The following is a 57671-nucleotide window of genomic DNA, read 5'->3' as shown; positions in this document are numbered from 1 at the left end:
GGGCCAGACTTGCTCTTGTCGGTCGTGACGGCACCAAGGGCTCGGAAGTGGAATCGGAGATCGCGTCTGCCGGGGGCAGAGCTAAGTTCTTTCAATGTGATCTGGCAAGCGAAGCGGCAGCGGCGGAAATGGTGGACAAGGTTGCTCAATGGGGCAGCCTGGACGTCGTCGTCAACAATGCCGGGGTCGGCTCCCGCAGGTCAGGCATCGAGGGTGATGAATCGCCGGGTCAGCGCTGGTCGAAGTTGCGCGGCCCCAATCTCGATTCGACCTACTTCGTCTCCTCCTACGCGCTTCCGGTGATGCGCGACTGCGGCGGTGGGTCGATCGTAAACATCTCGTCGACGGCCACACTGCACGGAAACTGGGGGCTGTACGGTGTTGCGAAGGCGGGAGTGGAGGCGCTCACACGCTCGCTGGCGGTGGAAGGTGCGCTATTCGGAATTCGGGCAAATTGTGTCAGCCCCGGCTGGATCGCCACAGAGCTCGATGAAAAAGAACCTGCGTCGAGCACGAACTCCTCGGGCGAATGGGAAGTCCCGCCGGGTGTCTTCAACCGCATGGGAACCCCTAGCGAGATTGCTGCAGCGGTGGCCTTCCTCGCAAGTGATGAAGCATCCTTCATCACCGGCCAGACGCTTGTGGTCGATGGCGGATTGTCGATCCTCGATTACACGTCCTTGTCGCTGCTCAAGACGCGCGGTCCTGCGCTGTTTTCGGGAAAATTGGCAGACACGTCCAACCAGCAAGGACCAAACTAAGAAAGTTGAAACCGCCCATCACCCGTGCGGCGAAAGATGGATTGGTTTTGCCAGTCTCACTGTTGCGCTCTCCGCCACCACAGGCGCGTCGCCGCTGGCGTGACATGCGAGCCTAATGAGTTGATGGCGAGGACCCATGAACCCGGTGCTCCTGGCGCCGGCCGATTACATGCGCCGGCTTGGCCCAGACCCGTCTGCGTGAAGCCATTCAGCTCTGAACTGATGAAGATATCACCGATCGACAGCAAGGTCGGATCGCCGCGTCACAACACGCCCGACATCATCGACGAGATCGGCGTGGGGCCGAGCGACCTTTTCGATGTCTGATCAGTCGACCAATTCCAGTAAAAGATAGTTTCCTGGCACGGCATCGGCCGGCCAATCGGCGCAACACGCTTCAATCGCAGCCTTGTTTGCCTGCATCCACAAGCTCGCCGCCTCATCCTCGTCTTCATCCGGCTCCATGTCATCGCGAAAACTGGCGTCGTCCCAGCCTTCCAGCGCGAACATTCCATCCGCTCCCTGTTCAGGCGATATCCCCGCCGCGGCAAAGACCGCGCTTGCTGCGTCGATGCCGCGCTGCTTCTCTTCCGGGGAAGCTCCTTTGATTTCCAGCCGAAGCCTCATGGCGCGCCTCCTGTGGCTATCTTGCCGACAGTGAACAAAATGGGAACGCATGTGTCAAGAGACTCCTGATCAGAGAGGAATATGGTCCCTCTCCGAAAGCACTGTGCTCGGGCCTACCCCGCGGCGAGAGCTTCGCTGGAGATTTCTACGATTCCCCTCCAGGGGTGTCGTCACTGTCTACCGCGGGATTGACCTCAGACGCGGAATTCACGCGCATGGTGCAGACCAGTCCCGATTTCTGAAACTTCAGAGTGACGCGCCCTGACGTGCCGGACGCAAACACGCGCTCGAGGAGCTGCGTGCCGAAGCCCTTTCGCTCGACCGGTTCAACAGGCGGACCTCCCCGTTCGCGCCATTCCAGATTGAGCCAGCGATGCTGTTTTTGCCCGAGGAGCCTCCACTGAATCGACACCGTGCCGGTCTCGTTCGACAGTGCTCCATACTTGAGCGCATTCGTCGTAAGCTCATGAAAAGCCAGAGCGGCCGAAAGAGCGACGTTCGGCGGTAGCCAGACCGACTCGCCGCTAATCTTGAAGCGGTCGATCGGCGCGTGTGAGCTGACCGATGTGGCAACCAGATCCTTGACGTCGGCGCCACTCCAGTTCTGCTGGATAAGCAGGTCGTTGGCCCGGGCCAGCGAGACGAGACGGCTGGAGAGCGTGCGTCCTGCTTCAGGCAAACTTGTGGCGTTGCGCAGTGTCTGGGAGGCAATGGACTGAACCACGGCAAGGATATTCTTCACGCGATGGTTCAGCTCGTTGGTCAACAATTTGAGCTGCTCCTCGCCGCGTTTGCGTTCTGTGATGTCGAGACTGATTTGTACGGCCCCTATGATGCGGCCACCGGGGTTGCGAATTGGACGTGCGCTGGAAAGTAGAAAGCGCTCCACACCTGACGGCAGCGTGTAGGCGAACTCTTCATGATCCGTCAGCTGCCCGCGCATGGCGCGGCTAAGAGGGCGGTCTTCGCGGCTCACTATGTGCCCGTCCTTGACGGCCACGGTCTCGATGACGAGGTCGGGTCTGCCGAAGGATTTGTGCGCGTCGGTTGGCAAGCCCATGAGTTCGGCCGCGAAGCGGTTGCGGATAACCTGAAGAGCCTTCGGATCATAGGTAAACCAGACTGCCGCCGGCGCTGTCTCCAACACCGCCTCCAACTCGTAGCGCCGTTCGGCGATCGCCCGCTCTGCATCCACCATCGCCTGGGCGATGCCAGCGAACTCCGTAACCGAGGTCGACAGGGGTTCGACGCTGCGACCATGACCCAGCGCTTCGGCCCGTGTCGCCAGTTCAGCGGTGGCCTGGGTAAATCTCTTGCCGACGAAATACCCCAGAGCAACGGAAACAACAAGCGAAAGAAGACCTATCCCGGAGATCGCGGCAAGCGAGCGCCAGAGCGGCGCCTGCGCTGCTGAAAGCGGCACGTTTGCGGTGTAGAACCAATCAGAGTGCGGAGACCTGTAGTAGCCTGCCAGCAGCGTCGCCCCTTCGAAGTTGCGGGACGTGAATGAGCCCGAGCGCCCAACTATCTTTTCCACGTATTCGGGCAATCCGGGCTTTCCGGTCCATTCGTCGTGCAACTTGGAACGGGCAACGTAATTTCCGTCGCGATCTCCCACACCCACCGTCCATCCTTCCGGGACGGCCCGCATCAAAACATCGCGGATCCGGGCAGTCGGTACAGAAAGTGCAAGAAGCAGGTCCTCCCCCTTAGGAGCGGGCACCCGAATGGCAACAGCCACGCGGTATTCGCCTGAGCTTTTGTCGGTGAAGACATCGCTGACGAAAACTCCGGAATGGTTGAGTTTCTCGCGGTCGACAGCTCCTATCGGTGCGACCGACGGCAAGGCGGCACCGTATCCGATTTCAGTGTTCATCAGCTGATTGCGGCCAAGATCACGCAGGATGATCGTCCGGTCCGTCCCGTGGACAAGATCGAGCGCCTCGCGGTGGAAGCCTTTCAGATCGCCACTGGCGAGCGCGGGGGATTTGGAAAGGCCGTCGAGGATGGTTTGGAGATTTGCCAGCTCGCCCTCTACAACAAGCGACACCTGGCGAGCCGTTTGCACGGCGTCCTGCTCAAAACGATATCGTTCCTGCAGTGCATATTGGCCTAGCAAATAGCCGGCAAACAGCCACACCGGGACAACTGCGGCGGCGATCAATCCAAGCAGATGCGATCGAACTGATCGACGAGGCAAGTCCATATCCCGTGCCGGCTCAGGAACGCTCAACCATAATCGGCGGACCAGGAACAGCAAGCGTTAGTTCAAGCGAATATAATGCTTCCCTCAGCTCGTCGCGGGAACCACAAGGATGGAAGCATCACGTGGTGCGGCATAGCGCCAGCGCTCCCCGCTCCAGCCACAGCCGTCCCCTTCGCGACCGCTGTGACGTAAACTCGGTGCGGTGGCGCACGCCATAAGGAGCCACGCCGCCGGCTACTGCCGTGGGCTACTCTTTGATCGCGCCGGTCATTGACGACACGTAGTGCTCGACGAAGAAGGAATAAAGGATCACCACCGGCAGCGAGCCGATCAGGGCGCCGGCCATGAGCGAACCCCATTCGTAAACGTCGGAGCGGACGAGCTCGGTCAGCACGCCCACCGGCACGGTTTTGTTCTCGGACGACTGGATGAAGGTGAGGGCGTAGATGAACTCATTCCACGACAGCGTGAAGGCGAAGATACCCGCGCTGATCAGCCCTGGCACCGACAGCGGCAGCACGATCTTGGTCAGCACTTGCCAGCGGCTGGCGCCATCGATGAGGGCGCACTCCTCCAGTTCGAAGGGAATGGAACGGAAATAGCCCATCAGCAACCAGGTGCAGAAGGGCACCAGGAAAGTCGGATAGGTCAGGATCAGGGCAAAGGGCGTGTCATAAAGCCCGAGATTGAACACCATTACCGACAGCGGAATGAACAGGATGGATGGTGGGACGAGATAGGCGAGGAACACGGCCAGCCCGACCTGGCGCGAGCCGGAAAAGCGCAGACGCTCGATCGCGTACGCAGCCAAGACTGCAGCGATCAGCGACAGCACGGTAGCGGCGACCGAAATAATCGTCGTGTTGAGTAGCCAGCCGGGATAGGAGGTCTCGAAAAGCAGGTAGCGGATGTTCTGCAAGGTCGGGTGGACTACCCAGAACGGGCTCGATGTGTCGTAACTGGTCATTTCCGCGTTGGGTTTGATCGCGGTGATCGTCATCCAGTAGAAGGGAAAGAGCAGCACGATGACGAAAATGGCCAACGGGACATAGATCGTCACCACGCGACGCGGCATGCTTTGCAGATAGGTCATGCCACCTTCGTCGCCGCCGGCTGCATTTGCCTTGGGTTCGATCAGAGCCATCTCAATCTCCGCCGCCTTGCTGCCACCTGCGTCGCTGCAGGCCGAAATAGCTGAACAGGATCGCGCCCAGCAGGAACGGGATCATCGCCACCGCGATGGCTGCGCCTTCGCCGAGCTGCCCGCCCGAAATGCCACGTTGGAAAGAAAGCGTCGCCATGAGATGTGTGGCGTTCACCGGGCCGCCGCGCGTCAGCACATAGATAAGCTGGAAATCGGTGAAGGTGAACAGCACCGAAAAGGTCATGGTGATGGCGATGATCGGCGTCAGCAGCGGCAAGGTGACATAGCGAAACAGCTGCCATCGACCGGCGCCGTCCAGCGTGGCGGCTTCGTAGAGTGATTGCGGGATCGTCTGCAGGCCGGCAAGCAGCGTTATGGCGACGAAGGGAATGCCGCGCCAGACATTAGCGGCGATCACCGAAGCGCGCGCGTTTTGCGGATCGCCAAGAAAGTTGATGTTGTGGTCGATGAGGCCCATCTGCTTGAGAGCCCAGGAGATGATCGAGAATTGCGAATCGTAGATCCACCAGAAGGCGATCGCCGACAGCACCGTCGGCACCACCCAGGGAAGAAGCACCACGGCGCGGAAAAAGGATTTGAACGGCAGGTTCTCATTCAGCAGCAACGCCAGCCAAAGGCCGAGGGCGAACTTCAGGATAGACGCGCTCACTGTGTAGAGAAGCGTGTTGAACACGGACAGCCAGAACACGCTGTCGTCCCAGAGGTATTCATAATTCTCCAGGCCGATGAAGACGCCCGGCCTGCCGATGCGGGCGTCGGTAAAGCCGAGCCAGACGCCGAGCCCCAGCGGATAGGTGAGAAAGACCAGCAGCAGCACCACTGTCGGCAGCATAAAGCCAAAGCTGAGCAGCCCACGGCTTTCGGCAATGCGCGACAAGAAGGAGGGGCGGGGCGGGGCGGCGGTTGTCACGGCCATGAAAAGGCTCCTGTGGCGGGTATCGAGTGGCACCAGTCCTTCGACTTTCGTGGACTGCTGGCGCGCGGGCCCATTCGTCCGCGCTCTCTCCTTGTGGGCGCGTGCCTTTCGGCGGCACGTCGCGACGCCGCTGGGGCGACCGGAAAAACAACAGGCGTCTTCCCCCCTCGAATGGAAGAAGACGTCCAGACTACACCCGGTAATACCTGTTGGCGCGCTTTTCGGCCTCTTCCATTGCCTCCTGCGGTGTCGCCCGACCAGTCACCGCCTTGGCGAACATGTCGACCAGCACGTAGTCGGCCATGGTCGCTGCGGACGCGTAGCCGAGCGGCCCTGCATAGCCGTTGTTGCGCAGCGTCGCTGACGCCTTGGCATAGGGCGCATAGTTTGGATCGGCCTTCCAGATCGGATTGTCGTCGTAGGCCTTCAAAGTCTGGCAGCAATAGCCGGAAGAGCCCTTGATCCATTCCGACATCTGCGGTTCCTCGAACATGAACTGCAGATAGGCCTTGGCCGCGTTCGGATAGGGCGTGTAGTTGAAGATCACCGCCGAGGTGACTTGGTAAAGCTCTACCGCCTTGCCGATCGGACCGATCGGCAAGCTGGCCGTGCGGATGTCCTTGGCCATTTCAGCCAGCTTGGGATCCTTGTCCTTGTTGATCCGGGCTGTTTCATAGGCCGAGATACCGTTGGCGATGACCGACAGCTCGCCGGCCAGGAAGGCACGATTGTTGTTCACGTCGAGCCAGCTTTCGGTGCCAGGGATGAAGGTCTTGTAGAGGGCCTGGGCATATTTGATCGCCTTCAGCGTCTCGGGACTGTTGATCACCACCTTGCTGTTCTCGTCGACCATCTGGCCGCCATGGCTCCATAAGAGCCAGTGGGCGTAGTTGTTGCCGTCGCCGACGCCGTGGCCATGGGTGAAGCCGGCGGGGTGGCCTTTGGCTTGCAGAGCCTTGCACAATTCGAGGAAGCTGTCGGTGTCCTTCGGGAACTCGGAAAAGCCGGCCTCCTTGACCCAGCTCTCGCGGTAGACGATCGCGTTTCCTATGGTCGCCAGCGGCAGCCCGATGAACTTGCCGTCCTTGGTGGCGTAGCTCTTTGGGCCCTCGTGCCAGCCGCCATATTTCTTGCCCAGATAATCTCCGAGATCGGTCACAGCGAGGAGCTTGTCGGGATATTGGAACGGATCGTCGAACCAGACGAACATCAGGTCGGGACCCGAGCCGACATTGGCGGCGACCGCCGCCTTGGGACGAATGTCCTCCCAGCTCTCCTTGTCGACGCGCACCTCGACACCGGTGGCGTCGGTGAATTTCTTCGTCTGCGCCAGCCAGGCGTTCTCATCGCCCTGGACGAATGGTGACCAGCGAAGGAGCCTGAGCTTGGCGCCCTTTTCGGGCGTGAATTTCGGCCCATCCTGGGCAAGAGCTGGCGTGCCAAGCAGCCGGCTACCGATTGCCCCGGCCGCCGCAGCACCGGCACTGGTGCGGATCACGTCTCTTCTGGTGTATCTCATGGCCATTTCCTCCTGTTTGATTGGCTGACCTCGGCATGTTCAAAGCCGGCGACCCGTATCTGCGTCAAAGAGATGGACCAGGCCTGGCTCGGCGGCGAGCCTGACAGTTTGGCCCGGCTGGAACGGGTGGCGCTCCCGAAAATTCGCGACGATCTCTTCGCCACCAGGCGCGCGGCCGATGATCTGCAACTCCGACCCGGTCGGTTCGATGACGGAGATGGTGACGGGAAAGCCTTGGTCGCAGAGGCGCAGATGCTCTGGCCGGATGCCAAGCACTACTGGACCTCCACTCAGGCCTTTCGGCGTCCGCGGCAAGTGTACGGCGACGCCGCCGCTGCCTTCAAAGCCACTGGCACCAATGCGCCCTGTCAGCATGTTCATGGCTGGAGAGCCGATGAACATCGCGACGAAAAGATTGTCCGGGCGGTCATAAAGATCGAGCGGGCGCCCGATCTGCTCCACATTGCCGTCATGCATGACGACGATCTTGTCGGCCATCGTCATCGCCTCGATCTGGTCGTGAGTGACATAGACAGTCGTGGTCTTCAGGCGCTGGTGCAGTTCCTTGATCTCAGCGCGCATCTGTACGCGCAGCTTGGCATCGAGATTGGAGAGGGGCTCGTCAAACAAGAACACCTGCGGGTCGCGAACGATCGCCCGGCCCATCGCCACGCGCTGCCGCTGCCCGCCCGAAAGCTGCCGGGGATAGCGCGACAGAAGCGGCGTGAGGTTGAGAATTTCCGCGGCACGTGCAACCTTGGCATCGCTCTCCTGCTTCGAGGCACGCTTCAACATCAGGGAGAACGCCATATTCTCTCGCACCGTCATATGTGGATAGAGCGCATAGTTCTGGAACACCATGGCAATGTCGCGCTCCTTGGGGGCGACCGCGTTGACAACGCGCCCACCAATGGCGATCTCGCCGCGCGTGATGCCCTCTAGCCCCGCGATCATGCGCAACAGCGTCGACTTCCCACAGCCCGACGGGCCGACGAGCGTGACGAACTCGCCATCTTCTATGTCGATGCCGACGCCATGGAGAATCTCGGCGGCGCCGAAGGACTTATAGACATCGCGGATCGCAACGGACGCCATCGATTACCTCCCGGGCGATGAGACGCCTGCAGGAAGACGTCCACTTTACATACGCAGCTTCCGGTCTTGCCGCGCCCCTCCATCTGAAGTGGTAGCGCTACCAGCAGTGCGTGTAAAGCACGGCCGGATCTCCCCCGGACTGAGTGATCTAGATCGGGTTTCCAATATTTCGAGAGGCACTCGGTCGGCCGCTCGGGACAGCGCAGGATTCCATCGGACATCGCGGTCTCACCTTGTGCACTCCGATTCTCCAAGTATCGCGGAACGAGGCGGCGGCTAGGGGCGGCACCCTCAACGGCAATCGAATGGCCGCTGATGGTCGGCGACAAGTTGGTTCGGCCGGCGAGACTCCTAACGAGGGCGCTCGCGGTCGACTGCAGAGCCCGGTCGTCCTCATCCATGCCGCCCGTCGCGCCTCTCGTGATCGCCTTCGCCGCATTGGTCCGCATCGCCGCCGCTGTCCGGAGATGCCCGCCGGAGCGCTCGCGCGGTGGAATCGGGGCCGTCCAGCCTGATGCAAAATTCTCGAGCCTTTCTCCAGCCGAACCAGTGGCAATGTGATTGTCTTCGAGCCCCCGAGCGCGGGACCGTTCCCTGCCGACGCGCGCGCTGTCGACGCCGGTGCGGGTGATCCATGCGCGACTTGGCCTTCGCAGTGCCGCAGCAAACCGCTTGCACGTCTAGAGCCGTGCCAACCGGCCGCCATCCACGTTGAGCGCCGCGCCGTTGGCAAAGGCGGCGTCGTCTGAAGCCAGGAAAGCGGCGGCCGCGGCAATCTGCTCCGGCTTGCCGACATCTTCCGGGCTGATGGATTCGACGCCTGACTTGATGTTCGGATTTTCCCAAAGCATCGGTGTCGATGGCCCCAGGCAGGATAGCATTGGCGCGTATGCCACGCGCCCGGCCTTCGATCGCAGTGGACCGGGTGAGCGACAGTAGCGTTGCTTTCGCCGCTGCGTAGGGGGCGACATGCGGCGTCGTTTCAAGCGCGTGCACGCTCGAGATGTTCACGATCGACCCGCCTAGGGTCATGTGCGCGAATGCCTCACGCGTGAAATGGACTGCCCCCAGCAAGTCCCACACTCAGCACCTTCAGCCAGTCCGCGCTGGTGAACGCCTCGAGGGGCTTGAACATTATCAGGCCGGCGTTATTGACGACGATGTCCAACCTGCCAAATCGCGCGAGAGCCAGTCGACAGCACTGCCCGACGGCAATCTCGTCTGAAACGTCGCAAACCAAGGCGGCGGTGTCCGGCGCGCCGGCTTTTTGAACTGCCTGTGCGGCCGCCTGCGCACTGCCTCCATCTAGGTCGGCGATGATAACCCGGGCGCCTTCGGCGCCTAAGCGGGTCGCGATGGCCAGCCCAATGCCGCTTGCGGGGCCAGTCACAATCGCGCTCTTGTCAGCCAGGCGCATCGGGTTTCACCTTGTCCTTGGAGGGTTCCAGCGGTTCGGCCCCAGCTTCGGCGATCCGGTCCACATGCAAAAGGCCCCGCGCATAGTCCTGCTGCGCGCGAACACTTGGGTCGTCCTGCTCGGACGGCAAAAAGACGGGCAAAGCGAGGCAGACACTTTGGGTGGCGAGCAGCTTGTTCCAGTTGGCGATGAGCGCCTTGTATGCGGTTCCCACCGCCCTGGGGTTGCGGTCCAGATCATAGAGGCCGACCGCATTGCCCCTTCCGTTGTTCTCGCGCAGGGCGCTATCCCAGTCCACCTGATCGGTGAGCGAGTACCAAGTGAAGCCCACGATAGGTATGCCGTCGTTGCGGATCCTAAGCACGTTGGCCCACTCCTTCCACAACCAGTAAACGGCTTCGTCCCCGTTCGGCCCTTCGCGGATGTTTGTCTCTGTATGCATCACAGGTAGGCGGTAACGGTTGAAATACTGGCGCGTAATTTCGTCATAGCCGAACACCTCGCCGGAAGCCGACGTGGTTCCGTCCGCCCAAACCCGGTGCTCGTTGGTCTGGTAATAGTCAGTGCCCATCACGCAATGCCTGCGCAAATGGTTTTCCAGGAAAAAGCTGTACTCCTGCGCGGTCATCCCGTTTTCGAGCAGGTAGCGATAAGTGCGCGCGTCGACGTCATGCCCGTAATTGAGGTCGAGCGATAGGAAACGCTGACTATTGAAACGCTCCGCCTTGCCGATGGCCTCGGGGGAATCGGCGTGAAAGTATTCCGAGGACTCGCTTTGAATGAAGATAGCGTCGGGCCTCACTTGCAGGATTGCCCGCATCGCCACCACGTTGCCCTTCACGATATGCTTGAGGGCGGTGACGAAGGCGGTGTCGGTGCTCAGTTGCTCGTTCCACCAACCCCAGCGCGCTGAAAAGGTGGCGCAGATGAACATCTCATTGACCGGCGTGTAGAGCTGGATCCAAGGAAAGCGGGTTGCGAAGTCGTGCGCATAACGTTCAAACAGCCGCGGAAAATCCGGGTTCTGGAAATTGCCCACCCAGTCTGGAACGCCGAAATGGCAGAGGTCGACGATCGGAAGAACATCCCTGGCCTTCAGGTCAGCGAAGGTCTCATCGGCGAAGGTCCAGTCATAGTGTCCGTCGCCCAACCAGGTCTTGTGAATTGGAGGCCCGTAGCGGAGAAAGCGAAGACCCAGTTCCTGCAGCAGCTCGAAGTCGGTGCGCCATTGCTGGTAGAAGCGACATTTCTCCATTTCGTCGACCCGCTCCCGTCCTCCACTGATCGTGGGAGCGCTGTTTTCAATGCCGGTGGCAAAGACGAAATTGAACATCAAAGGTCCTGAGCAGCCAAGCTGCAGCAATTTCGTAACGTCCAGCTTGCAACGCAGTTCCGGGCCGGCAGGTCAGCACGACTTTTGGCGATACGCGACTACGGTACCGAACGGACGGCGGGTCTCGCCAGCTATATGCGGGACCTGCGTGTTCAGTTCCTGCCGTTCGAGCCCGGGTGAAGCGGATTGCCGCCGAAGGTGATTGCGTCACATATCCACGCGACGAGATCGCCAGGCGATGTGGGATTGCGATCGTTGATTTTTCCGCCTGGATGGACGGGCGCCAAGGGGGAATGCCAAGCGAGGCAGGCATTTATAGGACGAATCTCCCGTTCGTTCGAATGATGGCAACTGAGGAACCACCAGTTAGGTTCCAACTGATGCTTTGGCGCGCGCGGTGGTGTTTCGCTCGCTTCGCGCTTTTGCTCGGCACCGGAAATTTCGACAGGTGGAGATGCAATGCGGTGAGGCTGCAGTCTCGAGGTTCAGCGATGGGTCATGTGCAGAGCACGAGGGCGAATTGTCTCCTCGATGCGTTCAGCTCGATTGGACGATGGACTTCTTTTTTGCCGCACGAGACGCGCGGAAGGCGGGCGGAGGCCATCGTCACCCTCTTTCCGTTATGCCTTGTTTTGCTGTTCGCATCTCCGGCACACAGTCAGCGCGCGCCTGACGCCTCAGCGCCTCTCCCAGCCAGCGACAGTTCGTCCGATGCATTTACGGACAACGTCGATGTCGGCAAAGAGCCCGGCAAGGCACCGGCAGGGGCATTCGGATCCCACGCAGTTGGAGAGCTGGTGCCCAGCGAAGCACAGGCACCCGACGCAGAGGCACAAACGCCGCCAGGCGAAAATCAGGAGATGTTACGACGCGAATTGGATGCCGCACGAGCGGAGCTAGCCAAGCAAGCACAAGCTCTAAAAGAGCAGCAGCGAAAGGACGAAGCCCTTTCGCTCGATCTGCAGACGGCGCAGCGCGCCATCGAAAGCTTCAGGGCCGAAGCCACTCTCTGGGGCGGTGACAAGCCCGCGCCCAGTGCAGCCCAGCCCTCCAAGGACGTTCCCGAGACTGCTGTGACGCAAGCTCTTGACGACGAACGGCACAAGGTTGAGCTCTTGGGGCAAGAGCTCACAACGGCTCACCGAACCATCGAGGCCCTCAAGACAGCCGCAAATGCGGCCGCCGTCGAGCTGGCCAACGCCAATAAGAACCGTGAGGCGGCCGAAGCAGGTCTACGGCAAGCTGGAGAAGCGCTCGAACTGGAACGCAACCGAGCCGATTCAGCTGCCCGTGACCTCGACGTCGTTCGCAAGGAGCGCGACGCTTCAAACCGGACCTCGGTCGGGTTAAGCGCGGCGTTCGAAGAAGAACGTGAACGGGCGACCGGTCTGGCCCTGAGCCTGAGTGCCGCGCGCGAGGCAATCGACGACGTCGCAACCATGAACCGGCCTGCGGCTGCACCGCGCTCGCGAATGATCCATAAGCCGGCAGGCGTGGTTGCAAGTGCACCACCCAGATCAGGGGTTGAACCGGGGCGCAAACCGCGCTCGCGAGAAAAACAGACAGGGAAGCAGGCTGCTGTCTTGGCCCCGATCTCTCTTCCCCTCGCATTGCTGCCGACCCGACCACCAAAAGGGCTCGACCCGCGCCAATGAACAGACCGTGGAGCCGAATGTATGCCGAGGTCAACATAGCAATGAAACACTACGTCGCCGCCGCCCTGATGATCGGGATTGGAATCGGACCTGCCTGCGCTCTCGACAAAGGGGTAGGCGCCAGCGTCGGCGGAATCGGAGTCGGCGCCGCAGTAAACGCGGGTTCGCAAGGCGCAACGGTCGGGGTGGGAGCCAGCGTCGGTGATGCAGGGGGATCACATGTCGGAGCTTCGGTTGGCGCGGCCAAGGGAGCAGTCGGCGTTGGCGTTGGTGCCAGCGGCAATGTCGGCAACGCAGGCGCAGGCGTTTCGACCAGTATTGGTTCAGGCGACGATTCGGCGGCCGACGACGGGTCGCCTACCGCTAGCGGCAGTCCAGCCACCACACCCAAAGGAACGGCTGGTCCCACCGCCGCTGCGTCCGCCAGGAGTGGTAAGCAATCGATTGTCTTGCCACCAATTCTTAAGCCTTCCATATCTGCTGACGGCGGCTTCACCGACGGCTATCCTGTCAAGCCTCAGAGACCCCTGAGAGCGAAGCCCGGTATACCAGCTGCTGTTGTGCAAGCCTGCCGCTCCGCGATCACGTCCGCCGCCACACCGCTTGGCGCCGTCCGCGTCAGGGCGTTAAGCGCAGGATTGTTGCGTCGACGTGGGGGTACACTCACGGCACCAATCAAGGTTCAAATAGATTATGCAAGGCAAGGGGGCGTCGAGGTTCGGCAGGCCGACGTCGATTGTCGACTGGACATGGCGGGCAGGGTCACGGCGATAAAATGAGAACTGGTTAGCCACGTTCGAACGCCGCGCCGTTCGGCTGCCTGGGAACTATACCGTCAATTTGCGATGCTTGTTGCACAGCCAGTGAACATCGTCATTTCTAGGCGATCATCGGGGGGCGGGCTGTGGGGCATGTCAGGTATTTCATTTCAAAGATCGGTGACCAATGGCTGGTCCGGTTTGACGGCAAGGACTATCCCTATTCAGCGCATCGGAGGCCGTGCGTGCGGCTGTCAAGGCAGCCAGCAGTGCCTCGGCTACTGGCTACGGTGCCGAGGTATTGGTTCAAGGCGTCGATGGGAAGTGGCGAACGGAATGGCCCATGATTGAGTCGGAACGCCCTGATGAGCATCCTGCCATCCCTGCGCGGTGGCGCTGATCTGTTCGCAGTTCGCGGCCGCCCTTTGCGCCGACCTTTTGACCGGCTCACCTTCGACGGGGACCCTCGATCAAGCTGTCGACCAACCAGGTGACCTCCTGACACACGGCGACGATACTTGGTCTGCCCGGTAGGTTGCACATTTCAGCTGCGGCACAAGCGCCGTGTGCCTCGTCTCAACCAAATATTTCGAAGAACCGATGCGCGGCTTTACTCCGGTAACCAGTCCGGTTCGAAAACATCACATTGGAAACCTTGTAGGAAGTCGGGCGTTATGGCTGACCTCTATCAAGTGAGCCCTCCATCAAGTGAGCAAAGAGTGCCTGACAACGCCAAATCATCGTCAGCCCTCCATGGCGACCCCCCGGCGGCAGCAGCCACGACCGCATGGGCGGATCGCAAGGAGCTGGCATCAGCGGCGTTCGAGCGCACCCGCATGCCCATCGTCATCACCGATGCTCGGCTGCCTGACAATCCCATCGTGCTCGCCAACAGGGCCTTCCTGGATCTGACCGGTTATACATCCGATGAAGTCCTGGGTCGAAATTGCCGCTTCCTACAAGGGGAGGGAACATCGCCCACGGCCGTTGCGGAAATTCGAGCGGCGATAGAGCGTCAACGAGAGACGAATGTAGAGATACTGAACTTCCGCAAGGATGGTTCGCCGTTCTGGAACCAGCTCCATCTGAGTCCCATCAAGGACGATGAAGGCGGCCTCCTCTACTACTTCGCGTCGCAGATCGACGTAACCAAACATCGCATGATCCAGAGCCTGGAGGCGGCGGAGCACCGCCTTCTCATGGAGGTCGATCATCGCGCAAAGAACGTTCTAGCGGTTGTCGATGGTATCGTTCGGCTGAGCAAAGCAGACAGTGCACCGCTCTATGCAGCGGCCGTTCAACGCCGGGTCCAGGCTTTGGCGGTCGCACACGCCCTATTGGCCGAGCGCGGCTGGCGCGATGTGCCGCTGGACGAAATCGTCTCCAGGCAGGTCGCCCATTTCGCGTCTGGCAGGACCGCGATGACTGGTCCTGAAGTTCTGATCCCAGCGGTGGTCGTTCAACCACTGGCTCTCGTCACCCATGAATTGATCGTCAACGCCGCAACCCATGGAGCTCTCGCCCAGGATACGGGGCGGTTGCAGGTCAGCTGGCAGGCGACCGGCCATCATGGCGGCTTTAACCTGCGGTGGGAAGAAAGTGGCAGACGTAAAGCTGGATCTCCGCCAGGGGAGCCCGGCTTCGGAACGACCATGGTCAATGCGATTGTCCAGAAGCAGCTTCAGGGTGAGATCCTGCGGGATTGGACATCAGACGGTTTGAAAATCAACATAAGCGTCCCGGGCACGGCTGCCCTTTCGACAGCCAAGGGTGCCTGAAACCCTCGTTGATCTCAGCCCATTTTCGCATAGCGACATGGCAGGCCGGGCCCCCCGCTAGACGAACGTTTATCAACAAGTCTGGCCGTGAACTATTTCATCAAGCCGGCAGCGCGAAGGGCGCTTTCGATAAGCTGACCAGGCCCGGCCGTCGGACCGCTGCGTGGTTCGAAGGGCGGATGCGGGACCACCAGAGGGGAGCGTCCAAACGATGTTGCCGGTAAACGCGCATCTGGCGAGGGGTCCTCAGAACCCGCGTCTTCAAGTCCCCAGAATCGGGATATAAGCGAGGTGGACGATATGCCGGTGTCGATCACAAAAGATGCCCCCTGACTCAATCCGTCCGCGGAGTCCACGGGTGTCCCGTGCGCCATGCCCGAGATCAGGTACGACTCGATGACTTCCTCATTCGCGCCGTTCTTCCAGACGTCGCGGCGGTAGCCCTGATGCACCTGTGTCTCGCATTGCACTCTACTTTGCCCGAACAATGTGAGCCACTGCCTGACGAGCTGATCGGAGTTGATCGGACTAACTGTTGTGTCGGCGCTTCCATGCCAGACGGAGAGTTTCGGCCATGGTCCGCAGTGACCGGAAGCTTGCTGGACGGTCGTCGCCAATCGCCTTGCGGTGGGGGCGCCGTGACCTCGCATGCGGTCGAAAGCCTCCGGCAGGCTGTTGGCGCTGCCATAGGGTAGACCGGCTACGATGGCCCCGGCCGCAAAGACTTCAGGGTAAGTCGCCAGCATAGCGGCGGCCATTGCCCCGCCGGCGGAAAGTCCGGTGATAAAAATCCTTGTGCGGTCGATGTCGTGAGCGGTGACCACGGCCTCTATCATTTGGCGGATTGAAAGCGCCTCACCGGAGTCCCGTCGGGTGTCGGCCGGGACAAACCAGTTGAAACAAAGATTGGCATTGTTGCTGCGCTGCTGTTCTGGAAAGAGGACGGCAAAGCCCATGCGATCTGCCGTCCTCGACCAGCCGGCGCCGCGGTCAAAGGATGCAGCCGACTGCGTACAGCCATGGAGGACAATCACCAGAGGGGCCTTCGCCGCAAGGTCCTTGGGGCGGTATGTCCAGCCCCGCAACTTTCCGGGGTTTGACCCGAACAACTGGAGTTCGGAAAAGCGCTCGTTTTCGTCAGGACCATTCAAGACCCCATCCATCTGTTTTCGCCGAGCTGCCAAGCGTGCAACGGTATCGGCGAGACTTCTCATGTCGGTATCCTTTCGCAGGCGGGTCCAACAAGCGGAACGCCGTGTTTCCAGGTTGGTTGCTGCAGTGCAGCATAATTGCTTGCAACCGCGATCCGCATGGGGTGGTGGGGGGCCTCTGCCTCCGCGAGATAAAAGCCCCGCGCCTTTCTCCTTGCTGCGTCAGGCCTTCCACAAGTCCGGACAACTTGCCTCAACGGGCCATCATCCGGGCTAGACATTGCGCCGAGAAAGGCTCGCCGTCCGACGATCGCCAAAACGGTTTTGCCGCGCCGGCAATGATTCCGGCTTCGGTCGAAGCAAGTCGAAACGGGTTGACATGGGGCATGCCGTCTCGCCGTGGCCGACGGCCAGAAGTGCCATGCGGGAGCGGAACATCAGAGCTTGCTAATGGTTCTACTTTGGTGGATTTCCAATTGAGAGGACGATCGTGTCAGCCTTTGAATTCGTCTATTTTTCTGGTCTCACGGGGAATGATCTCCTGGGCGGTGTCGTCTCGTTGTTGGCGTGCTGTGTTCTCTACAACGTTATCGCGGAGGATCGCCCGCACCGGTGAGCTCGGGACCGCAACAGGTGGATCCTAGATCGGCCGCTCTCCACACATTCGAGGTCGCATGCGGATGATTTCTATTTCCCATCGTGGGACCCACTCCGTCAGCTCTCGTCGGCCGATGCCAGCACTTACGGACTACCGCAGCCACCCGCCCGCAGTTTCTCTCCGCATTGAGGAACCCCCCCCGCTGCAGCCCGTGAGGAAGACTTACGAGGGATGCGTTCTGAGCACCCATTTCTGAACTACAAGACCGATATGCTCATTCTGGATGATGAACTAGCCGGCGGCGGCCGCAGGGCCGTCGGCGTCACAAGACAGGATGACGGTCACACGACCAAGCGCAGGCGCATGGATTAGCCGTGGCTGTCCGGGGAGGATCGCGACGATGATGAGTCCCGCTCTTCCTCGACGTTGAAAACGATGCTTGCTCGAAAGGCAAGATCGCCGCCCTCGTCTCATACGACGATCGCCAATTTGTGGTGATCACCGTGTGGAAGGGCGTCTTTGGTCATCTCCGCCAAAGCTTTGATCGCCTCATATCTGACCGCGCCAAGGTCTTGGCATTCCGTTCCCTCATCGTCAGGGAATATCGTTCCGTTGTCGTCGAAGTCGAAATAGTAGAGCGCCATCGCCGACCGAGCTGGAGGGCTCGGCGTTTGTTCCTCGCTCTGGCCCTGATGATCCATTACAGGAGACAGCGTCAACCACTCTCGCACGCGTGAAAAGCGCAACACCAGCCCTCAGCGAGGCTCCGCGCCAATTTACGCTCCAGTGCCTTCATTTGTTCGACTATGAGAAGCGGGTGCGCGGCCAAGTTCAGCCCAGTGCAACGCCTGTGCGAACAATCCCGAGCTTCAGTGTCGCGAAAGATGGTGTCGTGCAAAATTGCCTGCAGCGTCTCGCCGTCTGCGGGCTGCGACACTGGGCGTCGGACTTCTCCGGCCAATCAGCTGGACCCCGTGTCTGGTTCGGTGTGGCCGACCGTGCGGATGCTCCGACTAACCGATCGAGCATTCGACGTCCGCTGAAATGTCCCCGAGATGAGGGCGATCGATGGCCGATTGACTGCGGGGCTGGCAAGCAGAGTTTCGTCGGCTCGGCGCCCAGAAGGAGAGTTGCCTGAAGACGCCGAGCCTAGCCAGCGAGATTAGCGGGGGGCCGCGTCCTCTCGCCGGCTAAGAGGTTATGCGCTCTGTTAGGCACTCATGAAGCATTCGAATGCACTAAGAGGCCGGGACATTTCTGCCTGAAATCCGACTTGCTTAGCCATTTCATCTCGGGAGGAATAAACTGGGTTGTCCAATCGTCTGCTCGAGAAGTACCTGACCTTATAGTCTCGGCACTGCATGCCAGCTGGCCCGGACGGGCTCCTGGATCAAGGCCGTTACGACGTTCACCTGCAGTCGCAGGGCGGATGATGCCGCCCGTCGCGCGACATGAGTTTCCATCCTGATCGTGTTGCGCTCGATGTCGATAACATCCCGCAGCCTGAGTGCGGCCGCTGGACCCGAGCTTCGACACGTGCGTAACTGCCAACCCTGCGGTGCATGAGATTGGTGCCGCAGGCGACCTCCTGAACATGCGCAGCCGCGGCCCAGTTCACGGCAATGCGGCCACCGAGCTCGTTTCTGGAACATGTGTCGGGGCATCCCGGAGCCTGACGCTTATCCTGCTGCGGCGCCTTCCCCATCTGCCGCGGGCCAAGCCGCTGCCTTTCATGCAACATGTGGGAACCTGATATTCGTCGGCTGGTTCGAGAGGCGGCAGCTCCCGTGCTGCTGGTCAGGTCCCCAATACCTGGCCGGGCCCGCTTCCCTCGCCAGTGAGGCGGGCCCACTGCATCGGCAAAGGCGTCCGGCGCCTTCGTTTGGAACCTAGATGACCATAGCTGGTTGGGCACCCGTGGGCGCGGGTGACGATTTTTAAGGGACCGATATGCGTCGCAAGGTCGACAAGCTAAGGCACGAACGGACTGACCGGGAATCTCGCGTCGTCATCGATGCGGAGCGTAAAGCTAGCGAAGCGAAGACGACAAACGGGTCGGTTCTGACGTTGAAGAGGAGCCAATGATACTGCTCGATTTAGAAGAAGGTCTCGAAGAAGCTGGCTTCCCGTTTGTTGGTATGAGTAGCGCCACGTAAGACCTCTCTTTGATGCCGACCCGGACTTGATCAGCGCTCTTATCTCGGACATCCGGCTGGGTGATGGACAATCCGGTTGGGAAGTTGCCCGGCATGTGCAGCAATCCAATGCGATGATCCCGGTTGTCTATATAAGCGGGGACAGTGTTCCTGGCATTGGGGCGCCGAGGGGGTCCTAGAAAGTATCATCACGAAGCCGTTTTGCTTTGCCTCAGGTCATCACCGCCCTTTCCATGCTGCTCAACCAGCAACATCCGCACCAAACGAGCCAGGCGCGTAGTCGCTCTCGATTGCCTCACGCGCGTACGCGCCAAAAGGTCGAGGCGGTGCCTTCTGCTAATCTGGCAATGCCTTACCAGTTTTGGTGAGTAGCCCGGGGCCTCACCGCGCAATACGGCCCACAGCCCACCCGAGCGAGATAGCCACGACGAACCCCAGAAGTACAGCCGTAAAGAACCACATGAGGCGTTCCTTCGCTCGTTGTACGAGCATCAACGCGGGAAGCGATTTATAGGTGCAGGTCCGCGGGGCAGCGGTCCGCTCGGGCGCCCGCCGACGCCGTGGAGCCGCATGTCTGGTGGTCGGTCTCTGAGTGGGTCCTTGTTGGACGTAGTTGCCACCCCTCGATGGACCGTTCCAGGTCGGTGGATCTCGATTGCGTGGTGGTAGGCGTCGCCCAGGAAAGCAGGGCAAGGCTGACCGAGAAGGAGATCAGCAAGGCGAAGGCGGTCGCGAGCAAGACATGGTCCCTGTTGAAAGCCGGGTATAACCACCGCCAATCCGGTTCGTTCATTCACAGTCTGCTTGCTCGTGTGTCCTGGTTACCGCCCCGTTAAGAACGGCCGCGCACCTGTGCAACTTGGACGCAGCCTAGGGCTGGGCGGCGAGCCCTTTCAGCAGCTTTCGAAACGCCGCCTGATTGCCAATAACTCCTCTGTCTCGCTTGGAACCTTTTTTCGCCGCGCGGATTGCTGTGCATGACAAAAACCCCTGAAGTTGCTCCGCCCATCCTAGCCGAGACCAGCCGGGACCGGCCTGTCAATTGCGAGGTCGCTCTGGAATCCGCCTTCGCGGCCCTTGTCGCCACCTCCATCGGCCAGGGATGGACCCGGAAGAGACGGCCGAAACGCTGCACAAGCTGGCCATGGAGCATCTCGAACAGCTCAAGGCTATAACCGCCTAATCGCTCCGGCGCGGCTCCGGCATTTCGACACGTCACATGTCGAATTATTTGCATTCAAATGAATTTCACGACGCTATAGATGCTGCCTCAACGTCTGGGAGGAGAGCATGGCTCCGCACGAACAGCATGCCGTTGAAATTATCCGCGAGAAGAAATGGACCGTGCGTGTAACCGCCTATGGCAGCGCCATCACGTTCACTTTCGAATCTGAAGAGTACGCTCGCTCATACGCGGACGGGCAGGCGTTCCGCCTCGGAGTCGAGGTTGTCGAATTCAAGAAATGCGCCTAGCTGCAAATCAGCGAACTTTTTCCCGCAGTTCCTGTTGGCCCTGAGGGGGCACTTCGGACGCAACGGCTTCAGATCGCCAGCCTGCTCAGGGCCAGCCTGCGCAGGCAGTCGGCCGGCGCCAGGATGCGGGCAGGCGGTCGTAACGGTCGCCATCTGTCGTTGGGCTCACAGGTCGCGCTGGCCAGCGCGCGCACGAGTTCGCCGGTTGCGTTATCGGAATACTTCCTCTCAAACTAGACTTCGGGAAACGGTCATGGACTTCATGGCCCTGGGGAGGGGTGTTTCCTTTTTTACCGCTCCACCAAAATTCTGCCGTTCGAAGTCGGTGTCGACGGTACCAGAGAACCCGGGCTTTATCGCGGGGACGTATGCCATTGCTGCCGATGGGCTCACGGCGAGCATTGACGGCTAGCTGGCCAGCCCCTTCACGAGTTCAGCCCCGCGCCGGACTCAGCCCGCCGAGACGAAGCGGCCATGCAGTGCAACAAAGCGAAGCGAACCACGTTGCCCCCTCAGGAGTGGAGGAACGAAGATGGCAGACGACAAGAGCAAGAGAGAGACTCGGGATCGGAACCGCGTCTCGGTCGAAGGAGACTACGAGGCGATATCTCGCTGAGAAGGCCGCGATTTCGGCCCAGCAGGTCCGCAACCTCATTTAGCAAAACGGTAATAACCGCGATACGCTGGAACGCGAAGCGAAGAACTCAAAGGCTCACTGAGGCCAAGATGGCAAGGTACCAGGTGGAAGAGATCTACGGTGACACCGTCGTGTCGTCTGGCGTCGTCGTGGAGGACGATCCGATGAAAGCAGCCGAACAGGCTGCCGGGCAAAGAGTGTCCCCAAGGGCACTGCAGGAACATTGGTTCCGTGTGGTTGATGAAGAGCAAGCCGCCGTCTACGAGTACAGCCTGGCCGCACGTGACGAGCAAGATGCCCGGGTCTGAACTCTCGGACGAGCCAACCATTTCCACAATTGTCCAGTATGCGGTCGGCAAGTCGATCCGCGGGGCTTGCGTCAACCCTTATGGCATGAGGTGCCTGAGCATGACCCGCTGGAGAAGGAGCCCGCTCCGATCCTCGAGTTGCCACCCCGAAACTGGTAAGCCCGCCGACCGGGGCGTCGATGAGTTTCTTCGCGGCTTGGACGAGCCGGACGCAATAAGTCTGTACGGCAGAAAACCAGACCTTCACACAGGCGCTCAATCGCGCGATCAACACGAAGCCTCCCTTGAACGGTGCATGGTCATGAACGTCATCGCAGTCAGCCTGGTATCGCTCGTTTTGGCGATCGCGTGTGTTCTGGTCCACTATGAGGCTTTCAGAATGGTCGCGAGCTCTGCCCGTTCAGCCGAGGTCGGCGGGTTCCCGAGCCGAGGACGATTGCTGATCGTAATCTTCGGAGCGCTTGCCGCACATACTATAGAGATTACGTTCTACGGTTTCGTCTTCTGGGGCCTCCACAGCTACCGGCTGTTCGGCGAAATCGTCGGAGAAATCTCCGATGGATGGGTCGATTTCCTGTATTTCTCCGTCACCAATTACACGACCCTGGGAGTTGGCGATATCAGGGCCGAGGGTCCGATCCGACTGATTGCCTCGTCGGAGGCGCTCACTGGACTGGTGCTGTTGAGCTGGACGGCCTCGTTCACCTACCTCTCCATGGAGAATTTTTGGAAAAGGAGGTAGAGCCGCGAGATCTCTGGCCCGTCTCGATGTGAGGTCTACTGACGGAGGCTACCGGCAGCGATCGCGGGGGCATGTGCCATGCTTCGTTCCATTGGCGAGGAGCGGCTTAATACCGTTTCTCCTCCTTGCCGTCAGCCATGTTCCTTTCCTTGCGCCTTCGCCTCTTTGCGCCTGGCCGGTTGATCTGGGCGCGGGCCACCGCGGCCTCACAGGTCGACCTCATCTCTTCAACCTCGGTCGCGGTTAGAAGATCTATCCCGATAAAGCTGTTCTTGGCGGTACTCACCCGCACCAGCTCGTCAAGCTTAGCCTGTACCGCTGCCCCATCTCGGTTCTGCGTATTCTGGATGAGGAACACCATCAGGAACGTAATGATCGTCGTAGAGGTGTTGATGATTAGCTGCCAGGTTTCTGAAAAAGCGAGCACAGGTCCGGAGAAGCCCCAGACCGCTATCAAAGCGATGCAAAGGATGAATGTAATTGGCCGGCCCGCTCCTCGAGCAACGGCGTTAGCAATATTTACGAACAACTTTTCCATTCAGCGTCACGGACCCATCACAATCAACCCCGCCGAAGCGGAAGTCTTTTGCTTCATTGCGCCGTCGCTTTTTTCCTAGCCGCCGATTTGGGCAGACCAGATTGACTTTTTGAGGTGGAGTTCTTTGAGGGGGCTGTCATTGCGGGGGCGGCTCCGGCCTTCTTGGCCGCGCCTTCGCACTCGATGGCTTCTTCGCAGCTGCCTTCTTAGGGGCGGCCTTCTTAGCAGGAGCCTTCTCCACTGCCTCCTTGCTGGAGGAGAAAACGCCGGTGATCCGGTCGATGATGGACACTGCGCTACCCTCCGTCGACGCACCGCGCGACGTTCTACACCGACTTTGCCCAAGTTTGATCAGCGGCGGCGGGCTGCGCTTGAAAGTTGTTCAAACAACTCTCCAGCGCCTCCATTCGGTAACGCATCAAAAGGGCGCAACACTTGGGCCGGCGGCACAAAAAGCTTGACGCACCTTCGACGCGGGCGAGGTCTGCCGGCGCGCTCGACCTAGCCACCAGCGGGGCAGGATGCCGCCGCCGAGTTCCTGCTTGGTCGTGTACCCGGACTTAACTATGCGGGCCTCTTCCCAGATGCTCTTCGACAACTGCATGACACGCCTGCTGAATGGGTAAGCGCAGTCAATCCGGCTCCCGCGTTGGACGCATGGAGCCGGACCAAAGAGCGATCAGTCCTCCTGTTGGATGACGACGGGCCGATTGTGGTGGTGACGGTGCATCGAGCGAGTGATGACGACGGTATCACGGCGGTGATGCCGATGGCGCCACGAGCGATGGCCGTTGTCATAGAATGCTTCCTGGCCGTGATGTCGGTGGTGAAGACGGCCACCTTCGTCATTGTATATGACGGTGGTACCATGGTGATGTCGGTGATGTGTTGAAACCACCACGTCAGCCTCGGCAGCAGAAGCGACCACCGGAGCCGCAAGCGAAAGAGCCAAAGCGCTCAGAATCAAAACCTTCATTTTGCTATTCCTGTATGCCTGAAACACGTCCCTTCACGAAGCCAACGAGGCAGGGGTGCCTTTGTTCCGGTCTGTCCCCCGGGTTTCGCAGGGGCCATCCCTTCAAAGCTGACTCGCGTCGATGCGCACCGTTTGATCGGTTGGGCCACGTGTGCTGTGACGAAGCCGATGCGGGGACTGAAACAGGTGTGAAGGTGATCCCGGTTTGCGGCTTGGGTTCACCGGTCTGGCGATGCGGCGGGCGTTTCTTATCAGCCTGCGGCAGGCGAAGCGGGCGCGGGTGCGTTGCCGCCTTCGTTCTGCTCGGGGGCAACCTGCGGTGTCGGTTGCCGTGAAGCGTTTGACAAGGGTGCGAATATAAAAAAGGCGAGAAGGCCTAGAAAAACCAGGGCGATCACGACCACGGCCCAGCTCGCGATCCGAGCTGTACCTCGCCGTTCCTGATTGCGTGAGAGATCGTTGGTCATTGAGTGTCCTTCCGGGATCGAGTGGTCGGATCCCATCGGCGCCCGAACTTCAATTGAGCGCTGATGTTCCTTTCATTCGGAAAGACCAATGCTAATGTCAGGCTCATCCCGAAGGATCACTTGCCAAGGGAGAGAGCAGCGCGGCGCGCCGAGCAAGAGGTCGACGTGAAGGCTTCCCGCGGAAGCGGCTGCATGGAACAATCCATCATGCCCAGATTTCTCGGGGCCGCCGGCCACAGCGTGGAGAATGCTCCAAGCCATTGGATGGCCCCAAAAGTGACGGCGCTGCTGCGCCGCGAACTCCCGCCAGCCAACTCCGCCTCACCTGGCATCGTCAACACCCTTGATTTGCGCCGGGTTGCCCGGTGTTCTTTCGGCGATTTGAATCGGCACACCAGTCCACTGCCAAACGGTCGTAGCTGGTGTGCGAAAGAACTGGATGTGGCCACGGGTGCCGGCAACCTCTATCCGCGGCCATGACTCTGCGATGCTGTTCCGGTCAGTGCCGTAGGACCGTATTGCCTGAGCAAGGACGACGATCGTGTCGTATCCTTCCAGAGCAACGAAGGAGGGCGCCTCGCCCAACTTCTCCCGCAGGGCCCTTTCGACGCGTGAGCCTAGCGGGTCGAGGTCTCCGGGTCGATAGCGCAGGAAGGGGATCGCAGCGCTATCTTCGCCTAGCAATGTGGCCCATTCAGCGAATTCTGGTTGCCCAGCTGGAGCGCCGATCTTGATCGTGGACAGGCGACCGTCATTGCGAACTGACTTGACGATTGAGATTGCTGGCTCTGGCTGGCCTACAAGAAGAAGAAGCACTGTCGCGCGATGGTGGATGAGTTGGTCGCACAACATTGACGGGTCCAGCGAGCTCATGCTGATGTCGGATAACGTCGCGCCGTTTGCTTCAAGGTGACCACGCAGAATGTGAACGCCAGATGCCCAGTAGACGCTCTGCTGCGATGCAACGGCGATCCGATCGTGGCCAGCGCGCGACAGGAAGTCGGCATATGTTTGCCAGCCGCGGGACTGCGGCGGGGCAAGACGTGCGACCCACTTGGTTGGTTGATCCGTTAGCCTGTCGAGTACCGCCGACGAACAGAGAAAAGGGAGTCCAAGCTCGTCGGCCCTGACAGCCGCCGCGCGAGCAACGACACTGTGATACTCTCCCGCGATCGCTACCACGCCCAAACGGGCCAGTTCATCCACCGCCGCGACGGCCTTCTGTGGATCGGCTGCAGTGTCTCGGACGAGCAGCTCAAGCGCCTTGCCGCCGACGCCACCAGCGCTATTGATTTCGCTAACAGCTAGCTGAAGGCCCGCAAGCAAATGTCTGCCTGCCTCAACCCAGCCGGGGCGAGTCAAAGGGACGAGTGCTCCGATTGTGGTCGTTTCTTCGGAGCCCGGACCAGTCGATGCCATTCAGTATCTCCTGGTTCGCAATCCTCACCGCGTGCCCAGCTACAGCGCACATGCCTCGACCGATAGAGACAGTCGGACCTAACTCCAACGATCTGTACCATCGCCACTACCGACACAGTTCCGATGCGGCAGGTCTTAGTGGACTGGCTACCGGCGTCGATAATCCCGCGGCCACCGACACGAGGCAAAATTCGATGGCTACTGCCCGCAAATCCTAAACGCTTGTACTGAGACGCTTAGCGGGTTGTAAGGCAGACGGTGTGCCAATTTAACGCCAGAGCAGTAAAAAGTCCGAAAAACACTTGGTGGTTGACGCCTGTTTGGGCGTCTGGTCCGGGCTGATTTGCGGGCAAATCCGGGCAGCTAGTGGAGACTAGGTGTTGAGACGCCGGAATGGTGAGTGTGTTGTGTTTGCTTGGGGCGCGACGGTCTATTGGCCTTCATCCTGCCGATAAAGCGAACCTTATGGGAAGGAGACGGTCCGGAACCTCGCTGCCCCGATTACGTTTCGACTTCATATCAAACGAAGGAGGCCACACATGGACTGGAACCGCGTTGAAGGGAACTGGAAGCAGGTCAAAGGCAAGGTCAAGGAACAGTGGGGCAAACTCACCGACGACGACCTCGACCGCATCGCCGGCAAGCGCGATCAGCTCGAAGGCAAGATTCAGGAACGTTACGGCCTGGAGAAGGATCGCGTCCGCCGTGACGTCGACGATTGGTACAGCATGCAGGGCTGGTAACCATTCCCAAAGAAGTCCCAGAAAGCCCGCGGCTCTGGCGGACGATCTGCGCCGATGGGATAGCCGGATCGCGGGCTCTTCGCCTTCAGCATTACTCGACGACGAGACCGGGCTTCAGCGATTCGGCCTTGTCACTCACAGGTTCGCCAGCCTTGCCTTGCACGCAATCGTGGAAGCGATTGCGCTTGTCTGACGAACGCACCGCAGGCTGAGCGGCTGCTCGAGGGCTTTGCGAAAATCTGAATTCCGCGTAGGCCGCTCTTCAGCGGCTCGCAGCATCAGCCATACTGCGCTCGCTCGGCAGCGCCCCCTGTGTCGTTCCAGCACACGCGCTCTGGCATTCGTCTTGCAAAGCCACTTCATCTTGGGAGAAGATGAATGGCTCTATCCAATCAGCTGCTTGACGAAGACCTAAACTTTTCAGTGTCCGAGCTGCAAAACCCTACTGGTCAGGAAAGGCTCCTGGGTCAAGTCCGTAACGACGTTCACCTGCAAGCGATGCGGCGAAAGGGTACGGCTCTCGTACAGCGAGAAGCTTGAAATTTTCAGGTTGGGTGCCACTGCCCGCGACAGTGGAACCTAACGTCGCGTAGTCTTCTTTGCTTATGCATTTGAACGCGCCGGTCAATGGCCACGATGCTAATTTCAGATAAGCTGGCAAAGGTCAGTTAGGCTCGGCGGTTTGCCCCTGCGAGATCAAGCCACCGAGCCGTCGCCTGGTCAGACAGGCCTCCCATGCGGGCTGCAACATCCGGCCCTGCGGAAGTTCAGGAAACGGCGGACCGGTTGTGTGCTCGCACGTGCTCATGGCCCAGGTGCCGGCGGCGGTGGAATGAGCCGTTCAACGGGAGTTAATCAGCGTCGATAATGCCGTGACAATCTGTGGCATGAAAAACGGTTTCCAGATGATGATGCTTCGACACCCCTTCCGCGCCCCAGTGTGAGGCAGTGTCGCCGGTCGCGTAAACGACTGGCAAATTTGGATTTGCCTGCCGAATATGTCGAGCGACGTCCCAACCTCGCATTCCCGGCCCCAGACGGATGTCCGCGACGAGAGCCCGGATTCTTGAGGGGTCGACATCGAACGCCTCAATCGCGCTCGCGGCGTTGCTGGCAGCAACGACGGTGAAGCCGGCCTTGGTCAGCGCGAAATCGAGGTCAAGCAATATGACAGGCTCGTCTTCAACCACGAGGACTTTGCCGTCATGCATCATGGACCATCCCGTAGGCGTTGGCCGCCCTAACAATGAGAGGATGACTAAGTTCCGGCCTTGTTTGTGAGATCCCACTAGCCGGCAAGTGCGGGCAGGATGCACAATGGGCCGGCCTCATGTCGGCTTGTCCACCAGCGGCGCCTTTCTGATCGACGACTTGTACGCGCTCACCAGCCTGACGACGGCGGCATCGATTGTGACTGGTACGCCCAGATCACGCGGTTTTCGTTGATGTGGGTGAGGCTGCCAATCAACTCGATGTGCTGCCCCTTCTGTACCTTCGTCGTATGGTCGATCACCGAGTGGGGTTGCCCATAGGAAGGGATGGAAACGCTCACCCGGTCCTCAGTGACCCGCTTGCGCACGGTTGCCGTGATCACGACCTCGTCGCCGATATTGATGCCCTTTGCCATAGCCGTGAGTCTGGTGCGAATAATGGCTTCGTCAAGCAGATGCTAATATGAATTGTCTGGCGAGGCCGAACCGCCCGCTTGCCGGCCGCGTCCAGTATGTCGCTCCAGCACACGCGCTCTGGCATCGTCTTGCACGGACGCATTCGCCGGCTGCGCAACAACACCGCTCGCCAAACTGATGATCATCGGGCGCGAAACTCACCATTTCGGAGGCGGCGGCCGACGACTGGCATGAGTCAGGCTACCTAGCGAGCCAGAGGAACAACTGTGTCCAACCCTCGAACGACCCGCGCGAGGCGCGTTTCTCAAGTCCTCCAAGCAACAACAAGGCAGCTATCCTAGCTTAGAGGGCCGAGGGATTCGTAATGAAGCCGACGCTACCTGGCCGCGCCTGGAGGGGGGCTCAGCAACCGACCCAGTGGAGAAGGATCGACCCTGCCGACCAAGTGCACGAGACATTTGTCACATCACTTCCTATCCAACAATCGACCGATATGCTCTAGCGACGTCAGTTTGTTCATCAGGCCAGCCTTTGAAAGCCTAGGTGCATGGTCGAGACGCGGTCCGTCTTGGGGTCGCTTCGATGAGAGCGAGTTGATCTTGGCACCGAGCGTTTCCTCAAGCGTGCGGGCAACGCCGTCGGCCCCCAGCAGAAGCATGGGCAGACGGTAGGCCACGGCCCAGGCACGCCAGTCGGTGGCAACAAGCTCGAGCTCGTCGGACACCAGTAGCGGCACCGTCAGCATCGGATCATTGTGCAGAAGCTTGAGCTCCGCTGTGAAACTTCCACTTGGATCCTCCATTGCGCAGGCGGCCACTCCGCGGAAAACCTTGGCGGGGAGGGCAATGATTGCCGGCACGCTGCTCACATTTTGCGTGCGGCGGACCACCGCACCACGCTGGTTGAGCGTAAAGGTCACGCCGCCATAGTTGTCACTTGTGGTGTAGCTCACCTGCTCCGGCAGGCGCGACGGGTCGAGACGCCTGTTGCGGCCGGTCCAAGAACTCGTCTCCGGTTCAGTATGAGTCCGCTCACCGTCGTCCATCATTTTCACCTGGAGAGAGAAGGGGCCGGAAGCGCAGCAGCCAACCAATGCCCAGAGTGAGCCCCCCTGCGGCGCCGCCGTCTTCGGCTTGCATCCAGCAACGGCAGCGTGCCTTGGCCATCTGTGCCTCCTATTGAGGCGGAACCGGACGTACCCGGCTCGAACGCTCAGCACATGTCCTAGTGCCAGATAAAATAGGAGCGTATTCTGCATTAGCCATTACTAATTCATGTCAATTTTTTGGTAAGTCTCGCAAAAGACCGTCGGCCGAGTTATGCAACTCGACAGCCGCGGCCGACCCCAGTCAGCGCATTTGTTGCGCGAATTCCGTGTAGCTTCGGCTTTTAGCGGTCGAACAGGCAGTGCGCTAGGCTGTGGCGAACGATCCGCTGTCGGTCGAGCTGATCGACGCGATGCTGTCGCGAGCGGGTGTGGCGACAGTATTGCCGACCGCATCCCGCAACGAACCATGCCGGCGACTTCATGACTTCATGGCCATCCCCTGCGTCGGCCCGGTGACGGCGCTCTCGTTCCTGACGCGATCGACGATCAGTCGCGCTTCCGCCTTCGCGTGATATCGCGGCCTGACGTTGAAGGTCAGCTATCGTGCTTCCCTGGTCACAAGCGAACCGACCGCTGCCGGCCCCCAATCTGCCGGTCAGCTTTGCGCCTCATGTCGGCCGTTGAGGCCCGCTGCGCCGATTCTCGAAAGCGGACATCATCGACCACAGGGCAAGGGATGCAGCGCAAGGATCACATCGCTGCTTCCTGCTCCATTTCTTTCACGTCCTGAAAGCGGTCCGCAATCCGTGGGTGAACACGTCCGCCGTCCGCCGCGCCGATGGCCACGACGATCTCGTCGGCTGCCGGGCCGTCCGCGATCTGGAAGTTGGCGGTGATGAAATGCGAGCGGCGGCCGTTCTCGCTCTTGTGCATCATCGGCAACGACAGCAGCGCGCCTGGGGCGTTGCGCGTGTTGCAGAATTCGAGATAGGTCGTGCCGCCGACGGCGTCGCGAAACACATTGCCGAACCGCAGCGTATGGATCATGGCGGAGGCGTGTTCGATCTCGCCTGCGACGCCCACGGCGGCGGCCTTGCCGTAGCTCTCGATGCGATCGGCAGGCATAAGCTCGAGCAGGCGACGCGTGAGCTCATGCCCCAAGCGCGGTGCGATGGCGACAATCTCCGGCCGCAGGTTCTCGACGAAGCCGCGCGCCGCCCATGGATTGCGTAGCACGGCCGCGACGACGATCGACTTTACAGGCTTAGCGCCCGCCTTGCCGCCTTCAATGTGCACTTCCTCGATGAAGGTGCAGACTTTTCGCAATTCCATGATCTCAGGCCCTGTTGGTGGAAGCCCAGCCTAATCAGGCCCGGAAAGCTGGTATTCCTCCGGTTCGTAGGAAGAATCGGCGTGCACCCCGCTTGGAAGCGGTGTAGCGTTCGTATATCCGCGACGGCTTAAATGGCCCTTCGCGAGGCGGAAGACCGGGCGTGGACCACGAGTCGCAAATTCTCTCTTTGCGGGACGCCGCCAGCCTCATCAATTCGGGTGGCGATCTCCAGTCCGTGCTGCGCGACCTCGTGCTGGCAGCCTGCCGCCATGCCAAATGGACGCTGGGCTCGATCATGAGCATCGATGCGCCGCATGGCCACGCCTATGTCATCGTCCGTCATGATCCGACGCTCATCCAACGCGCTTTGCCGGACCGCTGGGAACTGGCGACCAGTCCTTCGATCGTCGCACTCAACCGCAACGAGCCGGTCTATATCAGGGATGCGCGGGTGTCGGAGGAGTTTCCGGGTTATCGCCGCGAGGCGTTCGAACGCGACTATCGCAGCGTGCTCGTCATGCCGATGAGCTGTGTCGATGAAGACGGCCGGCCGATGGTGCTGACCGTGGTCTCGCGCGAGATCACCGAAGTGAGTGCCGAGGATATCGCCTTCATCGGCATGATCGTGCATCTGGGCGAGATCGCGGTGGAGAAACAGCATCGGCTGCGCCAGGAAAAACAGGCGGGCGAGCGTCTGCAGCGCGCCTTGCAGGCGCATACCTCGCTTCTGCAGCAGGCGCTGTCGGAAGGATCGGTGGTCTCGCTCGCCGACAAGGTCGGCGAGCTGTTGCCCAACCCCGTGGTGGTCATCGATTTCCACGCCAATCTGGTCGTGGCCGGTCGCTCGCCGAGCCAAGCGCATTTCGATGCCGCGACCTGGCGCCAGGCAGTTGGCGGCGTGCTCAACCGGCAGATCGTCAAGGTCGCGCGCGGCGCGTCGGAAGCGCGCCAGGACGAGACTTTGTTCGTCGACGACGGCAAGCATCGCCTCAAGCTTTCGGTGCGCGTAGAGCCGTTGACAATCGACGACGAAGTCGTTGGCGCGCTGATGATTTTTCCGACGCCGCAGCAATCCGGACAGCTCGACCAGATGCTGCTCGACAGCGCCAAATTTGCGCTCAGCGTGCAAATGATGCGCAGCTTCGTCCGCTTCCGTTTCGAGACCAGATCGCTGACCGAGCTTTTCCTGGAAGTCGTGGAACGCCGCTGGCGCGATGAGGCCGACATCGTCAACCGGGCACGGCGGCTGGGGCTCGACCTGACCGTGCCGCAAAGACTTATTGTCGTCGACTACGCCGATACGGCAAAGGACGGCGGCGGGCTTGCCGATCCCCATCATGCCCTTGTCCGCCTTCTGGAACAGGCAGGCGTGGCGGGCACGGTTGTCGCCGTGGGGGGCGGTCTTGTCTGTCTCGTCGCGGGCGATGCCAGGGAGAGCATGCGCCTGGCGAAATTGCCGAACACAATCGCCACGGAGTTTGGTCGCCATCTCGGCCGTGAGCCGGCGGTGCTGGTTTCCGAGGTCTGTGCCTTGCTGGCCGATTATCCCACCGCCTGGGAGCGTTCCCGACGCATGATCCGCATCGGCCGGTCTTTTGGGCGCACCGGCGTTTTCGCCGGCCAGGATTTCGGTCCGCTGCCGATGCTGGTCGCGGCCGCCGATGTGCCCGATGTGCGCAACTTCGTCGACAAGAGCGTCGGCGCCTTGATCGCGCATGATCGCGAGCACGGCACGCCGTATCTGGACACGTTGTTTGCCTTTCTGCGTGAAGGTTGCCGCAGCCAGGCTTGCGCCGACGTGATGGGGCTGCATGTCACCACCTTGCGCTATCGCCTGTCGCGCATGGAAGAGCTGTTCGGGATCAAGCTCGACACGCCAGAACAACGTTTCGCGGCCGAGCTGGCGATCCGCCTCAGCGGCATCATCGACAGCCGCGTGCCTGAAACCCGCTAGTACCACTCCATCCCGACATTGCCGTCGCTATCCGCCGCCAGGCGCGGGCTTATCGCGCTCCTGCTTGCTCGGGATGGCAGCAGCCAGTCGCGAACTCTTTCCTACAGATCCGAGGAAGAACCGGTGCCGCCTCCTGCCTAGCCTTCGTCCGACGATGTGGAGGAAGATAATGGCGGACGCGGTGGCACAAAGGATGATCGACCCGATCGCTTTGCGTCGCGCCTTCGGCACCTTCGTGACCGGGGTTACGGTGATCACCACGCGTGACAGCGACGGCAATCCACGCGGCATGACGGCCAATTCCTTCACCTCCGTCTCGCTCGATCCGCCGCTACTACTGGTCTGTGTTGGCAAATTGGCGGCGAGCTTTCCGGCCTTCAGTGAAAGCCAATCCTTTGCGGTCAATTTCCTACATGAGGGACAGGCCGATGTCTCATCGGTGTTCGCATCGAAAGCTGCGGACAAGTTCCAGTCAGTGAACCATGATCGCGCCCACACCGGCGCGCCGATCCTCACCGACAGCCTGACTTGGTTCGATTGCACCGTTCACAATCGCGTCGAGGCCGGCGACCACGTCATCCTGATCGGTCAGGTGCAGGCCTTCGGAACCAGCCCGTCAGCGCCGCTCGGGTTTTGCCGCGGCCGCTACGCCAGCGTGAAGGATCCCCTGCCGGCCGGTTGGCTGGCCTCGCAAGACATGATCATCGGCTATCTGGTTGAGGCTGGCGATCGCATCCTCTTGCGCAACGACGGTAGAGGCGGCTGGATGTTGCCGACGGCACGGCGCCGCAAGGCGGATAGCAACCTGATCCTAGATGGCGGCGAGGCGCTGAGCCTCGTTCCCGAAAACACCTTCCTCTATTCGGTTTTCGATGTCGCCGACAGCGACCCCGGCTATCTGATCTACCGTGCCGAGCTGAGCCGCGAGGGTGCTGAAGCCGCCCTGCCGGATGGTCACGCCTTCTTTCCAGTCGACATGCTGCCGTACGAGCAGATCGCCACGCATGAAGTGCGCGCCATGCTGCGCCGCTATGCGCGCGAGCGGCAGGACAAGCGCTTCGGCATCTACATGGATAGCGGTGACGGCGGCCGTGTCGCAATGATCGACGGACAGTCGCAATCGTGGACGCAGGCCGCGTCCAAATGACGAGACACGCAGGACAGACATGAAAACGACGGTCGCATCGCTCGAAGGCTCGCGCCAGAACCTGTTCATCAACGGCGCGTTCACGGCGCCGAGGAGCGGACAGTATATCGACAGTTTCGACCCGACCACCGGCAGGCCCTGGTACCAGTTTGCCGAGGCTGGCGCCGAGGATGTCGGCGCGGCTGTGGACGCGGCGCGCTCTGCTTTCGCAAATCCGGCCTGGCGGCGCATGACCCAGACTGACCGCGGCAGGCTGGTGCGCCGCCTGGCGGAACTGGTCCTCGACAACGCCGACGCGCTGGCGCTGATCGAGACGCGCGACAATGGCAAGCTGCTCAAGGAGATGAGGGCGCAGATGCGCGCCATGCCCGACAGCTACACCTACTTCGCCGGCATGGCCGACAAGCTGCTCGGTGACACGATTCCCGTCAACAAGCTCGACATGCTCAACTTCAATGTGCGCGAGCCGATCGGTGTCGTAGGCATGATCACGCCGTGGAACTCGCCGCTGATGCTGCTCACCGGCACGCTGGCGCCGTGCCTGGCGCTCGGCAATACAGTGGTCGTCAAGCCATCGGAGCATGCCACGGCCTCGACGCTGGCGCTGGCTGAACTGATCATGGAGGCCGGCTTCCCCGCCGGGGTCGTCAACGTGGTAACCGGCACCGGCGCTGTCGCCGGCGACGCGCTGACCAGGCATCCAGGCATCGCCAAATTTGTCTTTACCGGCTCGACCGGAACCGGGCGGCGCATTGCAGCCAATGCGGCGCAGAACCTCATCCCCTGCTCGATGGAGCTTGGCGGCAAGTCCCCTCACGTCGTCTTCGGCGACGTAGACATCGAGCATGCCGTGAATGGCGTTGTGTCCGGTGTCTTCGCGGCCGCGGGCCAGACCTGCGTCGCTGGCTCGCGCTGTTTCGTTGAGGCGAGCGTCTATGAGCTTTTCATCGAGGCTCTGGTCGAACGCACAAGGCGGGTGCGGGTCGGGCTGCCGATGCTGGAGGACACCGACATCGGCCCCCTCGCGCTCTCGGCACAGCTCACCAAAGTGGAAGGCTATGTCGCTTCCGGTGTGCGCCAAGGCGCGCGGATCGCGGCCGGCGGCAAGCGTCCGCAGGCGGACGAGCTTGCCGGCGGCTGGTATTTCGAGCCGACGGTGATGACCCGCGCTGAGAACGGCATGGAGTTCATGCAGGAGGAATTGTTCGGTCCCATCGTCGGCGTCATCCCGTTCTCGTCGGAAGACGAGATGATCCGGCTCGCCAACGACACGCGCTACGGGCTCGCCTCCGGCATCTGGACACGCGACATCAACCGCGCACTGCGCTTCGCCCGCGATGTCGAGGCGGGCACCGTCTGGATCAACACCTATCGCGCCTCCTCCTTCATGTCCGCCAACGGCGGCTTCAAGGAGAGCGGCTATGGGCGGCGCGGCGGCTTCGACGCCATGGAGGAGTTCTCGCGCCTGAAGAACGTCGTCATCGACTATTCGGGCGCCATGCAGGACCCGTTCGTCATCCGCCTTCGCTGACCAAGACCCCGACCCAACGACCGGGAGACCGACATGAAATTCGCCGTATCGCTGACCATGGAACGCTTCTCGCCCGATATCCCGATGGAGCGGGTGAAGAGCAATCTCCTGGACCTCGCGCGGATGGCTGACGAGGGCGGTTTCGAAACGCTATGGACGGCGGAGCATCACACGATCGAATGCACGATCTCGCCCAACCCGCTGATGACGCTGACCTGGCTTGCCCAGCACACCGAACGGATCCGGCTCGGCACCTCGACGCTGGTCGCGCCCTACTGGAGCCCGATCCGGCTGGCCGGCGAGGCCGCGCTTTGCGACCACCTGACCGGCGGACGGCTGGAATTCGGCATCGCGCGCGGCTCCTATCAGTATGAATTCGACCGCATGGCCGGCGGCATGCCGCAGCAGGAAGGCGTCGCTTATCTCAAAGAGCTGGTGCCGGCGGTGACGAGGCTGTGGGCCGATGACTATGCCCATGACGGTCACTACTGGAAGTTCCCTGCGGCCGCCGGCGTACCAAAGCCGCTGCAGAAGCCGCACCCGCCGATCTGGGTGGCCGCTCGAGACCCGGGCACATTCGACTGGGCGGTCGGCATCGGCGCCTCGATCCTGTCGACGCCGCTCTCGGCGCCGGCGGCGGAGATCGCCGTGCTCGGCGAGAAGTTCCGCAAGGCCGTCGCCGATCATCCGGAGGTGCCGCGGCCGCGCCTGATGATGCAGCGTCGCACCTGCGTCTACGAACGGGCGCAGGACTGGGAGGTCGCGGTCGGGCATGCCATCGACTATGGCCGCGCCTTTGAGAACCTGTTCCAGAACATCGGCACGGTGCGCAGCGGCTTTCCCGAAGCCGTGCCCTACGACAGCGTCAAGGGCAAGGACAACTACAATCCCGAAAACATCCGCCGCAACCTCATGTTCGGCACGCCGGACGAGGTGATCGAGAAGCTGCTCGACTATGAGGCGGCGGGCGTCGACCAATATTGCCTCGGCCTGACGTTCAACCTGCCGTTCGAGCTGCAGAAGAAGACGATCAAGCTTTGGGTGGACGAGGTGATGCCGGTCTTTGCCGCGCGCGAGCGCGACAAGAAGCGCCATATGGCGAGGGCGTGAGGATGGCACGTTCCGGCCAGCTCGATGTCGAAGGCGTGCTGCTCAACTGGCGCCTCGAGGGCGAGGGCGGCGCGCCGTTGGTCTGCATCCATGGCGTCGGCTCGTATCTCGAAGCTTGGAATGGCGTGGCCGAGCGGCTGAGAGACCGTTTCGCGGTCCTTACCTTCGATTTGCGCGGCCACGGCCGCTCAAGCCGGGTCAAGGGCCGCTACGAGATCGATGCCTTCGTCGGTGAGACGCTGGCGCTGGCCGATCATGTCGGGTTTACCACCTTCAATCTGGCAGGGTTTTCCTTGGGTGGTTTGATCGCGCAACGCCTCGCGTTGACGCATGCCGAACGCCTGCAAAAACTTGTGCTGCTGTCGACGGTCGCAGGCCGGACGCCAGAGGAGCGAAACGCCGTGCGCGGCCGGCTGGCGGCGCTGATGGCGAGCGATGCCTCGGCGCATCACGCTGCCTCGCTGTCACGTTGGCTGACGGAAGATTTTCAGAACAGGAACCCTGAGATCATCGCGCAACTGCGCCGGCGCGACGCCGAAAACGACCGTGACTGCTATGTCGCTGCGTATCGGGTTCTCGCCGAAACCGATTTCGGCGGCATCCTCGACCGCATTACCTGCCAAACCCTGATCGTGACGGGCGCGGACGACCAAGGGGCCAGTCCGCGCATGGCGCGGCTGATGCACGAACAGGTGCAAGGTTCACAAATCGCCATCCTGCCCAGGCTTCGCCACTCGATCCTGATCGAGGCGCCGGCTCTCGTCGCCGACACGATGGCCGATTTCCTGCTGGGCGTCGATCGCGCGAGAGCGGCCGTCGCCCATGCGTAGCGATCTTCGCGGGGCAGGAGAGGGCGTTTCGGCCAAGGCGCCGGGCGACACGCGTCGGCAACAGGCCAAGGCTTTCCCCGTGAGCGAGGGAATGACGGCCGCAGACATCCTCCGCGGCAGCGGAAGACCGGCTAGGCCCGGGCGTCGCTAAATCCGCGAGCCATCGGGAGGATGCCGATCTCGTCGGCGAGGACCATGTGGCGGAGCTTCCGATCACGCAGGCGGAGCTTGCCGACGCGTTGGGCTTGTCCACCGTGCACGTCAACCGAACGCTGCAGGATCTTCGAGGCGACGGACTGATTGTCACCGAGGGCTCCCGATTTCATGCTGTTGACTGGCCTGGGCTCGTTCGAGCAGGAGATTTTGACACCGCTTACCTGCACCAGAGGAACGCGACGACGTTGTGAGGGTAGAGGTGGGTTCGATGGCTAGATATTTCTTTGACACCTACGAAAGCGATGCCGTCATCAAAGACGAGACAGGCGTCGAATGTGGGGGGATCGAAGCCGCACGGAGCGAGGCGCTAGCAGGTCTGATCGATTTGACTAGAGACTCGCTGAAGGACGTCGACGGGCATCAATTGGCCATTGAAATCCGGGACGAGAATGACAAGAAGCTGCTCAGGCTGAGCCTCTCTCTTCAAATGCTGCTGACGCGCTGTCCTAGTGCTCCGATTGCCGAGCCGTGATTTGCTGGGCATCAGGACTATGGCTCAGCCCGATTGTTTCATTGCTTTTGGAAATTGCGGAGAGATGGTCCAGCCGCTATGCAACACAGCGGGCCGGGGTCGAGACGTCATGACAACGGGCAGGTTTAGAGCATGCTGGGGTCACTCGGCATGAAGGATCGCGCCATGGATTTCCTCGGCAAATCTTCGCGGCGCTATTCGGCAGCAAGTCATCCCCGACCAAGAACATCTGGCGACATGCGGAGGGCGACTGGTGCTGGTCCGGCAATGGCGGCCCGTTCAAGAGATGCCAAACATCCGTGCAAGCGGATAAGCCGCAAAAGCAGCGAGAAAGTCCAAGTGAACAGGCCAGGCAAATTGGCAGTATTTGTAGATGGTTCGCTCTATTGTGATGCCCCAGAGCGCGAGCTGGTGGGTGCATCGCGACGGCCGTTCGATTGTCGGATTGATACCAACTCCCTTGATTTATCATTTGAGTTTGCTCGGTCAGATACCCGGCTTAGTTTGTATACGTCGCTCGATCAATCCGGCCTGCGAACGCTTGGTGGTCGACTCGGGTGCTTTCGCCCCCCAGAACAGGCATGGAAGTTATGCTTCAAGATGAAACCACCGATACCCGAAAATTTCTCCAGGTTGCGGCAGATGAATGTTCTGACGCAACAGATCCACGCCTGATTGCAGCGCTCAGATTTGTCGCCCGCTCGTATCGAGCGCAATCCGTCGAGACTGCAGATGATCTGGTGGAGCTCACGCTCCGCACCGCCATTCAGGAGGTGGAGGGGCGACCCGAGGAAATCAGCCTCTTCAGCTGGCTCAGCGCAATTATGGCGCGATATCGAAAGTGAGAGCGCCGGGAGCCGACCCGCTCCCAACCTGCAGGCGCATCAAATTGCCGTTCCGCGCAGTTGGGGGATGCTCGTCGCGGAGCGCTGCGTTCAAAAGTGCCGCTGTTTGAGACCCCAATGCCGGGTCGTGACCTCCTCGCGAGCGCCACCTGATGCTGAAATTGCCCGGCATGATGGAAAACCAAATTTAAGTACTTTCTACTAGGATCGGCCGAAGGTTAGTCCCGGGAAAGGTATTTGGGTCACTTGGCCAGCACTGCATCCAGTCTCAGCCGGTTGAGACACTCGGTATTTTCTTTCGCGAACCTGCCGGCGGCGATCGCTTTTGTGGTGCTTGTGATCTGCGCCATTCTCGCCGACCGCGAAAACAGGATCGTTTCAGACCAATTGGCGCGCGCCGACGTCTTGGCCAAGGTGAACATCATAAGGGCCAAGCTGGAAGGCAACATCAACGGTAACCTCCAGCTTACGCGCGGCCTCGTTTCGGCGATCGTGACCGAGCCCTATATGGGGCAACAGAGGTTTGCGGCACTGGCAAGCAACCTGTTCGAGCAGGAATCTCAGCTGCGCAACATCGCCGGCGCGCCGGACCTCGTTATCTCGCTCATGTATCCAATGGCTGGGAACGAAAAGGCCATCGGCCTCGATTACCGCAAGAGCGATGCCCAACGCACCGCCGCCCTCAGGGCGCGCGACCTGCGGGTGCCCGTGCTGGCCGGTCCAGTCGACCTGGCGCAAGGAGGGCAGGGCTTCATCGGCCGCTTTCCGGTGTTCGTGAAGACGGCGGGGGGCGGCGATCGCTTCTGGGGCATCGTCTCGGTCGTCGTTGACGTCGAGCGCCTCTACAAGGCAAGCGGTCTTACTGACGGTGATCTCGACATCGAGATCGCCCTGACCGGCAAAGACGGCCTTGGCGGGACGGGTGATCGCTTCTTCGGTGGCGAGAGTATAACGCGCGCCAACCCAGTGACCGAGACGGTGCATCTGCCCTCCGGGTCCTGGCAGATCGCGGCGATCCCCAAAGGGGGCTGGGCCGCATCGGCGAAGAATCCCTGGACCTTGCGGGCCATCATGGCATTGGCCGGTGCGCTTGTGGTGCTGCCCATTCTCGTTGCGGGGCGGCTGTTCGGCGAAAGGCAGAAAAACTTCGCCGAGCTCAGGCGATTATCCGGTCGCCTTGAACTCGCGCTGGATGCGTCGGGGATCGGTGTCTGGGAGCACAACATCGCTACCAACGAGCTGGTGTGGGACGACCGCGTCAACGAAATATACGGTAAGCCGGCTGACCGGAAGCCGCGCGGCTATGATGACTGGGCGTCAGTGATTCATCCGCAGGACATCGAACGGGCGCAGCAGGATTTCGATGCCGCGGCGGCGGTGAAGGGACCCTATTCCTCGCAATATCGGATTGTCCATCCGAATGGAGAGATCCGGCATGTGCGCACGCGCGCGACCTATTTCCAGGAGCGCAACGACACGCCCAGGATGATCGGCGCCGAATGGGACGTGACAAGCGACGTCGTGCTCAACGAAAACCTTGTGCGAGAAAGGCAGTTGTCGGAGCTCAGGAACGCCGAGCTTGAAGTGGCCAAGGCGCGCATCGAACATGTGGCGCTCCACGATTCGCTTACCGGTCTGCCGAACCGCCGCTATCTCGACGACATGCTGGCGACGAGCACGCGTCCGGGAGAACGAACCGCGCTCCTGCATTTGGATCTCGACCGCTTCAAGCAGATCAACGACACGCTCGGGCACGCCGCCGGTGACGCCATGTTGATGCATGCCTCGAAGGTCATCACGGCCAATGCGGGACGAGCCGACTTCGTCGCGCGCATTGGCGGCGACGAGTTCGTGGTCATCTGTCCCAGGCGCGACGACGCCGAGCTCGCCGCACTGGCCGACCGCATCATCGAGGAGATGCGGCAACCCGTCGATTTTCGTGGCCACCAGTGCCGGTTCGGCGTTAGCATCGGCATTGCGACGAATACGGGCGAGGGGCTCGACGCACGGCAGCTCCTGGTCAACGCCGATCTTGCCCTTTACCGGGCGAAGAGCCGGGGCCGAAACCGCTACGAGTTCTTCAATGATGAGCTGCAAAGTGAAATCGTGGAGACCAAGCAGACCGCGGACGAGATCCTGGGTGGCCTCGAGCGCAACGAATTCATCGTTTTCTACCAGCCGCAGTTTGACGCCGGCACGTTGGAAATTGTCGGCGTGGAGGCCCTGGCACGCTGGCAGCACCCGACGCGCGGGATCCTGGGCCCTGACGTCTTTTTGAGGGTAGCGGAGGAGCTGAACGTCGTCGCGCTGATCGACCGAACGGTCCTCAAAAGGGCGTTGGCCGATTTTGAGCGCTGGCAGCTTCAGCACCTCGACATTCCACACGTTTCGGTCAACGTCTCGGCACGCCGGCTTGAGGACAAGGACCTGATCGATGGCCTTCGCAAGCTCAACATCGGCGAAGGCACGGTCTCGTTCGAACTTGTCGAGTCCATCTTCCTCGATGAGAATGACGACCTCGTCGCCTGGAACATCGAGCACATCAAGGACCTCGGTATCGACATTGAGATTGACGACTTTGGCACCGGCTACGCCTCGATCGTCAGTCTGCTCAAGCTTCAGCCGCGCCGACTGAAGATCGATCGCCAGCTGATCACACCCATCACCAGCTCGCTGCCGCAACGGCGTTTGGTGTCATCCATCATCGAAATCGGGAAATCGCTCGGAATCGAGGTGGTGGCCGAAGGCGTCGAGACGATGGAGCATGCGCGCATCTTGAAAGATCTCGGCTGCGACCTACTGCAGGGCTACGCGCTCGGCCGCCCGATGGACGCCAAGGCTCTAGAACGCTTTGCGCAATCTCGCAAATGGCCGGCCACGGGATAGTTACTTCCAACGTCCTCCGGGCGTCGTCGCTCCGCTGGACGGCAAGTGAGCGTACGGTCAGGGCCTGTAGCTGTGGTGGACTCACGGATGTGGTGAACCCACCGAGCCTCGCGTGATGATTGCGGTCCGCAGGACCAGCCTTTCCGGCGGTTGGATATCGCCTTCCAGGCGACGAATGAGCAGTTCCGCGACGCTATGGCCAAGTGCATAGACCGGCTGGTCGACGACGGTGATCGGCGGAGTTGTGACCCCGGTCCAATCCGCATCGTGAAAGGTGATCAGCGAAACGTCGTCGGGAATCTTCATGCCGCGTCGGCGAATAGTCCGCAGGATTTCCAGTGCAATGACACTGTCAGAGGCAAGTATCGCAGTGGGTCGGTCTGGCTGGGATAGCAGTTCTTCAGTGATCCTGCGTGTCGCCTCGGAGCTTGTCGCGCCGAGGCGGACGTGGCGCTCAGGTCGATCGACGCCGGCCCCGCTGCACGTGGTGAGGAAGCCATCGATGCGCTCGCGAACCGACGACGTGTAGATTTGCCGGAGGTCAAAATATTCGTGGCCCTTGGCTTCCACCGCAGTGACATAGGCGATCTTGCGATGACCGGCGTCTATGAGCACTCGCGTCGCCTGCATAGCGGCCTTGCGGTCGTCAACCGTGACAGTGTCGACATCCAGATCGGGCAGGGCTCGGTCAAGCAGGGCAAGCGGCCGACCGGAACGATGGATGTCGCGCAGATGGGCGATGTCGCGTGACTCCGAGGGTGTCACGATCAGCCCGTCAACGCGCTTGCCGATCAATAGCCGTACAGCCGCTTTTTCCGCTTCGATCTTCTCGCCGGAATTCGCCAGAATGACGTTGAAGCCGGCCCCTTTCGCCACATCGCTGATGCCTCGCACCGCCAGACTGAAGAACGGATTCTCGATGTCGCCGACGACCACCCCGATGATCCCGGACCTTCCGGTCGTCATGCTGCGGGCGAGTTCGTTCGGCCGATAGTCGAGGGCCTTGGCGGCCGCCGTGACGCTCGCACGGACCGTGTCGCTGACCACCCCATACCCGCCCAGCACGCGCGCGGCCGTCGCTTTCGAGACGTTTGCCGCTCGCGCAACGTCGGCGACCGTTTTGGGTCGGGCTCTGGATGGGGCTTTCGTCATCGTACGAACGACTACAAGAAATGTTGACGGGAGGTCAATCGGGCGATAGCTTTATCAATGAGACCGGTCTCATTAAAGAGAAACCGGTCTCTTTTGCGGGGCCTAAGCCGCAGTAGGGATGACGAGCCGGCTGAGGGGCGGCCAAGTCCGCAAGAAAAACAGACCTTCAGAGTGGAGAGAAGACGTGAACAAGTTCGGAACTCTTAGATGGCTGATGGCGCCGGCCTGGGCGGCCGCGGTGGCTCTTGCAATCGCATGTGTCGCAGCTTCTGTTGCGCAGGCCAGTGCGGCGCAAGACAATCCCTATGGGCTTATCGATGCCAAGATCATCAGCGTCGGCACAATGGGCGACGCGAAGCCTTACGCCTTCACCCAGGCCGACGGCACTTTCACGGGTTTCGACATTGAACTATTCCGGAATGTCGCCAGCCGGCTAGGATTCAAGCCCGATCAGGTGATCTTCACCGGTCAGGAGTTTTCGGCCTTGATGCCATCGGTTGCCAACGGGCGCTTCGATGTCGCGGTGGCGGCGATCGGCACGACGGAAGCGCGCAAGAAGACCGTCGATTTTTCGGATGGCTATCTCGCCGGTTACCTGTCGGTGCTGACCGCCGACAAGGCGATCACATCGGCGGACGGGCTCAAGGGCAAGCGTCTCGGCGTCGTGCAGGGCACGCTGCAGGAAATCTATGCTGCGAAGAATTTCGTCGGAACCGATCTGGTCAAATTCCCAGACAACAATTCGGCTGTCTCGGCGCTCAACAACGGCACGGTGGACGCTCATTTTCTCGATTACGAGGCGGCCAAGGACTATGGCCAGCGCTACCCGGAGCTGAAGATCGCTGTCAATATTCCATCCTTCGACGCGCCTGCGGGCTTCGTCGTTCGCAAGGGCAACGACAAGCTGCGTACTGCGCTGAACACTGCCCTGCATGCAGCCATGCAGGACGGCACCTGGAAAAAGCTTTATGAAAAGTGGTTCCCCGGTTCGCCGATGCCCGATCAATACCTCCCCAAGAAGTGACCACCCCAGCCGCCGGCCAGGGTCGGCGGCTGGGAACCTCGCTGGCAGCATTTCGATGAGTTCGCACCCGCGCAATGAGAAGGGGACCGAATGAACTGGCTTGAAAACCTGCGTCGCAGTTTTCTCGACTGGCAAGCCATGGCCGACGTGCTGCCCAGCATGATCACCATCGGACTGAAAAACACCTTGGTCCTCGCCGCCGCTTCGACGGTGCTCGGTGTGGCAATAGGCATGGTCCTGGCAATCATGGGCATTTCCCAATCGCGTTGGCTGCGCATTCCCGCCCGTATCTATACGGATGTCTTCCGCGGGCTTCCGGCGATCGTCACGATCCTGCTGATCGGCCAGGGCTTCGCCCGCATGGGCCGCGAACTCTTCGGGCCGTCGCCTTATCCGCTTGGCGTTCTTGCACTCAGCCTGATCGCCGGCGCCTATATCGGCGAGATCTTCCGGTCGGGCATACAGAGCGTCGAACGCGGCCAGATGGAAGCCTGCAGGGCCCTCAGCATGAGCTACGGCCAAGGCATGCGCCTGATCGTGGTCCCGCAAGGCATCCGCCGCGTGCTGCCGGCCCTGGTCAACCAGTTCATAGGCAATGTCAAGGATTCGAGCCTGGTCTATTTCCTCGGCCTGCTCGCATCGGAGCGCGAGATTTTCCGTGTCGGCCAGGATCAGGCGGTGGTCACCGGAAATCTGTCGCCTTTGCTGCTGGCGGGCGTTTTCTATCTCGTCATCACCGTGCCCTTGACCCATGTGGTCAATCACATCGACAACCGGCTGCGGACTGGAAAGCAAAAAGCTGGCGTGGTCACAAGCGGCCTGGCCGAGGTAAGCGAACTGGAAAGCGCCACCAGCAGCCCATCGTCGGAGGCAAGTTCAGAATCCCATTCGGCGCGTCCCGTGTTCAAGGGCGGCAGTCTCGCAGTCAGCAAGCTGGATATGGCCTATGGCGAGCTCGACGTGCTCAAGAGCGTCAGCCTGAGGGTCAAGGCAGGTACGGTCACCTGCATCATCGGTCCCTCGGGTTCGGGCAAGTCGACCCTGTTGCGTTGCCTCAATCGTCTGGTTGAACCCAAGGGCGGCGACGTGTTGCTCGACGGAGCGAGCATCCTGGCGATGAAACCCGAGAAGCTGCGGCGGCGGGTCGGCATGGTGTTTCAGCAGTTCAATCTCTTTCCGGATCATACCGCCCTTGAAAACGTCATGCTGTCTTTGACCAAGGTCAAGGGCATCCCGGCCCAGGAAGCCTCGCGCGTCGCCGAAGCGCGGCTTGCCGATGTCGGCCTTGCCGCACGCAAACACCATCGCCCCGGCAGTCTTTCGGGCGGACAGCAGCAGCGTGTGGCAATCGCCCGCGCGCTTGCCATGGATCCGGAGGTTATCCTGTTTGACGAAGTGACCAGCGCCCTCGATCCAGAACTGGTCAAGGGGGTCCTCAATCTGATGGCGGACCTCGGTCAGCGCGGCATGACGATGGTCGTCGTGACCCATGAAATGGGCTTTGCCCGCAAGGTCGCGGACCAGGTCGTTTTCATGGACGAAGGCCGCGTCATTGAGGCCGGCACACCCGCAGCGATTTTCGATACCCCCAAGAGCACGCGTCTAAAGCACTTCCTGGCCGAAGTGCTTTGATCTGAAGCCGAAGAAACCAGGACGAACCGGTCCGCTCACACTTCTCCACACAGAAAGAACATTCCATGCCTACACACCCGGTCTCAAAAGTCGTCGTTGTCGGGGGCGGTATTTTTGGAGTCTCGTCCGCCGTTCATCTGTCGCGGCTCGGCGTCGAAACTATACTCATCAACGACGGACCGCTGGCCAGTGGGGCGTCCGGACGCTCACTTTCCTGGCTCAACTCCTCACGCAAGCGCTCGGCTGAATATCATCAGCTGCGCATGATCGGCATCGACCGGTACCGCACCTTGGCGGCAAAATACCCTGATGCTGCCTGGCTGCGTTTCGACGGTGGTTTGACCTGGGATGCGGACGACGCCTCGAATGAGATCATGGAAGCTTTGGCACATGAAAAGAGCCTTGGATATGACGCGCGCCATTTGCTCGCAGGCGACATCCCTTCGGCGACGCCAGGCGTCGCGGCAAGCGCGGTCACGCCCCAGGGCGCGATTTTCAATCCGGGCGAAGGCTGGGTCGATCTTCCGTCGCTGATCAAATTCCTGGTTGGGGAATTCGTGGAGCGGGGCGGTCAGCTCGTCACCGACGCGGGGCGCGCAACGGTGACACTCGCCGCTGGGCGCGCCACTGGCGTCGCGACGGAGATGGGCGCCACGTTTGCTGCCGATGCGGTTCTCTTGGCAACGGGCAGCGACGTGCCGCGCTCGGTGGCACAAACCGGCCAGCATATCGCGGACGGAACGCCGATCGCTTTACTGGTCAGGACCAAGCCTGTCGCCCTTCCACTTCGGGCGGTGCTCAACACGCCGCGGGTCGCTGTTCGCCCGACGCCGGACGGAGCTCTCGCTCTCGATTCCGCATGGTCCGAAGAAGAGGTACTCGTCAATTCCGACGGCACGTATGGCGTAAAAGCTTCGACCCTCCAGGGGCTTCTCGACGAAGCCTCGAAGGTGCTTGAGGGCAATCCGAAGCTGGAGGTGGAGACCTACGGGGTCGGTCCCAAGCCGATTCCTGGCGATGGCGAGCCGGTATTTGGTCGGCTGAAGCACACAGACGGATATTACGTTGCCTTCAGTCACAGCGGCGCGACGCTCGGGCTGGTCGCGGGCGAACTGCTTGCAGGCGAGATTGCCATGGGAAACGAACATCCCTTGTTGGCCAAATTCCGCCCAGCCCGGTTCGGTTGAGGAAGCGTCGAATATGCTATCGACTGTCAATTCTTGAGGGACGGCAACGATCTTGTCTATCCATCCTGCGTGAAAACTCGCTGGGCTGAAGCCGCCCGAGGGTGACCTCGCAACGACCTGCGAAAACATAATCAGACCGGACTAATGCCGAGGCTGCAGCTCAATCACGGGTAAGGCCTGGATGCTCGCCGGGGGCTCTGAGGTCCCAACCCGGGAACAAACTGGACCGTCCTGCGTTGGGCAGCAAATGGAACAGCTTGGATCAGATTTGGCGGCGATGGCGCAACCTGGCTACTGGTTGGCTATGGTGTTTTTGTTCGTCCCTTACGCAATCGGCGTGTTGTTGCTGATCAGGTCGTGCCACTGCCTTTGACTTATCCGCCGGCGTTAATCTGCAGAGCGCCACGGTAATAGTGCAATGCACGACTGACCGAGTTCGCGCGATCAGTCACGTGTGACGAGCAGTCCGAGGTCTTCTTGCAGAGCTATCCGCACCCGCGCCCCAATTCCAGCCGGCTGGCGACTCCCTGCCGCGAGGATTGGTCGAGCTACCTGCGTCGATCGGCCCTATGCCGTCTGCGCAGGCTCATTGAGGTCGAACTCGATAACCTGTCCTCGATCGATCGCAGCTCTGGCAATAAGCGTTGCCAATTCACGATCAGAAGCGAGGCTTTCGCGGAAAACTGTTCGTATCGCCACCACGGCCGCCGATACTGACAGCGGCCAAGGTTTGCCTCGCCTGCAGTCAATATAGTGCTGAATAAGGTAGTCCAGATCACGGCGCTTTTGGCTCATCGCAGCCTCCATTCCTCGTGAACGTACAAGAACGAGCCCCGGCCGCACTTAGATTTGTTAAAGGCCCCGATTTGTTTTGCTCGAGAACAATTCAGCACAAGGGTGCTTGGCTAAGGAGAAGGTCCATCGTCTGATCGGAACCTCTCGCCTTGGCTGCTTCCGGTTGTCGCCTTCCTAGGTGGTTGTTGCCCCTACCATTGGGAGCCGCTGCCCTGCTCGTCTCAACTCGTCACCAAACGCGACCGCGCTGACGGCAAGTTTCGGACCGCGTCCTGGAACACAGCGTGGCTCTCTTGGTTTGGTCGCCAACGAATGCCAGTGACGCGAAAGAGAACCTCGATGCCCTCTGCGACGGCCGCAACTGTTTGGAGCGCCTCAGCCAGCACCGGCACCTGTTCATGAACGATGGTCTCGAATCACTGGCAAAAGCTATCGGCCGCGGTAGTGCAATCCTCTTCGTCGGGGCGGGTGTCTCGATCAGCGTTGGGCTTCCGTCTTGGGAAAAACTGATCGAGCAGATGGCAAAAGAACTTGGGATCGATGACGAGTTTTCGATGCGCCGCGACCGATTTCAAACTCTGGCCGAGTACTATCGGATACGGCATGGCAGCATCGGACCACTGCGCAGTTGGATGGACAGAAACTGGTCGGTCGCCAAGGATCGGATAGAAAAATCGGAGTTGCATCGCCTCATCGTGATGCTCAATTTCCCCATCATCTATACCACGAATTACGACCGGAATCTGGAACTGGCGTTCGAAATATACGGTCGACGATACGTCAAGGTGGCCAATGCACGGGATGTAGCTCAAGCCCGCCAGGGGGTCACCCACATCGTCAAGTTCCATGGCGACTTCGACGAGGATTCTTCTCTTGTCCTGACCGAAACGGATTATCTTGACCGGCTTTCCTTTAATTCCCCACTCGATGTGCGGTTTCGTTCCGATGCACTTGGCAGCACGATCCTGTTCATAGGCTATAGCCTCTCCGACCCGAACATCCGGTTGCTGTTGCATCGCCTGTGGCAAACCTGGCATCGATCTGGGTATGAAAAAGATCGCCCTCCTTCTTTTATTTTCATGACCAGCCGAAATCCTGTGGAGGAGGCGGTGCTTGGGCGTTGGGGTATTTCAGTGGTCGTCGGCGAACTCGATGATCCGCAAGCTGCTCTGGTGAATTTCCTCAGTCAATTGGCGGAAGCGGTTGAGCATGAGCCGAAGTTTCAACTGGCGGAGCCTGGTGGAACAATGCCGGCCGGGCGCACAAATGGAACGTCCGGCTCGGAGGGAGGTTAGGCGAGCCTCTCGAAGGAGCCCGCTAGATGGCAGAGAATTCCGTCCGAAATTTCAACCTCAATTTCGGTCCCCAGCATCCTGCGGCGCACGGCGTGCTACGCCTGGTTCTCGAGCTCGACGGCGAGGTCGTCGATCGTGTCGACCCTCATATCGGCCTGCTTCATCGCGGCACCGAGAAACTGATCGAAACCAAGACTTATCTCCAGGCGCTGCCATATTTCGATCGTCTCGATTACGTGGCACCGATGAGCCAGGAACATGCCTGGTGCGTTGCAATCGAGAAACTGATGGGTCTAGCCGTGCCGCGGCGTGGCCAGCTGATCAGGGTTCTATTCAGCGAGATTTCGCGGATACTTTCTCATCTGCTCAATGTCACCACCCAAGCCATGGACGTGGGAGCACTGACCCCGCCCTTGTGGGGGTTTGTCGAACGCGAGAAGCTGATGGTCTTCTACGAACGGGCCAGCGGCTCTCGGATGCATGCCGCGTATTTTCGTCCCGGCGGCGTGCATCAGGATCTGCCGCCAGACTTGATAACAGACATCGGCAATTGGATCGACCCGTTCCGCAAAACCGTGGATGACCTGGACAGGCTGCTGACGGACAACCGCATCTTCAAACTCCGCAACGTGGACATCGGTCAGATCTCGCAAAGCGACGCCTGGGCGTGGGGTTTTTCAGGCGTGATGGTGCGGGGATCAGGTGCCGCCTGGGACTTGCGGAAGTCCCAGCCATACGAGTGCTATGCCGAGATGGACTTCGATATACCCGTCGGCAGGAACGGCGATTGTTTCGACCGCTACCTGGTGCGCATGGAGGAGATGCGCCAGTCGGCCAAGATCATGCGGCAATGTATCGACCTGCTCGCAAGCGAAGGACCTGGGCCGGTTTCCAATAGCGACGGCAAGGTCGTCCCGCCCAGACGTGCGGCAATGAAGCATTCGATGGAGGCTTTGATCCATCATTTCAAGCTCTATACGGAGGGCTTTCGTGTGCCGGCCGGCGAGGTTTACGCGGCGGTGGAAGCGCCGAAGGGGGAGTTTGGCGTCTACCTCGTCGCCGACGGCACGAACAAGCCTTACCGATGCAAGCTGCGTCCTCCGAGCTTCGCTCATCTCCAAGCAATGGACCTACTCTGCCGTGGCCATATGTTAGCCGATGTCACGGCCATTCTAGGTTCACTGGACATTGTTTTGGGCGACGTGGATCGATAGTCCTGCGGAGCCGCCAGCCCAGCCGATGGCGACAGGTTTTCAGCAATGATGCCGGCGATAGCCTTACAGCTAGCCGCCGGTTGTCTTTATTAGCTCTTGAATTGGGATGCGCCGACCATGGCGGGCTTTGCCCGCGACGGCACGATGGTGTGCGTCACGCATGAAATGCGATTTGCTCGCGCGGTGGCCGACCGCATGATCTTCACGGATGGCGGCCAGATCGTCAAGGAAGGCAAGTCCGACAGCTTCTTCGGGACTCCCCGCATGCCCGGACCAAGCTGTTTCTCAGCCAGATTTTGAAGCAACTGACGCGAATTTTGCCAGGCCGCAGCCGGCGAGTTAGTGTGTCCGAGACACGCTCTTTTTTATGCTTTCCCTGGACATTCGCAGGGCGGCACAGCATTCATTGCTGTCGTATGTGAGGGTGAATTGGAAATTTTCGAGGGCATCGAGGCTTTGATAGACGTGCCCAACGCGGCAGCGGTGGAGCACGCGCGAGAGCTGTTAGCACGGCTAAGGGAGAGGTCAGGCGCTGCAACCGACACGATCGACCAGTTTCTGCTCGATCTGATGACGTTGAACTTTGTGGTCGAGTCCTGTCACCCGCAATTCCATGCGCCGGTCCGGAAAATGGCGCGAATTTGAGTGACAATGCTCAAGATGCTATGCGGAGCTCCCGCCTGAGAGCGCCCGCTGCGCCCGAGGCAACAGTTTCGACTTGCCGCTAATCCAGCAGGAACTTGCCGACACGATGGGGATGTCGCTCGTCCACATGAACTGGACGCATCAGGGATTAAGGAGCCGAGAGCTCATTACCACAAACGGCCACACGATCACCGTGGAGAACCCGAGGGCTCTTATGAAATTCGCCGCGTTCGATCCTTTGTATCTCCACCAGCAGGGCCACAAATTCAGGAGCTTGATGCAGGCAAAAGTCGCACAGCGTCTCTGCCAGACCGGGGTCGAAATGGACTATAGCAGCGAGAGGCTGTCCACCTCCTCATCAGTCTCTTCCCACGTTATGCAGAGCGCCTTGGCGTCGGCATCAGCTTGTGAGTCAGTTCGTCAACTGAGATGACGTCCGCCTCAGGCGTCTGGGAAACGGTATCGCGAGCCGTTGGTCCAGGAAGCTAATACCGCGCGTGTTCATCTAAGCGTGATCTGGCGATGATCTGCCTGCGGACGCTGTGCGGCCTGATCCAGGTCAGCAATGAGAGCAGTCGATGACGCTGACCGGGGGCTTGCCGACAGCTGGGCCTATACGATCTTCTCCAGCCAGCGTTACGCCATCCCGGTGCAGATCATCTGGGACGTCGCTTAGATCAGGGTCGTGAGTTAAGATCGAGACCCAACAAGTCAATGCATGACAGCAACGAAGGACAAGGAGAGGTGGGCCAAGCGGCTTAAAGTCGTGATCCAGGACGTTGGTCGTGGTGACTTAGAGACGTTCTATGTCCGTGTCGGAAGTCCATTTTGATTGATGTTTTCTTTCGCCATTATCTACGTGAAGACCAACCATCAAAAAGTTTTGGATTGACAAAAAGCCACAGCATAGCGGGTTGTCAGCAGTACTGAATCGAATTCGCATCATGGTGGCGTGGATGGTGGCCGGCGAGCCGAATGACGTGCGGGTGAAATCTGCCGGCACTGAGTGGATAGTCCGCGTCGTCGAAAGGGGCACGGCAATAGTTCACCTCTTCAAGGTTCAGACCTCGGCGGAAATCTTCGCCGATGTTGAAAGGAGCAGGCTCGGTTTGCCCGCACAGCCGCCGGTTGACAACGGCCCTTGATATCCGACCGCCGAAGAGACGAGGCCGAATGCTATGGCCAGGTTGCTGCGTTGTACTGAAGGAGAAGATCTGACGGGGAATCAAATGACGTGCAGGAAGTCAGTAAAGGCAGCGGATCGGACCGTTCTTTCCGGGCTGCAATGAGTCAATAGTCGCATTTCAAATGATGAAGATCTTCTCTGCGGGCGGAGGAAACCGCTCTCTCACGCACTCTCGAATTTGAAGGACGTCGAATGGATGATCCATCTGAAGCACAAGATTTCGTTCTCAAGGATGTTCTACAATTGACCGGTTATTCTGGGTATGCGGCTGTCGTAACCATAGTTGACGTGGGGGGAAGACGTCTTCGTCTGCACCTCAGCATCATCGGAGGAGAACAGCTTTGCGAGCGGATTGCGGAGGCGCTGGAGTGCCGGTATGGGACTTGAACCCACCGAACACCCAGAAGAGTCTTGCGCGACATCGCTGCAGATGCGGTTCAAACTGATCGACTACTTTGTGCTGATGATCCATCCGCTCGTGCTTGGGCGAGGCCTCCGGCTTGTCGACGATAGCGCTCGGTTAGCTAGACTCCTGCCTGACTCTGAGATCCCTTACAAAGCCAAGGTTTCAGTTCAAGTACTCATCGGCTGTTCTTGCCGCAGTCATGGCCTCCCGGAACGGGCCCGGGAGGACCGCAGCCTTCGTTCTTGAATCAGGCCGCCTTGCCCGCCAATTGCGTCTCCTGGGGCGATCTGCGAATTCGGCCGCCGCTCTGGTCTGCCCGCTGATCTCGCTGCGGCGGGCTCAGTTCCTCAGGAATCTCCTGCTCCTGGTCGATGGAAAGCAGCCCGTCGCGCAACGCGGCGCCCCGGATCTTGACGTGGTCGGCAATCCTGAACGCCTGCTCGGAATTGCCGGTGGCAAGGCCTTGGTGCAGGATCTGCCACCCTTCCTGCCTGGTTTCTTGTTAACCGGTGCCCGTCAGAACGGGCCGCGCTGGGTGAACTTGAGCTCATCTTCGGTAAACCCAGCCACCATCACGGGAATGGGATAATTGTGCTCGCCGATCTTCTCGATGTTGTAGGCCGGCCAGTCCGGGCGCGGGCCACTGTCGAGCATGTTGCAAGCGACGGTCGTGCGACAGGAGGTGCATGGTCAAAGCTTCTCATGTCCGTATCCTCCGAAAAGCAACGTGGGTTCTCAACGCTTGCGAATGCTAGCCGCCGAGCCTGACGGCCTCGACGCTATTCGATTTGGGCTGAGGCGCCTTGAGAACTCAGCCCATACGGTTTCGCGGGGTCGCGCAACTCGACAATGGGTTTTACCTCCGGATTGGACGAAGTCACACGCCTACTCGCTGCTTCTTGCGAGCTTGGGCCTGTTTCACATGGGCTTCGCGCACCTGCGGCCTGGCGCTCACCTCGGGCACACCCACATCCCACCAGGCATCACCAGGCGTCCAGGTGAAACCATCGGACACCAGCGTGATGACCGTCGTCCGGTCCGTTCCGAGGGCCCAATCGACGGCTTGACCGAGGTCCGCGAGGCTGTCGACGCGCCGCGTGAGTGCGCCCATCGATTCGGCGTGCTTCACAAAGTCGACGCTGAACGGCTCCTTGACGCGGCAATCCTTGATCAGGTTGTTGAATGACGCCGCGCCCTTTGCATTCTGGAGGCGATTGATGACGGCGTAGCCGCCATTGTCGCAGACGATCACCACCATCTTATGGCCTGACAGGACAGTCGAATAAATGTCCGAGTTCATCATCATGTAGGTGCCGTCACCGACCATCACGATCGGCGTTCTCGTCGGATCGGCCAGCGCGGCGCCCCAGCCGGCGGCGATCTCGTAACCCATGCAAGAGAAGCCGAATTCGCAGTCGAACGTATTGGGCGCCTTGACGCGCCAGTTTTTCATGACCTCGCCCGGGAGGCCGCCCGCGGCCGTGATGACCAGGTCGCGTTCGCCTGCGCGCGCATTCACTATGCCGATAACTTGGGCGTAGCTGGGAACGGGCTGGTTGGTCGGCTGCTGATACCCGTCCAGCGCCTTGTTCCACTTGGCGAACTCTGTTCGGCCCTTCTCCGTCCATTCGCGTGGTGCTTGCCACTCAACGAGTGATTGCCCCAATTCGTTGAGCGTGGCGAGAGCATCGCCTACCACGGCCAAGGCACGATGCTTGGTCGCGTCCCAGCGGGCAGCGTTGATGGAAATGAATTTGGCGTCCGTTGCGAAAGCGCTCCAGGAGCCGGTGGTGAAGTCCATTAGCCGCGTGCCGACGGCAACGATCACGTCCGCTGAAGCGGCAAGCGCGTTAGCCGACGTTGAGCCGACGATGCCGATGGGGCCGACATAAGCAGGATGATTGTGGCTTACGGTACTTTTGCCGGCGATCGTCTCACACAACGGAATGCCGTGGATGAGGGCCAGGTCGGCCAACACGTGCTCGGCGCCCGAATAACGGGCGCCGCCGCCAGAAATGATCAGCGGACGCTTGGCTGCCTTCAGCAGCTTCACCGCTTCAGCCAGCCGATTGGCGTCAGGGCGCGGTCGCGGGATCGCGTGCACGATCTCGGCGAAGAATTCCTCTGGGTAGTCCCAAGCCATCTCCTGGACATCCTGCGGCAGTGCGATGAATGCCGGACCGCAATCGGCGGGATCCAGCATGGTGGCTACTGCCTGGGGGAGGGATGAGATAATGCCTTCAGGATGGACGATGCGGTCCCAATAACGGGTCACCGCCTTGAAGGCGTCGTTCACATTGATAGTCGGATTGCCGAAGTGTTCGACCTGCTGCATGACTGGGTCGGGGCGGCGATTGATGAAAGTATCGCCAGAGAGCATCAGCACCGGCAGACGGTTCGAATGGGCAACACCGGCGGCGGTGACCATGTTGAGGGCGCCGGGGCCGATCGACGTCGCGGCCACCATGATCTGGCGGCGGCGCTTGGCTTTAGCGAAACCGATTGCCGCGAGGGCCATCGACTGCTCGTTCTGCCCGCGCCACGTGGGCAACCGATCCTGGACCGCTTCCAGCGCTTCCGATAGGCAGGTGACGTTGCCGTGCCCGAAGATGGCGAAGACGCCCGGAAAGAGCGGTACCCGCTCCCCGTCGACGATCGTGAACTGATTGCAAAGATAGCGGACCAAGGCTTGCGCCATGGTCAGACGGACGACTGACATTTGATTCCTCCGGGCATCGCGGCAACTCATGCCGAATGATGTATTCAATTCTTATTGCAGAATTTTCTTTTTTGCAAGCACCATTGCAGAAGGTAACGCAGACTCGGACCACCGGTTTTCAACGTGTAATTTCAACACTGGTAAACCAAGCGCAAAAAAGCCATCATGCAACGAAAATTGCAAGGATGTCGGTCGTGGAAGAGAAAGTCAAAGCCCCAAAGGACTACGAGGGACTCATCCGCTTGATCCACGATCGGTATGAGCAGATGAGCAAGTCTTACCAGAAGATAGCGTTGTATCTCACGCAGAACCCGAATGATGTCGCGGTGCGATCCGTGAACGCGATCGCTGAAAGCAGCGGCGTTCACGCATCGAGCTTCGTGCGCTTTGGCCAGGCACTGGGCTATGAGGGTTTCAAGGATCTCCAAACCCTTTTCCAGAAGCGATTGTCCACCGCGGCGCCCGGCTTTGAAGCGCGCGTCAAGGCGCTGGAGACGGAACTGGGGGCGCGAACCGACCGCAGCGAGTTCGCTTTGATGCACGATCTGGTGGTCCGTGACATCGCCTCGCTGCAGGAGATGCTGACTGCTATCCCGCCGGGGGACTTGGCCGAAGCGGTCAACCTTCTGGAGAAAGCCGACGTCATATATTTGATCGGGCAATTGCGCTCGGCGCCAGTGGTGGAACTCCTGCGCTACATATTGACGATGCTGGGTAAGCGATGCACGCTGCTGGACCCTGGCGGCGGGCTGGCCACGCACATGGCTCGTGCGATCCGCCCGCAGGATGTGCTTTTCGCGGTGTCGTTTCGCTTCTATGCAAACGAGGTCGTGAATGTTGTGGAAGAGGTTGCCAGCAGGGGCATTCCCATCGTGGCGATTTCGGACAGCACCCTGTCGCCGCTGACCAAGGGCGCACGCGTGCTTTTTGCTGTCCCAGAGCACGAATACACGTTTTCAAGATCGCTTGCGGCCCCGATGTGCCTTGCTCAGGCGCTGACCGTGGCGCTGGCGGCGCGCTTGCAGAACAACGGCGTTGACCCGCGCATCCCGATAGTCACCGGGCAATAGCTCCTACTTCGCAGATTGGGTTCCAGTCCTCTTCTTGGCTCTCACCATGGTAGAGACGTTGGCGGCGGCAGCATAATTTCGATTGCAGACAGGCAGACGTTGCGGTCTGCCCTCGCAATGAATTTTGCAATTCATGTCTCTTTTTTGAAACGAATTGACTCACAAATCGTTGCAGAATATCCATGTTTGCAATTACCGTTGCGGATCGACTGACGAGAACCGTGCTTCACTGCGGGGCAATCCTTGTCATTTGTCATCCAATCTCTGGATGGTGGCTTCGGGAACCGAAACGACATCAGGGAGAGATTCCTCGGGCAGAACGGGGATTCCGGAGAGATCGGTGCAACCGGACACCAAAAGTGGAGGAGAAATACAATGAAGAAACTGCTTTTGGGCGTCGCCTTCGCGGCGCTGATGAGTTCATCGGCCATGGCCGCCAAGATCGGCGTGTCGATGGCCAAGTTCGACGACAATTTCCTCACCGTGCTGCGCAACGGCATGATCGAGCAGGCCAAGGGCATGAGCGGCGTCGAGTTGCAGGTCGAGGACGCGCAGAACGACGTCGCCAAGCAACTCGACCAGATCAAGAACTTCGCCGCTTCGGGCGTCGACGCCATCATCGTCAACCCGGTCGACACCTCGGCCACGCAGGCGATGTCGGATGCGGCGGCCGCGGCCAAGATCCCGCTGGTCTATGTCAACCGCCAGCCGGTCAATGTCGACACGCTGCCAGACAACCAGGCCTTCGTCGCCTCGAACGAGACCGATTCCGGCACGCTCGAAACCAAGGAAGTCTGCCGCCTGTTCAAGGAAGCCGGCAAGAAGGAAGCCAATGTCTATGTGATCATGGGCGAGCTTTCCAACCAGGCCGCCGTGCAGCGCACCAAGGACATCGACGATGTCATCGCCACACCGGACTGCAGCTTCATCAAGATCATCGACAAGCAGACCTCGAACTGGGATCGCGACCAGGCGCAGAACCTGATGACCAACTGGCTGTCGACCGGCAAGAAGTTCGACGGCGTCATCGCCAACAATGACGAAAGCGCCATCGGCGCCATCCAGGCGATGAAGGCCGCCAACATCGACATGAAGTCTGTTGTCGTCGGCGGCGTCGACGCCACGCAGGACGCGCTTGCCGCCATGCAGGCGGGCGACCTCGATGCCACCGTGTTCCAGGACGCCGCCGGCCAGGGCGCGGGGGCGCTGGATGCCGCGCTGAAGCTCGCCAAGGGCGAGAAGGTCGAGCACAAGGTCTATGTCCCGTTCCAGCTGGTCACGCCGGCCAACATCGACAAGTTCCTGAAGAAGAACTGAGCCGCGGACATACGGAGCGGCGCTCTCGCGCAGCGACAGCGCCGCTCCGCTTCCCTCGGCGCCCGAAGGTGCTCGGGGAACGACCGCGGCTGACGGAGGATAGAAGAATTGGCACAGACATCTCACGGCGTCGGCGGGGTCAGCTATGACGCCAGGAAGCGCACATGGCCGGCCGAATTCAACGTCTTCCTGGCGCTCGTCATCCTCGTCGTCATCTTCGAACTGATCGGCCGGGTCTTTCTCGGCGACAGCTTCCTGTTCAACACCCGCAGCGACGTCTCCGGCCTCTTCAACGAGGCGCGCCTGCAGATCATCATTCTGCAGGTGTCGATCGTCGGCATCATCGCCATCGGCGTCACGCAGGTGATCATTACGGGTGGCATCGACCTGTCCTCCGGCTCGATCGTCGGCGCGACGGCCATGATCGCCATGAGCTTTGCCCAGGTCGCGACCGTCAACGGCAATCCCAACCCCAAGGCGATGTTTCTGGCCCAAGGCTGGACCGACCTGCCCCTGATCGTCCCGGTGCTGGTGGCGATCGGCTGCGGCCTGCTCGCCGGCCTCGTCAACGGCGCGCTGATCGCCTACACG

At 60.4% G+C, this 57671-nt stretch carries 49 protein-coding genes and 3 pseudogenes (1 of these 52 running past the window's edge); 29 read left to right on the top strand and 23 right to left on the bottom strand.

What is annotated here, in order from left to right; genetic code table 11:
* Window positions 1-761, top strand: the 3' portion of a protein-coding gene (locus FJ936_RS29420) for an SDR family NAD(P)-dependent oxidoreductase (protein WP_141907413.1). It extends 85 nt beyond the left edge of the window; 761 of the gene's 846 nt are visible here — the last part of the coding sequence; the start codon falls outside the window, past its left edge; the stop codon is at window positions 759-761.
* 327 nt (window positions 762-1088) lie between these two features.
* Here FJ936_RS29420 and FJ936_RS29410 read toward each other — a convergent pair whose 3' ends face one another.
* The 9 genes from FJ936_RS29410 to FJ936_RS29375 form a co-directional block, all read right to left on the bottom strand.
* Window positions 1089-1388 carry a hypothetical protein gene (locus FJ936_RS29410; protein ID WP_140792156.1) on the bottom strand — a complete coding sequence of 100 codons (300 nt, stop codon included), beginning with the start codon at window positions 1386-1388 and terminating at the stop codon, window positions 1089-1091.
* A 145-nt stretch (window positions 1389-1533) separates the two neighbouring features.
* Window positions 1534-3648, bottom strand: a complete 2115-nt coding sequence (locus tag FJ936_RS29405; protein ID WP_246680593.1) for an HWE histidine kinase domain-containing protein — start codon at window positions 3646-3648, stop codon at window positions 1534-1536.
* A 193-nt stretch (window positions 3649-3841) separates the two neighbouring features.
* Complete coding sequence (locus FJ936_RS29400) at window positions 3842-4738, bottom strand: carbohydrate ABC transporter permease (RefSeq protein WP_140792158.1); 897 nt, start codon at window positions 4736-4738, stop codon at window positions 3842-3844.
* Between the two features lies 1 nt (window position 4739).
* Window positions 4740-5675 carry a sugar ABC transporter permease gene (locus tag FJ936_RS29395; RefSeq protein ID WP_140661337.1) on the bottom strand — a complete coding sequence of 312 codons (936 nt, stop codon included), beginning with the start codon at window positions 5673-5675 and terminating at the stop codon, window positions 4740-4742.
* Window positions 5676-5865: 190 nt separating this feature from the next.
* On the bottom strand, window positions 5866-7194 hold the full coding sequence (locus FJ936_RS29390; protein ID WP_140792160.1) for an ABC transporter substrate-binding protein: 1329 nt from the start codon (window positions 7192-7194) through the stop codon (window positions 5866-5868).
* A gap of 39 nt (window positions 7195-7233) precedes the next feature.
* A complete protein-coding gene (gene ugpC / locus FJ936_RS29385) occupies window positions 7234-8289 on the bottom strand; it encodes a sn-glycerol-3-phosphate ABC transporter ATP-binding protein UgpC (protein ID WP_140792162.1) in 1056 nt (351 codons plus the stop codon).
* 680 nt (window positions 8290-8969) lie between these two features.
* A complete protein-coding gene (locus tag FJ936_RS31060; RefSeq protein WP_246680592.1) occupies window positions 8970-9140 on the bottom strand; it encodes an SDR family oxidoreductase in 171 nt (56 codons plus the stop codon).
* Between the two features lie 194 nt (window positions 9141-9334).
* Complete coding sequence (locus FJ936_RS30735) at window positions 9335-9706, bottom strand: SDR family NAD(P)-dependent oxidoreductase (RefSeq protein ID WP_210245835.1); 372 nt, start codon at window positions 9704-9706, stop codon at window positions 9335-9337.
* Window positions 9693-11039, bottom strand: coding sequence for a family 1 glycosylhydrolase (locus tag FJ936_RS29375; protein WP_141907412.1), 1347 nt, complete (start codon window positions 11037-11039; stop codon window positions 9693-9695). Before FJ936_RS29375 ends, FJ936_RS30735 begins: the two co-directional genes overlap by 14 nt.
* Window positions 11040-11836: 797 nt before the next feature.
* On the opposite strand from FJ936_RS29375, the gene FJ936_RS29370 reads away from it, so the two are divergent.
* A complete protein-coding gene (locus FJ936_RS29370; protein WP_141907411.1) occupies window positions 11837-12694 on the top strand; it encodes a hypothetical protein in 858 nt (285 codons plus the stop codon).
* Window positions 12695-14126: 1432 nt separating this feature from the next.
* On the top strand, window positions 14127-15230 hold the full coding sequence (locus FJ936_RS29360; protein ID WP_246680590.1) for a PAS domain-containing protein: 1104 nt from the start codon (window positions 14127-14129) through the stop codon (window positions 15228-15230).
* A 92-nt stretch (window positions 15231-15322) separates the two neighbouring features.
* Here FJ936_RS29360 and FJ936_RS29355 read toward each other — a convergent pair whose 3' ends face one another.
* Window positions 15323-16444 (bottom strand): PHB depolymerase family esterase, encoded by a 1122-nt coding sequence (locus FJ936_RS29355; protein WP_141907409.1) that lies wholly within the window; start codon window positions 16442-16444, stop codon window positions 15323-15325.
* Window positions 16445-17449: 1005 nt separating this feature from the next.
* Entirely contained in the window at window positions 17450-17728 is a 279-nt protein-coding gene (locus FJ936_RS29350; protein ID WP_141907408.1) for a hypothetical protein, read from the bottom strand.
* Between the two features lie 2697 nt (window positions 17729-20425).
* On the opposite strand from FJ936_RS29350, the gene FJ936_RS29335 reads away from it, so the two are divergent.
* The 3 genes from FJ936_RS29335 (at window position 20426) to FJ936_RS29320 (ending at window position 22295) form a co-directional block, all read left to right on the top strand.
* Window positions 20426-20608, top strand: a complete 183-nt coding sequence (locus FJ936_RS29335) for a hypothetical protein (protein WP_140792186.1) — start codon at window positions 20426-20428, stop codon at window positions 20606-20608.
* A 741-nt stretch (window positions 20609-21349) separates the two neighbouring features.
* Entirely contained in the window at window positions 21350-21553 is a 204-nt protein-coding gene (locus tag FJ936_RS29325; RefSeq protein WP_141907407.1) for a hypothetical protein, read from the top strand.
* 301 nt (window positions 21554-21854) lie between these two features.
* Window positions 21855-22295 carry a two pore domain potassium channel family protein gene (locus tag FJ936_RS29320; protein ID WP_181763200.1) on the top strand — a complete coding sequence of 147 codons (441 nt, stop codon included), beginning with the start codon at window positions 21855-21857 and terminating at the stop codon, window positions 22293-22295.
* Between the two features lie 106 nt (window positions 22296-22401).
* Here FJ936_RS29320 and FJ936_RS29315 read toward each other — a convergent pair whose 3' ends face one another.
* The 4 genes from FJ936_RS29315 to FJ936_RS29300 all read right to left on the bottom strand — a co-directional run bounded on the left by FJ936_RS29315 (window position 22402) and on the right by FJ936_RS29300 (window position 25695).
* Window positions 22402-22833, bottom strand: coding sequence for a low affinity iron permease family protein (locus FJ936_RS29315; RefSeq protein ID WP_141907405.1), 432 nt, complete (start codon window positions 22831-22833; stop codon window positions 22402-22404).
* Window positions 22834-23512: 679 nt separating this feature from the next.
* The gene (locus FJ936_RS29310) at window positions 23513-23809 is read right to left on the bottom strand and encodes a hypothetical protein (RefSeq protein WP_140792768.1); all 297 of its coding nucleotides are present in this window, start codon (window positions 23807-23809) and stop codon (window positions 23513-23515) included.
* 251 nt (window positions 23810-24060) lie between these two features.
* On the bottom strand, window positions 24061-24276 hold the full coding sequence (locus FJ936_RS29305) for a hypothetical protein (RefSeq protein WP_141907404.1): 216 nt from the start codon (window positions 24274-24276) through the stop codon (window positions 24061-24063).
* A gap of 321 nt (window positions 24277-24597) precedes the next feature.
* Complete coding sequence (locus FJ936_RS29300; RefSeq protein ID WP_141907403.1) at window positions 24598-25695, bottom strand: ABC transporter substrate-binding protein; 1098 nt, start codon at window positions 25693-25695, stop codon at window positions 24598-24600.
* 539 nt (window positions 25696-26234) lie between these two features.
* Between FJ936_RS29300 and FJ936_RS29295 the strand changes: the two genes are divergently transcribed.
* Complete coding sequence (locus tag FJ936_RS29295) at window positions 26235-26438, top strand: CsbD family protein (RefSeq protein ID WP_027162011.1); 204 nt, start codon at window positions 26235-26237, stop codon at window positions 26436-26438.
* An 851-nt stretch (window positions 26439-27289) separates the two neighbouring features.
* Here the strand turns inward: FJ936_RS29295 and FJ936_RS29290 are convergent.
* The 3 genes from FJ936_RS29290 to FJ936_RS29280 all read right to left on the bottom strand — a co-directional run bounded on the left by FJ936_RS29290 (window position 27290) and on the right by FJ936_RS29280 (window position 29111).
* Window positions 27290-27652 (bottom strand): response regulator, encoded by a 363-nt coding sequence (locus FJ936_RS29290; RefSeq protein WP_246680589.1) that lies wholly within the window; start codon window positions 27650-27652, stop codon window positions 27290-27292.
* Between the two features lie 167 nt (window positions 27653-27819).
* Window positions 27820-28065 (bottom strand): hypothetical protein, encoded by a 246-nt coding sequence (locus FJ936_RS29285; RefSeq protein WP_348643182.1) that lies wholly within the window; start codon window positions 28063-28065, stop codon window positions 27820-27822.
* Between the two features lie 467 nt (window positions 28066-28532).
* Window positions 28533-29111, bottom strand: coding sequence for a DUF6101 family protein (locus FJ936_RS29280; RefSeq protein ID WP_181763199.1), 579 nt, complete (start codon window positions 29109-29111; stop codon window positions 28533-28535).
* Between the two features lie 374 nt (window positions 29112-29485).
* Here FJ936_RS29280 and FJ936_RS29275 point away from each other — a divergent pair, with 374 nt between their 5' ends.
* Window positions 29486-29686, top strand: coding sequence for a hypothetical protein (locus FJ936_RS29275; protein ID WP_141907402.1), 201 nt, complete (start codon window positions 29486-29488; stop codon window positions 29684-29686).
* A gap of 178 nt (window positions 29687-29864) precedes the next feature.
* On the opposite strand, the gene FJ936_RS29270 is transcribed toward FJ936_RS29275, so the two are convergent.
* On the bottom strand, window positions 29865-30446 hold the full coding sequence (locus FJ936_RS29270; protein WP_141907401.1) for an amino acid synthesis family protein: 582 nt from the start codon (window positions 30444-30446) through the stop codon (window positions 29865-29867).
* A 161-nt stretch (window positions 30447-30607) separates the two neighbouring features.
* Between FJ936_RS29270 and FJ936_RS29265 the strand changes: the two genes are divergently transcribed.
* From FJ936_RS29265 to FJ936_RS29225, 9 genes are all read left to right on the top strand, one after another.
* Entirely contained in the window at window positions 30608-32401 is a 1794-nt protein-coding gene (locus tag FJ936_RS29265) for a helix-turn-helix domain-containing protein (RefSeq protein ID WP_141907400.1), read from the top strand.
* A 169-nt stretch (window positions 32402-32570) separates the two neighbouring features.
* Window positions 32571-33548: a flavin reductase family protein gene (locus tag FJ936_RS29260; protein WP_141907399.1), complete on the top strand. Its 978-nt coding sequence runs from the start codon at window positions 32571-32573 to the stop codon at window positions 33546-33548.
* Between the two features lie 19 nt (window positions 33549-33567).
* Window positions 33568-35079: an aldehyde dehydrogenase gene (locus FJ936_RS29255; protein ID WP_140792752.1), complete on the top strand. Its 1512-nt coding sequence runs from the start codon at window positions 33568-33570 to the stop codon at window positions 35077-35079.
* A gap of 33 nt (window positions 35080-35112) precedes the next feature.
* The gene (locus tag FJ936_RS29250; protein ID WP_141907398.1) at window positions 35113-36189 is read left to right on the top strand and encodes an LLM class flavin-dependent oxidoreductase; all 1077 of its coding nucleotides are present in this window, start codon (window positions 35113-35115) and stop codon (window positions 36187-36189) included.
* 2 nt (window positions 36190-36191) lie between these two features.
* Entirely contained in the window at window positions 36192-37019 is an 828-nt protein-coding gene (locus tag FJ936_RS29245) for an alpha/beta hydrolase (protein ID WP_141907397.1), read from the top strand.
* 197 nt (window positions 37020-37216) lie between these two features.
* Complete coding sequence (locus FJ936_RS29240; RefSeq protein ID WP_246680588.1) at window positions 37217-37426, top strand: helix-turn-helix domain-containing protein; 210 nt, start codon at window positions 37217-37219, stop codon at window positions 37424-37426.
* A gap of 17 nt (window positions 37427-37443) precedes the next feature.
* A complete protein-coding gene (locus FJ936_RS29235; RefSeq protein ID WP_140792725.1) occupies window positions 37444-37707 on the top strand; it encodes a hypothetical protein in 264 nt (87 codons plus the stop codon).
* A gap of 581 nt (window positions 37708-38288) precedes the next feature.
* Window positions 38289-38552, top strand: a complete 264-nt coding sequence (locus FJ936_RS29230) for a hypothetical protein (protein WP_141907396.1) — start codon at window positions 38289-38291, stop codon at window positions 38550-38552.
* A gap of 318 nt (window positions 38553-38870) precedes the next feature.
* Window positions 38871-41438: an EAL domain-containing protein gene (locus FJ936_RS29225; RefSeq protein WP_246680606.1), complete on the top strand. Its 2568-nt coding sequence runs from the start codon at window positions 38871-38873 to the stop codon at window positions 41436-41438.
* Window positions 41439-41519: 81 nt separating this feature from the next.
* Here the strand turns inward: FJ936_RS29225 and FJ936_RS29220 are convergent, their stop codons facing one another.
* Window positions 41520-42590 (bottom strand): LacI family DNA-binding transcriptional regulator, encoded by a 1071-nt coding sequence (locus FJ936_RS29220; protein WP_141907394.1) that lies wholly within the window; start codon window positions 42588-42590, stop codon window positions 41520-41522.
* A gap of 214 nt (window positions 42591-42804) precedes the next feature.
* On the opposite strand from FJ936_RS29220, the gene FJ936_RS29215 reads away from it, so the two are divergent.
* From FJ936_RS29215 to FJ936_RS29205, 3 genes are all read left to right on the top strand, one after another.
* Window positions 42805-43614 carry an ABC transporter substrate-binding protein gene (locus FJ936_RS29215; RefSeq protein ID WP_141907438.1) on the top strand — a complete coding sequence of 270 codons (810 nt, stop codon included), beginning with the start codon at window positions 42805-42807 and terminating at the stop codon, window positions 43612-43614.
* Window positions 43615-43704: 90 nt separating this feature from the next.
* Window positions 43705-45246 (top strand): amino acid ABC transporter permease/ATP-binding protein, encoded by a 1542-nt coding sequence (locus FJ936_RS31215; protein ID WP_141907393.1) that lies wholly within the window; start codon window positions 43705-43707, stop codon window positions 45244-45246.
* Window positions 45247-45311: 65 nt separating this feature from the next.
* Window positions 45312-46433 carry an FAD-binding oxidoreductase gene (locus FJ936_RS29205; protein ID WP_141907392.1) on the top strand — a complete coding sequence of 374 codons (1122 nt, stop codon included), beginning with the start codon at window positions 45312-45314 and terminating at the stop codon, window positions 46431-46433.
* Between the two features lie 567 nt (window positions 46434-47000).
* Here FJ936_RS29205 and FJ936_RS29200 read toward each other — a convergent pair.
* Entirely contained in the window at window positions 47001-47228 is a 228-nt protein-coding gene (locus FJ936_RS29200; RefSeq protein WP_141907391.1) for a hypothetical protein, read from the bottom strand.
* A gap of 398 nt (window positions 47229-47626) precedes the next feature.
* Here FJ936_RS29200 and FJ936_RS29195 point away from each other — a divergent pair, with 398 nt between their 5' ends.
* From FJ936_RS29195 to FJ936_RS29165, 6 genes and pseudogenes are all read left to right on the top strand, one after another.
* Entirely contained in the window at window positions 47627-48523 is an 897-nt protein-coding gene (locus FJ936_RS29195; protein WP_224528651.1) for an SIR2 family protein, read from the top strand.
* Between the two features lie 26 nt (window positions 48524-48549).
* A complete protein-coding gene (locus tag FJ936_RS29190; RefSeq protein ID WP_141907389.1) occupies window positions 48550-49737 on the top strand; it encodes an NADH-quinone oxidoreductase subunit D in 1188 nt (395 codons plus the stop codon).
* 129 nt (window positions 49738-49866) lie between these two features.
* Window positions 49867-50039: pseudogene (gene glnQ, locus FJ936_RS29185) on the top strand (glutamine ABC transporter ATP-binding protein GlnQ); the annotation flags it as partial.
* A gap of 127 nt (window positions 50040-50166) precedes the next feature.
* The gene (locus FJ936_RS29180; RefSeq protein ID WP_141907388.1) at window positions 50167-50382 is read left to right on the top strand and encodes a hypothetical protein; all 216 of its coding nucleotides are present in this window, start codon (window positions 50167-50169) and stop codon (window positions 50380-50382) included.
* 67 nt (window positions 50383-50449) lie between these two features.
* A pseudogene (locus FJ936_RS29175) lies at window positions 50450-50815 on the top strand (helix-turn-helix domain-containing protein); the annotation flags it as partial.
* Window positions 50816-51296: 481 nt separating this feature from the next.
* On the top strand, window positions 51297-51527 hold the full coding sequence (locus FJ936_RS29165) for a hypothetical protein (protein WP_246680587.1): 231 nt from the start codon (window positions 51297-51299) through the stop codon (window positions 51525-51527).
* 963 nt (window positions 51528-52490) lie between these two features.
* On the opposite strand, the gene FJ936_RS30655 is transcribed toward FJ936_RS29165, so the two are convergent.
* A complete protein-coding gene (locus tag FJ936_RS30655) occupies window positions 52491-52628 on the bottom strand; it encodes a hypothetical protein (protein ID WP_181763198.1) in 138 nt (45 codons plus the stop codon).
* A gap of 223 nt (window positions 52629-52851) precedes the next feature.
* Window positions 52852-54693 carry a 3D-(3,5/4)-trihydroxycyclohexane-1,2-dione acylhydrolase (decyclizing) gene (gene iolD / locus FJ936_RS29160; RefSeq protein ID WP_141907386.1) on the bottom strand — a complete coding sequence of 614 codons (1842 nt, stop codon included), beginning with the start codon at window positions 54691-54693 and terminating at the stop codon, window positions 52852-52854.
* 35 nt (window positions 54694-54728) lie between these two features.
* On the opposite strand from iolD, the gene FJ936_RS29155 reads away from it, so the two are divergent.
* From FJ936_RS29155 to FJ936_RS29145, 3 genes and pseudogenes are all read left to right on the top strand, one after another.
* Window positions 54729-55763, top strand: a complete 1035-nt coding sequence (locus FJ936_RS29155; RefSeq protein WP_224528172.1) for a MurR/RpiR family transcriptional regulator — start codon at window positions 54729-54731, stop codon at window positions 55761-55763.
* Window positions 55764-56138: 375 nt separating this feature from the next.
* Window positions 56139-57080 (top strand): sugar ABC transporter substrate-binding protein, encoded by a 942-nt coding sequence (locus FJ936_RS29150; RefSeq protein ID WP_141907385.1) that lies wholly within the window; start codon window positions 56139-56141, stop codon window positions 57078-57080.
* A gap of 108 nt (window positions 57081-57188) precedes the next feature.
* A pseudogene (locus FJ936_RS29145) lies at window positions 57189-57671 on the top strand (ABC transporter permease); the annotation flags it as partial.

The organism is Mesorhizobium sp. B2-4-13 (assembly GCF_006658535.1).
Classification (GTDB): domain Bacteria; phylum Pseudomonadota; class Alphaproteobacteria; order Rhizobiales; family Rhizobiaceae; genus Mesorhizobium; species Mesorhizobium australicum.
Note: the sequence above shows the minus strand (reverse complement) of the source record. Positions and strands in the feature narration are given on the sequence as shown.

Bases quoted from the DNA above. Each gene is read 5' to 3' on its own strand.
- FJ936_RS29410 (WP_140792156.1), bottom strand. From the start codon at position 1,388: ATGAGGCTTCGGCTGGAAATCAAAGGAGCTTCCCCGGAAGAGAAGCAG.
- FJ936_RS29400 (WP_140792158.1), bottom strand. From the start codon at position 4,738: ATGGCTCTGATCGAACCCAAGGCAAATGCAGCCGGCGGCGACGAAGGT.
- FJ936_RS29395 (WP_140661337.1), bottom strand. From the start codon at position 5,675: ATGGCCGTGACAACCGCCGCCCCGCCCCGCCCCTCCTTCTTGTCGCGC.
- FJ936_RS29390 (WP_140792160.1), bottom strand. From the start codon at position 7,194: ATGAGATACACCAGAAGAGACGTGATCCGCACCAGTGCCGGTGCTGCG.
- ugpC (WP_140792162.1), bottom strand. From the start codon at position 8,289: ATGGCGTCCGTTGCGATCCGCGATGTCTATAAGTCCTTCGGCGCCGCC.
- FJ936_RS31060 (WP_246680592.1), bottom strand. From the start codon at position 9,140: ATGCTTTGGGAAAATCCGAACATCAAGTCAGGCGTCGAATCCATCAGC.
- FJ936_RS30735 (WP_210245835.1), bottom strand. From the start codon at position 9,706: ATGCGCCTGGCTGACAAGAGCGCGATTGTGACTGGCCCCGCAAGCGGC.
- FJ936_RS29375 (WP_141907412.1), bottom strand. From the start codon at position 11,039: ATGTTCAATTTCGTCTTTGCCACCGGCATTGAAAACAGCGCTCCCACG.
- FJ936_RS29360 (WP_246680590.1), top strand. From the start codon at position 14,127: ATGGCTGACCTCTATCAAGTGAGCCCTCCATCAAGTGAGCAAAGAGTG.
- FJ936_RS29355 (WP_141907409.1), bottom strand. From the start codon at position 16,444: ATGAGAAGTCTCGCCGATACCGTTGCACGCTTGGCAGCTCGGCGAAAA.
- FJ936_RS29335 (WP_140792186.1), top strand. From the start codon at position 20,426: ATGGCTCCGCACGAACAGCATGCCGTTGAAATTATCCGCGAGAAGAAA.
- FJ936_RS29320 (WP_181763200.1), top strand. From the start codon at position 21,855: ATGAACGTCATCGCAGTCAGCCTGGTATCGCTCGTTTTGGCGATCGCG.
- FJ936_RS29315 (WP_141907405.1), bottom strand. From the start codon at position 22,833: ATGGAAAAGTTGTTCGTAAATATTGCTAACGCCGTTGCTCGAGGAGCG.
- FJ936_RS29310 (WP_140792768.1), bottom strand. From the start codon at position 23,809: ATGAAGGTTTTGATTCTGAGCGCTTTGGCTCTTTCGCTTGCGGCTCCG.
- FJ936_RS29305 (WP_141907404.1), bottom strand. From the start codon at position 24,276: ATGACCAACGATCTCTCACGCAATCAGGAACGGCGAGGTACAGCTCGG.
- FJ936_RS29300 (WP_141907403.1), bottom strand. From the start codon at position 25,695: ATGGCATCGACTGGTCCGGGCTCCGAAGAAACGACCACAATCGGAGCA.
- FJ936_RS29295 (WP_027162011.1), top strand. From the start codon at position 26,235: ATGGACTGGAACCGCGTTGAAGGGAACTGGAAGCAGGTCAAAGGCAAG.
- FJ936_RS29290 (WP_246680589.1), bottom strand. From the start codon at position 27,652: ATGATGCATGACGGCAAAGTCCTCGTGGTTGAAGACGAGCCTGTCATA.
- FJ936_RS29285 (WP_348643182.1), bottom strand. From the start codon at position 28,065: ATGGCAAAGGGCATCAATATCGGCGACGAGGTCGTGATCACGGCAACC.
- FJ936_RS29280 (WP_181763199.1), bottom strand. From the start codon at position 29,111: ATGGACGACGGTGAGCGGACTCATACTGAACCGGAGACGAGTTCTTGG.
- FJ936_RS29270 (WP_141907401.1), bottom strand. From the start codon at position 30,446: ATGGAATTGCGAAAAGTCTGCACCTTCATCGAGGAAGTGCACATTGAA.
- FJ936_RS29260 (WP_141907399.1), top strand. From the start codon at position 32,571: ATGGCGGACGCGGTGGCACAAAGGATGATCGACCCGATCGCTTTGCGT.
- FJ936_RS29255 (WP_140792752.1), top strand. From the start codon at position 33,568: ATGAAAACGACGGTCGCATCGCTCGAAGGCTCGCGCCAGAACCTGTTC.
- FJ936_RS29250 (WP_141907398.1), top strand. From the start codon at position 35,113: ATGAAATTCGCCGTATCGCTGACCATGGAACGCTTCTCGCCCGATATC.
- FJ936_RS29245 (WP_141907397.1), top strand. From the start codon at position 36,192: ATGGCACGTTCCGGCCAGCTCGATGTCGAAGGCGTGCTGCTCAACTGG.
- FJ936_RS29235 (WP_140792725.1), top strand. From the start codon at position 37,444: ATGGCTAGATATTTCTTTGACACCTACGAAAGCGATGCCGTCATCAAA.
- FJ936_RS29230 (WP_141907396.1), top strand. From the start codon at position 38,289: ATGGAAGTTATGCTTCAAGATGAAACCACCGATACCCGAAAATTTCTC.
- FJ936_RS29220 (WP_141907394.1), bottom strand. From the start codon at position 42,590: ATGACGAAAGCCCCATCCAGAGCCCGACCCAAAACGGTCGCCGACGTT.
- FJ936_RS29215 (WP_141907438.1), top strand. From the start codon at position 42,805: ATGGCGCCGGCCTGGGCGGCCGCGGTGGCTCTTGCAATCGCATGTGTC.
- FJ936_RS31215 (WP_141907393.1), top strand. From the start codon at position 43,705: ATGAACTGGCTTGAAAACCTGCGTCGCAGTTTTCTCGACTGGCAAGCC.
- FJ936_RS29205 (WP_141907392.1), top strand. From the start codon at position 45,312: ATGCCTACACACCCGGTCTCAAAAGTCGTCGTTGTCGGGGGCGGTATT.
- FJ936_RS29200 (WP_141907391.1), bottom strand. From the start codon at position 47,228: ATGAGCCAAAAGCGCCGTGATCTGGACTACCTTATTCAGCACTATATT.
- FJ936_RS29195 (WP_224528651.1), top strand. From the start codon at position 47,627: ATGAACGATGGTCTCGAATCACTGGCAAAAGCTATCGGCCGCGGTAGT.
- FJ936_RS29190 (WP_141907389.1), top strand. From the start codon at position 48,550: ATGGCAGAGAATTCCGTCCGAAATTTCAACCTCAATTTCGGTCCCCAG.
- FJ936_RS30655 (WP_181763198.1), bottom strand. From the start codon at position 52,628: ATGCTCGACAGTGGCCCGCGCCCGGACTGGCCGGCCTACAACATCGAG.
- iolD (WP_141907386.1), bottom strand. From the start codon at position 54,693: ATGTCAGTCGTCCGTCTGACCATGGCGCAAGCCTTGGTCCGCTATCTT.
- FJ936_RS29155 (WP_224528172.1), top strand. From the start codon at position 54,729: ATGATGTATTCAATTCTTATTGCAGAATTTTCTTTTTTGCAAGCACCA.
- FJ936_RS29150 (WP_141907385.1), top strand. From the start codon at position 56,139: ATGAAGAAACTGCTTTTGGGCGTCGCCTTCGCGGCGCTGATGAGTTCA.